At 61.7% G+C, this 57671-nt stretch carries 49 protein-coding genes and 2 pseudogenes (1 of these 51 cut by a window edge); 14 read left to right on the top strand and 37 right to left on the bottom strand.

Annotation, left to right across the window (positions count from 1 at the left end):
- From IFT76_RS20630 to IFT76_RS20605, 6 genes are all read left to right on the top strand, one after another.
- Positions 1-550 carry the 3' end of a hypothetical protein gene (locus IFT76_RS20630; protein WP_192060103.1) on the top strand. Its footprint begins 2693 nt before the window's first position, so only the last 550 of its 3243 coding nucleotides appear in the window; its start codon lies off the left edge, out of view; its stop codon occupies positions 548-550.
- Between the two features lie 626 nt (positions 551-1176).
- A complete protein-coding gene (locus IFT76_RS20625; RefSeq protein WP_192060102.1) occupies positions 1177-2934 on the top strand; it encodes a carbamoyltransferase family protein in 1758 nt (585 codons plus the stop codon).
- Positions 2918-4048 carry a glycosyltransferase gene (locus tag IFT76_RS20620; RefSeq protein ID WP_192060100.1) on the top strand — a complete coding sequence of 377 codons (1131 nt, stop codon included), beginning with the start codon at positions 2918-2920 and terminating at the stop codon, positions 4046-4048. The genes IFT76_RS20625 and IFT76_RS20620 overlap by 17 nt, the downstream gene beginning before the upstream one ends.
- Positions 4048-4944, top strand: coding sequence for an antimicrobial resistance protein Mig-14 (locus IFT76_RS20615; RefSeq protein WP_192060107.1), 897 nt, complete (start codon positions 4048-4050; stop codon positions 4942-4944). The genes IFT76_RS20620 and IFT76_RS20615 overlap by 1 nt, the downstream gene beginning before the upstream one ends.
- Positions 4941-6344 (top strand): PIG-L family deacetylase, encoded by a 1404-nt coding sequence (locus IFT76_RS20610; RefSeq protein WP_192060098.1) that lies wholly within the window; start codon positions 4941-4943, stop codon positions 6342-6344. Before IFT76_RS20615 ends, IFT76_RS20610 begins: the two co-directional genes overlap by 4 nt.
- Positions 6345-6362: 18 nt before the next feature.
- On the top strand, positions 6363-7316 hold the full coding sequence (locus IFT76_RS20605; RefSeq protein ID WP_192060105.1) for a glycosyltransferase: 954 nt from the start codon (positions 6363-6365) through the stop codon (positions 7314-7316).
- A 378-nt stretch (positions 7317-7694) separates the two neighbouring features.
- On the opposite strand, the gene IFT76_RS20600 is transcribed toward IFT76_RS20605, so the two are convergent.
- Positions 7695-8297 carry a lipopolysaccharide kinase InaA family protein gene (locus IFT76_RS20600; RefSeq protein ID WP_185795362.1) on the bottom strand — a complete coding sequence of 201 codons (603 nt, stop codon included), beginning with the start codon at positions 8295-8297 and terminating at the stop codon, positions 7695-7697.
- Positions 8298-8521: 224 nt separating this feature from the next.
- On the opposite strand from IFT76_RS20600, the gene msbA reads away from it, so the two are divergent.
- Positions 8522-10330 carry a lipid A export permease/ATP-binding protein MsbA gene (gene msbA, locus IFT76_RS20595; RefSeq protein WP_122477070.1) on the top strand — a complete coding sequence of 603 codons (1809 nt, stop codon included), beginning with the start codon at positions 8522-8524 and terminating at the stop codon, positions 10328-10330.
- Positions 10331-10882: 552 nt separating this feature from the next.
- Positions 10883-12304, top strand: a complete 1422-nt coding sequence (gene hldE / locus IFT76_RS20590; protein WP_122477071.1) for a bifunctional D-glycero-beta-D-manno-heptose-7-phosphate kinase/D-glycero-beta-D-manno-heptose 1-phosphate adenylyltransferase HldE — start codon at positions 10883-10885, stop codon at positions 12302-12304.
- Between the two features lie 182 nt (positions 12305-12486).
- Here hldE and IFT76_RS20585 read toward each other — a convergent pair whose 3' ends face one another.
- The 4 genes from IFT76_RS20585 to IFT76_RS20570 are packed head-to-tail and all read right to left on the bottom strand — an operon-like array spanning position 12487 to position 15853.
- Complete coding sequence (locus tag IFT76_RS20585) at positions 12487-13452, bottom strand: metal ABC transporter ATPase (RefSeq protein ID WP_185795359.1); 966 nt, start codon at positions 13450-13452, stop codon at positions 12487-12489.
- 41 nt (positions 13453-13493) lie between these two features.
- The gene (locus tag IFT76_RS20580; protein ID WP_192060096.1) at positions 13494-14306 is read right to left on the bottom strand and encodes an aldo/keto reductase; all 813 of its coding nucleotides are present in this window, start codon (positions 14304-14306) and stop codon (positions 13494-13496) included.
- On the bottom strand, positions 14303-15478 hold the full coding sequence (locus IFT76_RS20575) for an NAD(P)/FAD-dependent oxidoreductase (RefSeq protein WP_192060094.1): 1176 nt from the start codon (positions 15476-15478) through the stop codon (positions 14303-14305). Before IFT76_RS20575 ends, IFT76_RS20580 begins: the two co-directional genes overlap by 4 nt.
- A gap of 42 nt (positions 15479-15520) precedes the next feature.
- Entirely contained in the window at positions 15521-15853 is a 333-nt protein-coding gene (locus IFT76_RS20570; protein ID WP_192060092.1) for a DMT family transporter, read from the bottom strand.
- A 145-nt stretch (positions 15854-15998) separates the two neighbouring features.
- Here IFT76_RS20570 and waaA point away from each other — a divergent pair, with 145 nt between their 5' ends.
- Positions 15999-17270, top strand: a complete 1272-nt coding sequence (waaA, locus tag IFT76_RS20565; protein ID WP_192060090.1) for a lipid IV(A) 3-deoxy-D-manno-octulosonic acid transferase — start codon at positions 15999-16001, stop codon at positions 17268-17270.
- A 79-nt stretch (positions 17271-17349) separates the two neighbouring features.
- Positions 17350-17511, top strand: coding sequence for a YqaE/Pmp3 family membrane protein (locus tag IFT76_RS20560; protein ID WP_122477081.1), 162 nt, complete (start codon positions 17350-17352; stop codon positions 17509-17511).
- Between the two features lie 48 nt (positions 17512-17559).
- Here IFT76_RS20560 and IFT76_RS20555 read toward each other — a convergent pair whose 3' ends face one another.
- The 27 genes from IFT76_RS20555 to IFT76_RS20425 form a co-directional block, all read right to left on the bottom strand.
- Entirely contained in the window at positions 17560-19389 is a 1830-nt protein-coding gene (locus IFT76_RS20555; protein ID WP_192060088.1) for a S9 family peptidase, read from the bottom strand.
- Entirely contained in the window at positions 19355-20515 is a 1161-nt protein-coding gene (pqqE, locus tag IFT76_RS20550) for a pyrroloquinoline quinone biosynthesis protein PqqE (protein WP_122477084.1), read from the bottom strand. Before pqqE ends, IFT76_RS20555 begins: the two co-directional genes overlap by 35 nt.
- A complete protein-coding gene (gene pqqD, locus IFT76_RS20545; protein WP_122477086.1) occupies positions 20469-20762 on the bottom strand; it encodes a pyrroloquinoline quinone biosynthesis peptide chaperone PqqD in 294 nt (97 codons plus the stop codon). Before pqqD ends, pqqE begins: the two co-directional genes overlap by 47 nt.
- The gene (gene pqqC / locus IFT76_RS20540; protein ID WP_192060086.1) at positions 20759-21511 is read right to left on the bottom strand and encodes a pyrroloquinoline-quinone synthase PqqC; all 753 of its coding nucleotides are present in this window, start codon (positions 21509-21511) and stop codon (positions 20759-20761) included. Before pqqC ends, pqqD begins: the two co-directional genes overlap by 4 nt.
- A gap of 128 nt (positions 21512-21639) precedes the next feature.
- On the bottom strand, positions 21640-22551 hold the full coding sequence (gene pqqB, locus IFT76_RS20535; protein ID WP_192060085.1) for a pyrroloquinoline quinone biosynthesis protein PqqB: 912 nt from the start codon (positions 22549-22551) through the stop codon (positions 21640-21642).
- Between the two features lie 79 nt (positions 22552-22630).
- Positions 22631-22702 carry a pyrroloquinoline quinone precursor peptide PqqA gene (gene pqqA / locus IFT76_RS20530; RefSeq protein ID WP_008365141.1) on the bottom strand — a complete coding sequence of 24 codons (72 nt, stop codon included), beginning with the start codon at positions 22700-22702 and terminating at the stop codon, positions 22631-22633.
- 130 nt (positions 22703-22832) lie between these two features.
- Positions 22833-25286 (bottom strand): pyrroloquinoline quinone biosynthesis protein PqqF, encoded by a 2454-nt coding sequence (pqqF, locus tag IFT76_RS20525; protein WP_192060083.1) that lies wholly within the window; start codon positions 25284-25286, stop codon positions 22833-22835.
- A 206-nt stretch (positions 25287-25492) separates the two neighbouring features.
- The gene (locus IFT76_RS20520; RefSeq protein ID WP_122477093.1) at positions 25493-25657 is read right to left on the bottom strand and encodes a hypothetical protein; all 165 of its coding nucleotides are present in this window, start codon (positions 25655-25657) and stop codon (positions 25493-25495) included.
- Between the two features lie 124 nt (positions 25658-25781).
- On the bottom strand, positions 25782-26864 hold the full coding sequence (locus tag IFT76_RS20515) for a polysaccharide biosynthesis/export family protein (RefSeq protein ID WP_192060081.1): 1083 nt from the start codon (positions 26862-26864) through the stop codon (positions 25782-25784).
- An 89-nt stretch (positions 26865-26953) separates the two neighbouring features.
- The gene (locus IFT76_RS20510) at positions 26954-28153 is read right to left on the bottom strand and encodes a glycosyltransferase family 4 protein (RefSeq protein WP_122714906.1); all 1200 of its coding nucleotides are present in this window, start codon (positions 28151-28153) and stop codon (positions 26954-26956) included.
- A complete protein-coding gene (locus IFT76_RS20505; protein ID WP_122477098.1) occupies positions 28131-29204 on the bottom strand; it encodes an acyltransferase family protein in 1074 nt (357 codons plus the stop codon). The genes IFT76_RS20510 and IFT76_RS20505 overlap by 23 nt, the downstream gene beginning before the upstream one ends.
- Entirely contained in the window at positions 29201-30313 is a 1113-nt protein-coding gene (locus tag IFT76_RS20500) for a glycosyltransferase family 4 protein (RefSeq protein WP_185795352.1), read from the bottom strand. The genes IFT76_RS20505 and IFT76_RS20500 overlap by 4 nt, the downstream gene beginning before the upstream one ends.
- Before the next feature lie 115 nt (positions 30314-30428).
- Complete coding sequence (locus tag IFT76_RS20495; RefSeq protein WP_192060079.1) at positions 30429-31730, bottom strand: hypothetical protein; 1302 nt, start codon at positions 31728-31730, stop codon at positions 30429-30431.
- 8 nt (positions 31731-31738) lie between these two features.
- Positions 31739-33064, bottom strand: a complete 1326-nt coding sequence (locus tag IFT76_RS20490) for a hypothetical protein (RefSeq protein ID WP_192060078.1) — start codon at positions 33062-33064, stop codon at positions 31739-31741.
- On the bottom strand, positions 33033-34271 hold the full coding sequence (locus IFT76_RS20485; protein WP_192056478.1) for a glycosyltransferase family 4 protein: 1239 nt from the start codon (positions 34269-34271) through the stop codon (positions 33033-33035). Before IFT76_RS20485 ends, IFT76_RS20490 begins: the two co-directional genes overlap by 32 nt.
- Positions 34268-35272, bottom strand: a complete 1005-nt coding sequence (locus IFT76_RS20480; protein ID WP_122477106.1) for a glycosyltransferase — start codon at positions 35270-35272, stop codon at positions 34268-34270. The genes IFT76_RS20485 and IFT76_RS20480 overlap by 4 nt, the downstream gene beginning before the upstream one ends.
- A 39-nt stretch (positions 35273-35311) precedes the next feature.
- Positions 35312-35824, bottom strand: coding sequence for a transcription/translation regulatory transformer protein RfaH (rfaH, locus tag IFT76_RS20475; protein WP_192060076.1), 513 nt, complete (start codon positions 35822-35824; stop codon positions 35312-35314).
- Entirely contained in the window at positions 35821-36606 is a 786-nt protein-coding gene (locus IFT76_RS20470) for a WbqC family protein (protein ID WP_185795347.1), read from the bottom strand. The genes rfaH and IFT76_RS20470 overlap by 4 nt, the downstream gene beginning before the upstream one ends.
- 26 nt (positions 36607-36632) lie before the next feature.
- Entirely contained in the window at positions 36633-38849 is a 2217-nt protein-coding gene (locus IFT76_RS20465) for a polysaccharide biosynthesis tyrosine autokinase (RefSeq protein ID WP_122477111.1), read from the bottom strand.
- Positions 38846-39295 (bottom strand): low molecular weight protein-tyrosine-phosphatase, encoded by a 450-nt coding sequence (locus IFT76_RS20460; RefSeq protein ID WP_185795345.1) that lies wholly within the window; start codon positions 39293-39295, stop codon positions 38846-38848. The genes IFT76_RS20465 and IFT76_RS20460 overlap by 4 nt, the downstream gene beginning before the upstream one ends.
- A gap of 7 nt (positions 39296-39302) precedes the next feature.
- Complete coding sequence (locus IFT76_RS20455; RefSeq protein WP_192050926.1) at positions 39303-40229, bottom strand: glycosyltransferase family 2 protein; 927 nt, start codon at positions 40227-40229, stop codon at positions 39303-39305.
- On the bottom strand, positions 40226-41758 hold the full coding sequence (locus IFT76_RS20450) for a lipopolysaccharide biosynthesis protein (protein WP_192060074.1): 1533 nt from the start codon (positions 41756-41758) through the stop codon (positions 40226-40228). Before IFT76_RS20450 ends, IFT76_RS20455 begins: the two co-directional genes overlap by 4 nt.
- A gap of 46 nt (positions 41759-41804) precedes the next feature.
- Complete coding sequence (locus tag IFT76_RS20445) at positions 41805-42920, bottom strand: DegT/DnrJ/EryC1/StrS family aminotransferase (protein ID WP_185795342.1); 1116 nt, start codon at positions 42918-42920, stop codon at positions 41805-41807.
- 56 nt (positions 42921-42976) lie between these two features.
- The gene (locus tag IFT76_RS20440) at positions 42977-43747 is read right to left on the bottom strand and encodes a hypothetical protein (RefSeq protein WP_122477118.1); all 771 of its coding nucleotides are present in this window, start codon (positions 43745-43747) and stop codon (positions 42977-42979) included.
- 759 nt (positions 43748-44506) lie between these two features.
- Positions 44507-45289: a carbon-nitrogen hydrolase family protein gene (locus IFT76_RS20435; RefSeq protein ID WP_192060072.1), complete on the bottom strand. Its 783-nt coding sequence runs from the start codon at positions 45287-45289 to the stop codon at positions 44507-44509.
- Between the two features lie 55 nt (positions 45290-45344).
- The gene (locus tag IFT76_RS20430) at positions 45345-47027 is read right to left on the bottom strand and encodes a flavin monoamine oxidase family protein (protein WP_122800782.1); all 1683 of its coding nucleotides are present in this window, start codon (positions 47025-47027) and stop codon (positions 45345-45347) included.
- A gap of 144 nt (positions 47028-47171) precedes the next feature.
- Complete coding sequence (locus IFT76_RS20425; RefSeq protein ID WP_185795339.1) at positions 47172-47639, bottom strand: Lrp/AsnC family transcriptional regulator; 468 nt, start codon at positions 47637-47639, stop codon at positions 47172-47174.
- A gap of 345 nt (positions 47640-47984) precedes the next feature.
- Between IFT76_RS20425 and IFT76_RS20420 the strand changes: the two genes are divergently transcribed.
- From IFT76_RS20420 to IFT76_RS20410, 3 genes are all read left to right on the top strand, one after another.
- Complete coding sequence (locus IFT76_RS20420; RefSeq protein WP_192060070.1) at positions 47985-49418, top strand: DUF2723 domain-containing protein; 1434 nt, start codon at positions 47985-47987, stop codon at positions 49416-49418.
- Positions 49419-49527: 109 nt separating this feature from the next.
- Positions 49528-49779, top strand: a complete 252-nt coding sequence (locus tag IFT76_RS20415; protein ID WP_122477203.1) for a helix-turn-helix transcriptional regulator — start codon at positions 49528-49530, stop codon at positions 49777-49779.
- Positions 49779-50975 (top strand): type II toxin-antitoxin system HipA family toxin, encoded by a 1197-nt coding sequence (locus IFT76_RS20410; RefSeq protein ID WP_192060068.1) that lies wholly within the window; start codon positions 49779-49781, stop codon positions 50973-50975. Before IFT76_RS20415 ends, IFT76_RS20410 begins: the two co-directional genes overlap by 1 nt.
- Before the next feature lie 37 nt (positions 50976-51012).
- On the opposite strand, the pseudogene IFT76_RS20405 reads toward IFT76_RS20410, so the two are convergent.
- The 5 genes and pseudogenes from IFT76_RS20405 to IFT76_RS20385 all read right to left on the bottom strand — a co-directional run bounded on the left by IFT76_RS20405 (position 51013) and on the right by IFT76_RS20385 (position 55614).
- Positions 51013-51565, bottom strand: a pseudogene (locus IFT76_RS20405) (NERD domain-containing protein).
- A gap of 41 nt (positions 51566-51606) precedes the next feature.
- Positions 51607-52422, bottom strand: a complete 816-nt coding sequence (locus tag IFT76_RS20400; RefSeq protein ID WP_192060066.1) for a formate/nitrite transporter family protein — start codon at positions 52420-52422, stop codon at positions 51607-51609.
- Between the two features lie 1312 nt (positions 52423-53734).
- On the bottom strand, positions 53735-54292 hold the full coding sequence (locus IFT76_RS20395) for a type II toxin-antitoxin system VapC family toxin (protein ID WP_192060064.1): 558 nt from the start codon (positions 54290-54292) through the stop codon (positions 53735-53737).
- A gap of 1 nt (position 54293) precedes the next feature.
- Positions 54294-54635 (bottom strand): STAS-like domain-containing protein, encoded by a 342-nt coding sequence (locus IFT76_RS20390; RefSeq protein WP_192060062.1) that lies wholly within the window; start codon positions 54633-54635, stop codon positions 54294-54296.
- Between the two features lie 10 nt (positions 54636-54645).
- On the bottom strand, positions 54646-55614 hold the full coding sequence (locus IFT76_RS20385; RefSeq protein ID WP_192060060.1) for a hypothetical protein: 969 nt from the start codon (positions 55612-55614) through the stop codon (positions 54646-54648).
- A 629-nt stretch (positions 55615-56243) separates the two neighbouring features.
- Here IFT76_RS20385 and IFT76_RS20380 point away from each other — a divergent pair.
- Positions 56244-57406, top strand: a pseudogene (locus IFT76_RS20380) (IS3 family transposase).
- The last annotated feature ends 265 nt before the right edge of the window (positions 57407-57671 follow it).

Below are 57671 nucleotides of genomic sequence, written 5' to 3'. Positions count from 1 at the left end.
GGAGTTGAGCCAGGACAAGGCAGTGTCAGTGGCGTACACGGTGGCACGCGTTGAGAATGGGCTGGTGAAAACGTCCGAGGCGGTGCCGTTTGAGTTGTCGAAAATCAAGGCAGTTACCCCGCCGGGTGCTGAAGGGTTTGATAATGTTCCGGTAGGCCCTGTCAATCTACCATTGAAGTTAGATAAGCTCTGGATTTCCGATCAATATAAGACTCGGGTAGACATTGTTCAGTATCCACCTCTAGAGCTTGAGCCTTTTATCTCAGGTAACGCTGTTAGATATTCCGCTACTGGCAATTCGGTTGAGTATATAGTTTTAGAGTTCAAGCCTTCCTGTGTTGCAGTTCAGTTTGGTACAAGTGTAGAGGGTACTATGTGGGTACTCTATGAAAACGGGCGGTCTGATGGGCGGACGATACAGTCAGGGTGGGTGAGGGTAGATGTGAAGGCCAATCCTACATGGCGTATTTCGGGAGTATATTTTATGTCGATGCCTAATACGTACGGCTACCTAGATAATTTTTCTATGGAGTACGATCCAGGGTTTTAAAATCTTTGGTGCCTGTCCGTACCGCTAATCATAAGCAAGGTGAGTCGCTTAGATCATAAGGCAGTGTTATTAAATTGCCCGTTCGATGTGTATTGGCAAGGCTATAGACAGAGCCTGTAGTCAGCTAGGGACATCTATGTCGCCGCGGCTTGTGTTTCGGAAGAATTAGGATTTGGCCTAAATGTCCAGGTTGTGGGCTGGTGATACTTGTTTGTTGAAAGGCAAGCTATTCTAGCTGCAAGTGCTGTTATCATGACGAATTGCTTAGTCTTACCCGGTCGCTGAATGTTCAGCGACCGATTTTTTCATCCAACACGGACATCTCAGTCCCCATAGCGCTTTGACTAGAATTTCCGGACCTTCATTATTGCCCGGGGAGATCCAACGCTCGCTGCGCCTCAATCACTTCTAGCGCTTGCCGTTTCAATCATACGTGTTTGACCCTGCCCAAGGAAAACCAGAGATCTTCGATTTTTGTCTGTGACTGGACGGATCGCTCGCCACAGCACCACCGCCACAGGGGTGTTGGTTGAGCCATCGCTTATTACGCTATAATCCCCGCCTTTCGCCGCCCGCCGTGCCCGATCACCGCGCGCGCACCCATTCCGCTCAAAGAGGCTAGACCCTTGGCATTGACGATTCTTGGCCTGTCCGGCGCCCTTAGCCATGACCCTTCCGCGGCGCTGTACATCGACGGCAAGCTGGTTGCCGCCGCCGAAGAAGAGCGCTTCGTGCGCGACAAACATGCAAAGAACCGCATGCCCTATGAATCGGCCAAGTTCTGCCTGGAACAAGCCGGCATCAAGCCGTCGGACGTCGATGTGGTGGCGATTCCGTTCGCGCCCATCAGTCTGTTCGGCAGGGCCCGTTGGCACTACGCCAAGCGCTACTGGTATGCCCCGGACCGCGCCCTCGATGCGCTGTTGATGGGCAACCGTCGCTACAAGCGCTACCGCAACAAGATCGTCTTCTGCCTGGAACAGTTGGGCTTCGACGCGAAGAAGATCAAGATCGAACCGGTCGAGCATCACCTGGCGCACGCCTCAAGTGCATACCACTGCTCGGGCTTCCAGGAAAAAACCGCGATCCTCGGTATCGACGGCAAGGGTGAGTACGCCACCACCTTTTTCGGCTACGGCGAGAACGGCAAGATCCACAAGATCAAGGAGTTCTTCGACCCGGATTCGCTGGGCGGCCTGTATGGCGCGATCACCGAATTCCTCGGCTTCGAGATGCTCGACGGCGAGTTCAAGGTCATGGGCATGGCGCCCTATGGCGATGCCAGCAAGTACGATTTCTCGCGCCTGGCCTCGTTCGAGAACGGCGAGCTGGTGATCAACACCGACTACGCCAACGTCATCGGCCTGCGCCGCTATAAAGAGAAGGGCAAGGGTTTCTACTTCTCGCCCAAGCTGATCGAATGGTTGGGCCCCAAGCGCGAAGGCGACATCGCCGACGAGCCGTACATCCACTACGCGGCCAGCATGCAGGCGTTGTTCGAAAAACTCGCCCTGCAGATGATCGACCACTACCTGGGCGACGTGCTCAAGCAGACCGGCAAGCTGGCCTTCGCCGGTGGCTGCGCGCTGAACGTCAAGCTGAACCAGAAGATCATCGCCCGCCCGGACGTAAAGGAGCTGTTCGTGCAGCCGGCTTCCGGCGACGCCGGTACGGCGGTCGGGGCGGCGGCCTACGTGTCCCATGCCCGCGGCGTGCCGGTGGAGAAGATGGAGCACGTGTACCTGGGCCCGTCCTACACCAACGAAGACGTGATCGCTGCCTGCGCGCGTCATCCGAACAAGCCCAAGGGGCGCATGCTGGGCAACATGCCCAAGCAGATCGCGCAGATCATGGTCGACGGCAACCCGGTGGCCTGGTTCCAGGGACGCATGGAGTTCGGCCCGCGGGCGCTGGGTGGTCGGTCGATCATCGGTTGCCCGAGCGTGCCGGGCGTGGCCGACCGCATCAACCACCAGATCAAGTTCCGCGAGCGCTGGAGGCCTTTCTGCCCATCGATGCTCGACACCGTCGCGCCGCAGATGATCAAGATCGACCACCCGGCGCCGTTCATGACGTTCACCTTCGAGGTGGCCGAGGAATGGAAGACCCGCGTGCCGGAAGTGGTCCACGAAGACGGCACCTCGCGCGCCCAGGTGCTCAAGCGCGAGTACAACCCGCGCTACTACGACATGATGAAGGCCCTCGAAGAGCTGACCGGCAATGGCGTGTCGCTGAACACCTCGCTCAACCGCCGTGGCGAGCCGATGATCTGCTCGCCCACCGATGCGTTGAACATGTTCTACGGCTCGGACCTCGAGTACCTGGTCATGGAAGACATTCTGGTGGTCAAAGAGGGTGCTCAAGCCTATGACGCGCTCGACTGAGCGTCATGTGCTGCAGTTCTGCCACGGCTATGACGGGCCGTTCCTCGACTGTGCCCGTCAGTACGCCAGCCTGTTCGTGGGCCGTGGCTACCGGGTGACCACCGTGTTCCTGACCGGCGCGGCCGATGCTCAGGTGGCCGCTGGCTGCGAGAGCGACGAAGTGCTGTTCATGGAGTTCAGTTCCAAGGACATCCGTGGCTTGAAGCTGGGTGCCATTCGCGAGCTGCGCAAGATCACCGCTGCGCGCACATTCGCCTTCTGCATCGCGCACCGGTTCAAGCCTATCTATGTTGCCCTGCTCGGCACTTCGCTGCCGGTGATCGGCGTGCACCATGCATTCGGCGACTATCAGCGTCGTTCGCGCCGGGTGTTTGCGCAGTTGTTCCGCAAACGCTTGAGCTTGCTGGGTGTGTCCGATGCGGTGCGCGACGACATGCGCCGCTGCCTGCCCGGTTGGGCGCCCGAGCGCATCGCCACGCTGTACAACCGTTTGAACACCTTTACCTTGCAGAAAAACTTGCTGCCTGCGGCCGAAGCCCGCCAGGCGTTGGGGTTGGCGCCCGATGCCTGGATCGTCGGCAACGTCGGTCGCCTGCACCCGGATAAAGACCAGGCGACCTTGCTGCGCGGCTTTGCTTTGGCCTGGGCAAAACTGCCTCAGGAAGCGCTGCTGGTGATCATCGGTTCTGGGCGCCTGGAACAGAATCTCAAGGACCTGGCCGTGGAGCTGGGCATTGCCGAGCGCGTGCGGTTTCTTGGCCAGGTGGCCCAGGCACGGCTGTATTTCAAGGCGTTCGACGTGTTCGCCCTGAGCTCCGACCACGAGCCGTTCGGCATGGTCCTGCTTGAAGCGATGGCGGCCAATGTGCCGCTGCTGGCCACGGCCTGCGGTGGCGCACCGGAGATCGTCGAGGGCGTCGGTATCCTGTTTCCGCTGGGCGACGCCGAGCGCCTGGCGCAGGGGCTGGAACACATGGCCAGGATGGATCGCTACCAGCGCGCGCAGTGCGAAGCGCACATGGCCGAACGCCTCGAGACGCGCTTCTGCGACCGCGCGGTGCGCAAGGCTTTCTGGCAACTGCCGATGGTCACCGCACTGACGGCGGCCACATGATGCTCAACCGATTGCAGAGCGTGCGCGAACGGGGCTGGCAAACTGTGGACGCGGCCACCTATGCCCAGGCCTGGACGCAGTTCGGCGGCAGTGTGGCGACGCACCCGCTGGTGGTCGAGCGGCTGGCTGCGCTGGCCGGCATTCCGGTGCGCTACCTGGGGTGGGAGCAGGCGGGCGAACTGGTCGCAGCGATACCCACCTGGGGGCGCTACCTGGCGCTGTCCAAGGACGTGCTCAAGCAGGCCGGCAAGAAGGGCCTGTACGATCTGGGCAACGCCGAGTTGATTTTGCCGGCGGCCGCCGATGCCCAGGCACCGCTGCGCCACCATGGGCGTTATCTGTCGGAGCTGAACCAGGGGCGTTTCAGCGGCTTGAAGGTTCAGGCCGAGAGCCTGGCCATGGCCCGCACGCCCGAAGACCTGTCGAAGAAATTTCGCTACAACCAGCGCCGCGAACTGCGTCTGCTGGAAGAAGCCGGCGGCGTGGCCAAGCCCGTCAGTGAATTCACCAGCGCCGAGCTGGCAGCGATCTACTGTGACCTGTTCCAGCGCCGCTGGGGCTTTCCCGCGACCGGCGCCGAGCGGATGGCCGAGGTCATCGACCTGCTGCGCGAGCTGATGATCGGCTCGGTGCTGCTGCTGGGCGATGCGCCTGTTGCCATTCAACTGGTGTACCGCGTCGAGGCGCCAGACTGGGTCAGCGTGGAATACATCAACGGCGGGGTGGATCCGGAGAACCGCGCGTTCAGCCCCGGCAGCGTGCTCAGTTTCCTCAATACCCAGAGCGCCTGGGAGCAGGCCCGCGCGGTGAACAAGCCACTGCGTTTCTCGTTCGGCCGGGCCGACCGCGAGTACAAGGACCGCTGGTGCAACCCCGTTCCGGTGTTTCAGGCATGAGCCGCAAACAGGCGTTGCTCGCCCGGCACCGGCGCAACAAGCGTCGGGTGCTGCTGGCCGGGCTGGTGGCGATGCTGCTGGCGGGTGTGCTGGTTGCCTGGTGGTTGCCGCTGCCCCTGTTGTTGCTGGCCTGGGTGGCCCATGAGGCGTGGTTTGCCGACCATTTGTTCTATTCGCCGGGCGACGATTACGCCTACAGCTTCGACAGCGAAGCGGAGCTGGCCAAGGTCAGCCTGAATGGCGAGGTGCTGCAGGTTGCAGAGCGCGTCGAGTCGGCTGACACTTTGATCCTGGCGCTGGATGTGAAGGCGTCCTGGCTGGGGCGTCTGTTCGATCCGTATGTGCAGTTGCTCGGGGGCGAGCTGAACGACCGGCAGACGTTCGAGCGCGGTGTCGATGGCCTGCGCTACCTGAATCTGAGCGGCTTTGCCGATGAGCTCAATCAAGGGCGCCTTCGCTTGCGCGGGCGGTTCTGCCGCATCGTTGGCGAGCCGCGCTTGTGGCGCTTTCAGCATCCGGATTTCACCCGGCACACGGTCATGGTCATTGCGCCCCATGCCGACGATGCCGAGCTGGCGGCCTATGGTTTGTACAGCCGCGCGGCGAGCAGTTGGATCGTGACCTTGACGGCAGGCGAGATCGAAGCCGAGCACTATCAGGCGATGGGCCTGGCGCCGGCCGACGCCGCTCGCTTGAAGGGGCGCCTGCGCGCCTGGGACAGCCTGGCCGTGCCGCGCTGGGCCGGGGTGCCGGCCGAGCAGTGCGTGCAGTTGGGGTATTTCTGCCTGCAACTGCCAGCGATGCAGGCGGCACCCGAGCAGCCGTGTGGCTCGCGCGAGGCGGACATGACTGACATCCGTCCGTTCCGCCAGCTCAATCCGTTCGCCCTGCCGGCCGATGCCGATGGCGCGCCGACCTGGAACAATCTGCTCGCCGACCTGCGCGAGCTGCTGCAACGGGCGCAGCCGGATGTGCTGGTGATGCCCCACGCGAGCATCGACCCGCACCCGGACCACATCTGCGCGCAGGCAGCGGTGCTGCAGGCGTTGCAAGGGGTGGCGCACCAGCCACGCTACCTGCTGGGCTATGCCAACCATTTGCATGACAACGACCGTTGGCCTATGGGCCGTGCTGGCGAAGGCGTGGCCCTGCCACCGTTTTTCGATGCCCGTGAACGGCTGCTGCCGTACAGCCTGCCGGTGGGTGCGGCGGTGCAGATGGACAAGGCCATGGCGCTGGGCATGATGCACGACCTGCAACCGCCGGCGCCGTTCAAGCGTCGCGTGCGGCGTTGGCTGCAATGGTTGCTGGCCGGTCGACGTTGGCCGGCGACGGGTGAAAACGAATTTTTCCGCAAGGCGGTGCGCCGCCACGAACTGTTCTGGCGCAAAGACTTATAAGGTGCCGTTAGCACAATGATGAAAGTACTGTTCCTGGTGCAGAAAGAGCAGCGCGCCATTCTCGATCGTCTATATGAAGGCATCGCCGCGCATTGCGAGTGCGATCTGCGCTGGTTGGACGGCGCGCAGCAGCGCGATCTGAAAGGGTATTTCAAGCGCGAAGTGGACGTTGCCCGGTACGACCGCATTCTGTTTTTCCTGCGCTTCAAGCAGGAGATTCGCCAGGTGGCGTTCATTCGTTCGGTGCCCAATCTGGTCATCCTGGAGCATGACGCCTACCAGAACTACATCGCGTGCAAGTACACCGGCAAGTTCAGCGCGCACTACCAGCAGCTGCCGTGGGTGCGGGTGATCAGTTCGGGGTTCATGGTCAGCGAACGCTTGCGCGCCGAGGGCTTCGATGCGCATTTCGTGCCCAAGGGCTATGACCAGGCCCTGCTGACGCCGCAGACCCGCGAGCGCGATATCGAGCTGGCTTTCGTGGGCAGCACCAAGAGCGTGGCCTACAGTGGCCGCAAGCAGATGCTCGATGCGATCGGCCAGGTGGAGCCGTTGCTGGTGACGCGGACCAACAGCGGCCAGGAGTATGGCGATACGCTGAACCGCATCCGTTTTTTCGTCAGTGCCGATGTGGGCATGGGCGAGTACATGATCAAGAATTTCGAAGCCATGGCGTGCGGGTGTGTGCTGTTCACCTTCGACCAGGGCGAGGCGGAAAACCGCGCGCTGGGGTTCCAGGACATGCGCACGGTGGTGTTGTACGACAGCGTGGCGAGCTTGCAGGCCAAGCTGGCGCAGTTGCGCCGCGAGCCGGCGCTGGCCGAGCGCATCGCTGCGGCGGGACAGGCGCTGGTGCTGGGGGAATACGGTTTCGACCGGATCGGTGAGCGTATCGTGCAAGCGATGCAGCCGGCACTTCGCCCGCATCCGCCATTGACGGTGTGGCAACGCCTGCGGTTGGCCTTGTCCTAGCAACGGCGTGCGGCTTTCGCGGCCACTGGCCGCTCCTACGGGGGATTGCGCTGTACTTGTGGGAGCGGGCTCTGCCCGCGAAACAGGCGCTGCGGTGTGTCAGGCCGAACCGCGGTGCGGTTTTCGCGGCCACTGGCCGCTCCTACAGGGGATTGCGCTGTACTTGTGGGAGCGGGCTCTGCCCGCGAAACAGGCGCTGCGGTGTGTCAGGCCGAACCGCGGTGCGCCCTTCGCGGCCACTGGCCGCTCCTACAGGGGATTGCGCTGTACTTGTGGGAGCGGGCTCTGCCCGCGAAATAGACGCTACGGTGTGTCAGGCCGAACCGCGGTGCGGCTTTCGCGGCCACTGGCCGCTCCTACGGGGGACGGGCCATGGTGCTACTTGAGCAGGGCTTTGTTGAGCTCGGCCAAGGGGAAGCAGGCGGTCAACTGTTCACGCTCCAGATACCTGGAGAAATGCTCGAGGTTGCGCTTGATCAAGCGCTTCGACAAAGGCCCGCGGGTGAAGCTCATGTCGGCCATGTCGATCAGGCCCAGCTCTCCTTCGGGCGTGACGATCACATTGCCCAAGTGCAACGAGCGGAAATACACCCCAGAGCGATGCAACCGGCGAATCATGGCGATCAGCGGCTCCAGGCTGTGTTGCCAGGTGAAGTCGGCGGTGTCCATCAACTGACGCAGGTTCCTGCCTGGCAGGGGCTCGTAGAGCACGGCGGTCATGCCGGGCTTGTCCAGACGATAGTGCTGCAGCACCTTCAAGGTCGGCACGCCCAGTTGCTGCAGACGCTGGGCGTTGGCGATGAAACGCGCCGAATACGGGCGCAGCAGGGCTGAGGAAAACAGCCGTTTGCGGCGGAAAAGTTTCAGGATCTTGCCGTCTGCGAGCAGGTACACTTTCGCGCCATGGCTGTCGGCTTCCAACACCTTGGCGCCGGTGATCAGCGTGTCAAAAGCGGCCAGAGGAAGGCGGGTGCATTGCATCGTGATAAGGCCTTGATTGAAGAGGGCGGGTGGCATGATGCCCAAAAGCGCCAGCATGTTCTACCGCCAGGCGGAACTGCGGCGCGGCTTTCGCGGCCGCGGACCGCTCCTACGGGGGATTGCTTTGCCCGCGAAGGGTGCGACTCGGTCTGGCTGCAGCACCGCGATCCCCGATCGGCCCCCTGTGATAAAATTCCCGTTCTACGCCAACAGTGAGTTAGACGATGAGTGATTCACCGCGCCCAGCGGAACAGGATTCAAGCCTGAAAATCTATTTGCGGCTGCTCAGCTACGTTCGCCCCTACGTGGGCATGTTCCTGATCAGTATCATAGGTTTCGTGATCTTCGCCTCGACCCAGCCCATGCTGGCCGGCATCCTCAAGTATTTCGTCGACGGCCTGAGCAATCCCGAAGCGGTACTGTTCCCCAATGTGCCCTACCTGCGCGACCTGCAACTGCTGCAGGCGGTACCCATACTGATCGTGCTGATCGCCGCCTGGCAGGGCCTGGGCTCCTACCTGGGCAACTACTTCCTGGCCAAGGTATCGCTGGGCCTGGTCCACGACCTGCGCGTGGAGCTGTTCAACAAGCTGCTGGTACTGCCCAACCGCTACTTCGACACGCACAACTCCGGCCACCTGATCTCGCGCATCACCTTCAACGTGACCATGGTGACCGGCGCTGCGACCGATGCCATCAAGGTGGTGATCCGCGAAGGCCTGACGGTGGTGTTCCTGTTCATCTACCTGATCTGGATGAACTGGCAACTGACCCTGGTCATGCTGGCCATTCTGCCGCTGATCGCCGTCATGGTCGGCAGCACCAGCAAGAAATTCCGCAAGCAGAGCAAGAAGATTCAGGTCGCCATGGGCGATGTGACCCACGTGGCATCCGAGACCATCCAGGGCTATCGGGTGGTGCGCAGCTTCGGCGGTGAAGGCTACGAGCAGAACCGCTTTGCCAAAGCCAGCCAGGGCAACACCGACAAGCAACTGCGCATGACCAAGACCGGCGCGATCTACACGCCGATGTTGCAGCTGGTGATCTACACCGCCATGGCCGTGCTGATGTTCCTGGTGCTGTACATGCGTGGCGATGCCACGGCCGGTGATCTGGTGGCCTACATCACCGCAGCCGGCTTGCTGCCCAAGCCGATCCGCCAGCTGTCGGAAGTCAGCTCCACGGTGCAGAAGGGCGTGGCCGGTGCCGAAAGCATCTTCGAGCAGCTGGACGTTCCCCCCGAGCTGGACACCGGCACAGTGGAGCGCGAGCGCGTTGGCGGTTCGCTGGAAGTGCGCAACCTGAACTTCACTTACCCCGGCACCGATCGCCAAGTGCTCAGTGACATCAACTTCACCGCCAAGCCGGGGCAGATGATTGCGCTGGTGGGGCGTTCGGGCAGTGGCAAGTCGACCCTGGCCGGGTTGATCCCGCGCTTCTATCACCACAATCAAGGCGAAGTGTTGCTCGATGGCGTGGAGATTGCCGACTACCAGTTGCGCAACCTGCGCCGCCATATCGCGCTGGTGACCCAGAGCGTGACACTGTTCAACGACAGCGTGGCCAACAACATTGCCTACGGTGACCTGGCCGGTGCGCCGCGCGAAGATGTGGTGGCGGCGGCGGCCGATGCCTATGCCAAGGAATTCATCGATCGTCTGCCCGAGGGTTTCGACACGCAGGTGGGCGAGAACGGCGTGCTGTTGTCCGGTGGCCAGCGCCAACGCCTGGCGATTGCCCGGGCGTTGCTCAAGAATGCCCCCGTGCTCATTCTGGATGAAGCGACCTCGGCGCTGGATACCGAATCGGAGCGACATATCCAGGCTGCGCTGGACCATGTGATGAAAGGGCGGACCACCTTGGTGATCGCTCACAGACTGTCGACCATCGAAAAGGCCGACCAGATTCTGGTGATGGACCAGGGCCGCATCGTCGAGCGCGGCACGCACGCGCAGTTGCTGGCGCAGAACGGCTATTACGCCAGGTTACACGCCATGGGCCTGGACGAACCTGCGAAAACCGACATCACCTGAGCCCTGCAGGACTGCGATCTTCCTATGGCATTGCGCTATTGCGTGGGATTGCACCCCCTTGCAGGAGAGGTCATCGGCCGCGAATCGGACGGCTCGGTGTGTCAGGTGATACGCGGCGTTCCCTTCGCGGCCACTGGCCGCTCCTACGGGGATCACTGCTCGCATGTAGGAGCGGTCATCGGCCGCGAATCAGACGGCGCGGTGTGTCAGGTGATACGCGGCGTTCCCTTCGCGGCCATTGGCCGCTCCTACGGGGATCACTGCTCGCATGTAGGAGCGGTCATCGGCCGCGAATCAGACGGCGCGGTGTGTCAGGTGATACGCGGCGTCCCATTCGCGGCCACTGGCCGCTCCTACGGGGATCACTGCTCGCATGTAGGAGCGGTCATCGGCCGCGAATGGGCGGCGCGGTGTGTCAGGCTTACCGCGGCGTCCCCTTCGCGGCCACTGGCCGCTCCTACGGGGATCACCGCTCCCGAGGTGGGGTGGGAGGCCTATCGGGTGCTTGCGTGTTAATATCGCCGCCCTGTTCATTTTGTATGTGGGTTGCCCATGAAGTTATCCATGCCGCGATTCGAGTCGGCCCCTGTATTGGTGGTCGGCGATGTCATGCTCGACCGTTACTGGCATGGCGGTACTTCGCGCATCTCCCCGGAAGCACCGGTGCCGGTGGTCAAGGTCGAACAGATCGAGGATCGGCCTGGTGGTGCCGCCAACGTTGCGTTGAACATCGCCGCACTGGGTGCGCCGGCTTCTCTGGTGGGTGTGACCGGTACCGACGAGGCCGCCGACAGCCTGGGCAACAGCTTGAAGGCTGCCGGCGTCACAGCGGTGTTCCAGCGCATTGCCCACCAGCCGACCATCGTCAAGTTGCGGGTCATGAGCCGCCATCAACAACTGTTGCGCATCGACTTCGAAGAAGCGTTTGCCACTGACCCGGTAGCGCTGGGCAACGAAGTCGAAGCGTTGCTCGAAGGCGTCAAGGTGCTGGTGCTGTCGGACTATGGCAAGGGCGCGCTGAAAAACCATCAGGCGCTGATTCAGGCGGCGCGCGCGCGCAACATTCCCGTGCTGGCCGACCCCAAGGGCAAGGATTTCTCGATCTATCGAGGCGCCAGCCTGATCACGCCCAACCTCAGCGAATTCGAAACCATCGTCGGCGGTTGCGCCGATGAGGCAGAACTGGTGGCCAAAGGCGCCGCGCTGATGAGCGAGCTGGATCTGGGCGCACTGCTGGTGACCCGTGGCGAGCACGGCATGACCCTGTTGCGCCCTGATCATCCGGCCCTGCACTTACCCGCGCGGGCCCGTGAAGTGTTCGACGTGACTGGTGCCGGCGATACCGTAATCTCCACCCTGGCAGCGGCCATCGCCGCAGGCGAAGAGTTGCCCCATGCGGTGGCCCTGGCCAATCTGGCGGCGGGCATCGTGGTCGGCAAGCTGGGTACGGCGGCGATCAGCGCACCTGAACTGCGCCGTGCCATCCAGCGCGAGGAAGGTTCGGAACGCGGCGTGTTGAGCCTCGAGCAGTTGCTGCTGGCGATCGACGATGCGCGGGCGCACAACGAGCGCATCGTGTTCACCAATGGCTGCTTCGATATCCTCCATGCGGGCCACGTGACGTATCTGGAACAGGCCCGCGCTCAGGGTGACCGGCTGATCGTGGCGGTCAACGATGACGCTTCGGTAAGCCGTCTGAAAGGGCCGGGTCGGCCGATCAACAGCGTCGACCGGCGCATGGCGGTGTTGGCCGGGCTCGGGGCGGTGGACTGGGTGATCAGTTTTGCCGAAGGTACACCGGAAAACCTGCTGACCCATGTACGCCCGGATGTGCTGGTGAAGGGAGGGGATTATTCGATGGAGCAAGTGGTAGGTGCCGATATCGTGGCTGCCTATGGCGGCACGGTAAAGGTACTGGGGCTGGTGGAAAACAGCTCGACCACCGCCATCGTCGAGAAAATCCGCAGCCGTTGAGGCGTCAGGTTTTACCACGTTCCCGCAAATGCACCGCGTCTACCGCCGACGCGGCTCGCGCCGCTGCTACAGGGACCGCGTCCACCGCCGACGCGGCTCGCGCCGCTGCTGCAGAGGCNCGTCCGGCCGCACCGCGGTTTTCCAGGCACACCGCATGACGGTATTCGGTAGGGGCAATGGGATTACTTGTGCAGACCGCTGCGCACCTTGCGAACCAGCACCCGCGCCTTGACCTTGAATTTCTGCAGACTGGTACGCGGCTTCTTCGGGATGGCCAGGCCTTTTTCCGCCACCCAGTCGCGCCAGCGCACACGTTCGTCGCGGACCAACCAACCTTCTTGCGCAGCGAAACTCTCGGCCAGGTAAACGCCCCGTGTGCCTGCGGCGTGCAGCTTGTCCTTCTTCAGGGTGTACAGCTCGGCGACCGGTTGACCGTCCTTCAGCGGGATCAGGTACAGGTCGGGCCTGCTCCGGCTCAGGCGGGTGATCAGCTCTCCTTTTTCCAGGCGCTCCTCCACATGGAACAGGCTGAGCCCCTTGGCCTGGGGCGGCACCTCCAGACGCAGGTCGTAGACCAACTGCAACGAAGCCGTCGGCACGTGCACGTAGGCCCGGGGCCGCTCGATCAGGTTCAGGCTGCCACAGCGCACCGGGCGCGCCGCGCCGGAACGGGTGCTCAAGCGAAAGGGCAGGGGCTCGTGATAGCGCAGCACCTGGTCATACGGCGTCGGCAGCCAGGTGTCGTTGAAACGCCCGCCCAGCCAGCCTTCCGAAGTCTCCAGCAGACACTCCTCGGCGATTTCCTGAATGGCCGTGTGCAGCGGCAGATTCACCTCATGGGCCGGCACATAGCCGGAGATCAGCTTGAGCACCACATCGCCGCGGTCTTCGCGGCGTTGACGCACCAGCACCCAGTAGTCCCGGCCACGCCAGTTCAAGGTCAGCCGGACCGACACGCCGAGGTTGGCCAGCTCCACGCGAAAGCGTTCGCTGTCACTCACCTCGACCGGTTTGCGCCGTTCCAGGGTCTGAGCGAAATTCAGGGGCATGCCCACGGCTTCGTAACTCAGGGCTTCGGGCGTGGCTTCGACGGCAAGGGGCAGGGTCTTGAAATTGCCAGGGTTCTTTCGTGTCAGGGTACGCGGCATTACGGCTCCTTCTTGCGTCGGGGTCGGCCGCGTCGGCGGCGTCAATTCCTGAGTAGCACGGCAGCGGCTGTCGCTACGTTGTGGGACAGGTGCAGCGGATTTATCGTTCCGACAATAGCACTGGCGACCCCAGGGTGGGCGAACAGCAGCTCGAAGCTGGCGCGCACCGGATCGACCCCCGGTGCCAGGCAGGCATGACCGCTGGCCAAGGCCTTTTTCACCAGGATGGCCTTGCCGTGGGCAGCTGCGTAGTCGAGCACCGGGCGCTCGGACTGCTCGCTCAGGTTGTAGGTGACCATGGCGCAGTCCCCGGTTTCCAAGGCTTTCAGCCCGCCCTGAACGGTCTTGCCGGAAAAGCCGAAGCCACGAATCTTGCCTTCGGCTTTCAGCGCCGCCAACGTCTGGTACACCTCACTGCCCTCGAGAATCTCCAGATCGTTGCCGTCCGAATGCACCAGCAACAGATCAATGAAGTCTGTTTCCAGGCGTTTCAGGCTGCGCTCCACCGAGAACCGCGTGTGCTCGGCGCTGAAATCGAAGCGTGACTGGCCGGCCTCGAACTCTTCACCGACCTTGCTGACGATAACCCACTCCTGACGCTGGCCACGCAGCAATGGGCCTAGGCGCTCTTCGCTGATGCCATAGGCCGGTGCGGTGTCGATCAGGTTGATGCCCAGCTGGCGCGCCTGGTCGAGCAACATGCGCGCCACACTGTCGTCGGGAATGGTGAAGCCGCTGGGGTATTTCACCCCTTGGTCGCGGCCCAGCTTCACCGTGCCCAGGCCCAGGGGGGAGACCCGCAGGCCGGTGTCACCCAGCGGGCGGTGCAGATCGTGCAGGGTCGGCAGGCTCATGGCAGCAGTTCATCCCAGACAGGTGTGGCCAGGGCCGGCTTGGGCAGTTCGGGCAGGGGCGCATGCGTGTGCGGTGAAATGCCGTCGCGCTGCAAGGCGCCGATGACCCGGTCGGCGAAGTCGGGCGCCAGCGCCAGCTTGGTCGGCCAGCCCACCAGCAAACCGGGTTGATCGGCCAGGAAAGCGTTGTCCGGGCGAACCAGTCCTGACTGCGCAGGCTCGGCGCGATTGACCCGCAACGTGGCCCAGCGCATCTGGCTTTGATCGACCCACGGCAACAGGTGCGCGATTTCCTTCTGCGCGGCGGCGATCTGCTGCGCCGGTTCGCGGGCCACACCTTCGGCCTCGGCGATCTCGCCACCCAGGTACCAGACCCATTGGCCGTCGGCCCCCGGATGGGTGGTGACGGTGATGCGCGGCTTCGGTCCACCGCCCAGGCAATGGGCATACAACGGTTTCAGGTTGGCGCCCTTGGCCAGGACCATGTGCAGTGGCCGACGCTGCATTGCCGGTTGTTCTATACCCAGCGCGGTCAACAGCGCCTGGGTGCCTTCGCCGGCACTGAGCACCACGCGCTGGGCACGAATCGCCCGGCCATCGACGATCAGCCCAGCCAGGCGGCCCTGGTCATTCAAAGGCTCGATGCGCTCGCCGGCCAGCAGCCCATCACCGGCCAGCTCGGCCAGCCGCGCGACCAGGCTGGGCACGTCGACCACCAGCTCGGCCAGACGGTAGACCTTGCCCTTGAAGGCGCGGTCCTGCAACGCCGGTGGCAACTGCTCGCCCTTGACCTGATCGACCCGACCGCGCACGGCCTTGCTGGCGAAAAAGCTGGTGAGGTTGCCCGCCAGGGTGCCCGGCGACCACAGGTAGTGCGCCTCGGACAGCAGCCGCACACCGGAAAGATCGAGTTCGCCATCACCGGCCAGCGCTTCACGCCAGCGCCGCGGCATGTCGGCAATCGCTTCGGACGCCCCGGTAAGCGCGCCGTGCAGGGCGTATTTGGCGCCGCCGTGAATGATCCCTTGGGCCTTGAACGTCTGCCCGCCACCCAGGCGCGCGTTCTCCACCAGCACCGTCGAATAGCCCAGGGCGCGCAGCCGCGCGTTGAGCCAGAGCCCGGCGACACCGGCGCCGACGATGACGATATCAGTGGACAGTTCAGACGGCATTGCAGACCTCGCAGGCTTGGACAGGCGGGGGAGTATACAGCCTCAGTGCCCGGTGGTTTTCGAGAACAGCTGGATCACCACCACGCCCAGCACGATCAGCGCCATGCCGAGCATGGCCGGCAGGTCGAGCTTCTGCCCGTAGATGAACAGCGCGGCGACGCTGACCAGCACGATGCCCATGCCGGCCCAGATGGCATAGGCGATGCCCACCGGCACGGTGCGCACTACCAGGGTCAGCATCCAGAAGGCGATGCCATAGCCGACCACCACCAGGACCAGCGGCAGTGGTGTGCTCAGGCCCTTGACTGCCTTCATGGACACGGTGGCGATCACTTCGGCGCAGATGGCGATGGCAAGAAAAACATAGGCGTTCATGGTGGAGCTCCTTTTCGATGCAGGCATTCTAGGCGATGCACGGCCACTGGGGGCTGGTCCCTTTCGAACCGTCAGCGGGCAATCGGTTCGTGCGGTGTCTGCCGGTGCTTGGTCAAGCACGGCGACCTGAGTAAACTTCGCCGCCATGAACAGAACTCTCTACACCTTGCTGTTTCACCTGGGGCTGCCGTTGCTGGCCGTGCGTCTATGGCTGCGCGCGCGCAAGGCATCGGCCTACGGGCAGCGCCTCGGCGAGCGTTTCGCCTACCGGCTGCCGGCGATGCAGCCGGGCGGCATCTGGGTGCACGCGGTGTCGGTGGGCGAGAGCATTGCCGCAGCGCCGATGATTCGCCAGTTGCTGCTGCGCCACCCCGAGCTGCCGATCACGGTGACCTGCATGACCCCGACCGGGTCGGAGCGCATCCAGGCACTGTTCGCCGGCGAGCCACGCATCCAGCACTGCTACCTGCCGTACGATCTGCCCTGGGCGTCCGGCCGCTTTCTCGACCACGTGCGGCCGCGCCTGGCAGTGATCATGGAAACCGAACTGTGGCCCAATCATATTCACCAGTGCGCCCGCCGCGGCATCCCGGTGGCGTTGGCCAATGGGCGGCTTTCCGCGCGTTCGGCCAAGGGCTATGCCCGCTTCAAAGGCCTGACCGCGCCGATGCTGGCCGAGATGAGCTTGCTGGCGGTGCAGACTGCAACCGAGGCGAAACGCTTCCTGGACTTGGGCGCACGTCCGGAATGCGTGCAGGTGACGGGCTCGATCAAGTTCGACCTCAGCGTCGACCCGGCCGTGCCCGTGCGCGCAGCCCGGTTGCGCGAGCAGTGGCAGGCACAGGAACGTCCGGTGTGGATCGCTGCCAGCACCCACGAAGGTGAGGATGCGGTGATATTGGCCGCCCACCGGCAACTGCTGGCCAGCCATGCCGATGCCTTGCTGATTCTGGTTCCGCGGCACCAGGAGCGTTTCGCTTCGGTCCACGGGCTGTGCCAGGCGCAAGGGTTCAGTACGGTGCAGCGTTCGCTCGAGCAAGCAGTTACGGCGACCACTCAGGTGTTGCTGGGCGATACCATGGGCGAGCTGCTGTTCCTCTATGCACTGGCAGACGTTGCCTTCGTTGGCGGCAGCCTGGTGGAGAACGGTGGGCACAACCCGCTGGAACCGGCAGCACTGGCCAAGCCGGTGTTGAGCGGGCCGCACATGTTCAACTTTCTCGAAATAGGCGCGATGCTGCGCGAGGCCGGGGCGCTGGTCGAAGTCGACGACGCGCAAGGCTTGGCAACGGCGCTGCGGCGGTGGCTGGAGCTGCCCCGCGAAGCGGTGCGCAGCGGGCAGGCTGGGCTGGACGTGATGCGAGCCAACCAGGGTGCATTGAAGCGGCTGCTCGATGGTCTCGACGCCCAGCTCTAGGGCTTGGGTGATACAGCCGCGTGCGGAACGCCGGGGATTGCCCGAGGTCTGTTATGCATCGACCTCAAGGAGCTGCATCATGGACATCATTCGTATCATTTTCGCCATTCTTCTGCCGCCAGTCGGTGTGTTCATGCAAGTCGGATTCGCCGGCGCGTTCTGGCTGAACATCCTGCTGACCCTGCTGGGCTACATTCCCGGCATCATCCACGCGGTGTACATCATCGCCAGCAGAAGGTAATGCCGCTGCCGGTGCGCTCGTCTGCCTGACGACCGCACCGGGGCGCGTTCAAAGCAGATCGGATAGCCCGCGGTCGTCCTCCTGCATGACCTTCAGGTAGAAGCGCCATTCATGCTCCAAAGCATGGGCCAGGTTGGCTGCATTGCGAAAGCCGTGCCGTTCCTCGTCATAGTAGTGCGCTTGCACCGGCACACCTCCCGCCTGCAACGCGGCGACCATGTCACGAGTCTGCTGCGGCACCACCACTACATCCAACTCTCCCTGAAAGAAAATCACCGGGGCTGTGATTCGATCGGCGTGCAGCAGCGGAGTGCGCTCTTCGTAGCGTTGTCGGTCGCTGTCCGGGTCGCCGATCAGCCAGTCCAGGTAGTCGTTTTCGAACTTGTGGGTGACGCGCCCCAACGCGGCCGGATCGCTCACGCCGTACAGGCTGGCGCCGGCCCGGAACACCTTGGCGAACGCCAGTGCGCACAGCACCGTATAGCCGCCCGCGCTGCCACCGCGCACGAACGCCCGTTGCGCATCGATGCGGCCTTGCGTGGCCAGGTAGTCGACCACGGCGCAGGCGTCCTGCACGTCGGTTACGCCCCAGCGCAGATGCAGGGCATCGCGATAGGTGCGACCGTAGTTGCTGCTGCCGCGATAGTTGAGGTCGGCCACGGCGAAACCGCGCTGGGTCCAGTATTGGATGCGCGGGTCGAAGACCGGGTAGCACGCCGACGTCGGCCCGCCGTGGATGAATACCACCAGTGGCGGATGGCGCTCGTCGCCCTGCGCGGCATAGAAGAAGCCGTGAGCCTGCTCACCGCCGCTGGGGTAGCTCAGCGGCTGCGGCAGGCTGACCTGCTCGGCCGGCAGCGGCGAATACCCGCCCGCCAGGATGCGCAGGCTGTGATCATGCCGGTCGACGGCAATCACTGCCGAAGGCTGCAGAGGTGAACCGGCGATGGCGTAGAGGTGGTCGGCATCCATGGCCAACGCGCGAAACCGCGTGAACTCGCCGCTGTAATCCAGGCAATCGCCCTGCCCATCGCACAGCCCCAGGCGGCCGAAACCGTCGTCGAACCAACTCGCCAGATAGCCCTGATCGGCAGCCGGGAGCCAGGTGCAAGCACCTAGTTGCCAAGGCGCTGCGGCATGGTCGGCCGACGCCGCGGGCAGAGGCGCCCATTTGCCGTCGACTTCTGCCCACGGTTGCCAGAAGCCGTTCGCATCGGACAGGCAATACAACCGCCCTTGTTCATCGAAGCGCGGCTGCTGCAGGCTGAAACCGCTGGCCACGCATTCCGCCACGGCCGCCAGTTCGCTGCACATCAGCCGCGTCTGGGTCCATGGCTGGTGCGGGCGGTCCCACTCGATCCAGGCCAGACGGGTGCCGTCCGGGCTCAACACCGGCGAGGCGTAGAAGTCGGCACCTTCGGCCAGCACGCGGTGACGCTCGCTGGCCAGGTCGATGGCCACCAGGCGATGAATGTCGCCGTCTTCCTCCACCGCCAGCACTTGGCCTGCGGCATATTCCAGCCCCCCGTAGCGCTTCTGGCCGAAGCTCAACGGTTGCGGCAGGCCGCCGGTCACCGGCTGACGGTAGAGCTGCTGGTCGGCCTCGTTGACGAACACCAGTTCGTCGTTCGCCAGGCAGAACGACCCACCGCCGTATTCGTAGACCCGGCTGCGCGCGCTGTAACCGTCGGGCGTCAGGCAAACCGCCACACCGTCCTGCTCGGTCCACAGGCGGCAGACGCCATCCTGGGGACGGAACTCGTTCCAGAACACGCCAGCAGGGCCGACCCGAAGTTCGGCGAAATCGGTCCCGGCAGCTACGGCCTGGGAGGCGCTGAAGCGGTCATGCTTTGGCGATGAGGCGTGAGTTTCGGTCATTGCGAAAGGCCAATTGTTCGATCGTCTGGGTAGCGTGTTCCGCTTCTTCACGAGCCCGCAGGATCACGCCATGGTGGGGCGACTTGCTGCACACCGGGTCGGCGTTGGCGGCATCGCCGGTCAGCATGAAAGCCTGGCAGCGACAGCCACCGAAGTCCTTCTCTTTCTCGTCGCACGAGCGGCATGGCTCGGGCATCCAGGCATAGCCGCGAAAGCGGTTGAAGCCGAACGAGTCATACCAGATGTGCTGCAGGCTGTGATCGCGCACGTTGGGAAACTCCACCGGCAGCTGACGCGCGCCGTGGCACGGCAGCGCGGTGCCATCGGGCGTGACGGTGAGGAAAATACTGCCCCAGCCGTTCATGCAGCCCTTGGGGCGCTCTTCGTAGTAGTCGGGCGTGACGAAAATCAGCTTGCAGGCGCTGCCGGCCGCTTCCAGCTTGGCGCGGTATTCATTGGTAACGCGTTCGGCACGCACCAGTTGTTCACGGGTGGGCAACAGGCCGGCACGGTTGAGCTCGGCCCAGCCGTAGAACTGGCACGTGGCGAGTTCGACGAAGTCGGCCTCCAGGGCCACGCACAGCTCGATGATGCGGTCGATCTTGTCGATGTTGTGCCGATGGGTGACGAAGTTCAGCACCATCGGATAGCCGTGGGCCTTCACCGCTCGGGCCATTTCCAGCTTCTGCGCGAAGGCTTTTTTCGAGCCGGCCAGCAGATTGTTGACCTGCTCGTCGCTGGCCTGAAAGCTGATCTGGATATGATCCAGGCCGGCGATCTTGAAGTCGGCGATCTTCTGTTCGGTCAGGCCGATGCCTGAGGTGATCAGGTTGGTGTAGAAACCCAGGCGCCGGGCTTCGCCGATCAGCTGCGCGAGATCCTGGCGCACCAGTGGCTCGCCACCGGAGAAACCGATCTGCGCGGCGCCCATTTCGCGGGCTTCGGCCATCACCTTGAACCACTGCTCGGTGCTCAGTTCCTTGCCCTGGGCGGCGAAGTCCAGGGGGTTGGAGCAGTACGGGCATTGCAGCGGGCAGCGGTAGGTCAGTTCCGCAAGCAGCCACAGCGGCAGTCCGACTTCAGGCGTGGGTGGCAGGCTGGGCAAGTTCGATCCAGTGCTGTGCACGGGCGACCTCCATGAATTGCTCGATATCGATGGCCAACTCGGGCACACCGGGGAACTGCGCGTCGAGCTCGGCGATGATCGCGGCCACGCTGCGCTGGCCGTCGATCAGGCCGCCAATGGCACTGGCACTTTCGTTGAGCTTGATCATGCCCTCGGGGTACAGCAGCACGTGGCCTTTCTGCGCCGGCTCGTACTGGAACCGGTAGCCCTGGCGCCAGCGCGGGGTTTGTAGACGATCAAAGCTCATAGGGCGATCCCCTTGTGCCAGACACGCTGGTCGGTAACGCTGTGATAGGGCGGACGATTCAGCTCGTAGGCCATGCTCATGGCGTCGAGCATGCTCCACAGGATGTCGAGCTTGAACTGCAGGATTTCCAGCATACGCTGCTGGCCCGCAACCGTGGTGTAGTGCTGCAGGGTGATGTGCAGACCGTGTTCCACGTCGCGCCGGGCCTGGCCCAGGCGCGTGCGGAAGTATTCGTAGCCGGCCGGGTCGATCCACGGGTAGTGGGCTGGCCAGCTGTCGAGGCGCGACTGATGGATCTGCGGCGCGAACAGCTCGGTCAGCGAACTGCTCGCCGCTTCCTGCCAGTTGGCCCGGCGGGCGAAATTGACGTAGGCGTCTACCGCAAAACGTACGCCGGGCAACACCAGCTCTTGAGAGCGCAACTGGTCGGGATCCAGGCCCACGGCCTGGCCCAGGCGCAGCCAGGCTTCGATGCCGCCGTCTTCGCCGGGGGCACCGTCGTGGTCGAGCAGGCGCTGGATCCACTCGCGACGGATCTCGCGGTCCGGGCAGTTGGCCAGGATGGCTGCGTCCTTGAGCGGGATGTTGACCTGGTAGTAGAAACGGTTGGCCACCCAGCCCTGGATCTGCTCGCGGCTGGCGCGGCCTTCGTACATGGCCACATGATAGGGGTGGTGGATGTGGTAATACTCACCCTTGGCACGCAAGGCCTGCTCGAATTCGGCGGGGGTCATGGGGGTGTCGGACATTGTGGTTCTCCCAGGAAATGTGTTGGCAGTGATGGCCCTTCGCGGGCAGAGACCCGCTCCCACAGAGTTTGATTCAGCCCTTGTGGGAGCGGGTCTCTGCCCGCGAAGAGGCCCTCCCTGACACGCCACTACAACTCGATGCTCATCCCATCGAACGCCACTTCGACACCGCGCTTGGCCAGTTCGGCGCGCTGTGGCGAGTCTTCGTCCAGGATCGGGTTGGTGTTGTTGATGTGGATCAGCACCTTGCGCTGGCGCGGCAGGCCTTCCAGCACTTCCAGCATGCCGCCGGGGCCGCTCTGCGCCAGGTGACCCATCTCACGTCCGGTCCGGGTACCAACGCCACGTCGCTGCATTTCATCGTCGTCCCACAGGGTGCCGTCTACCAACAGACAATCCGCGCCGGCCATGCGTTCGAGCAACGCGTCCTCGACCTGGCCCAGGCCCGGCGCATAGAACAGCGTGCCACCGGTACGCGTGTCTTCCACGATCAAGCCCAGGTTGTCGCCCGGATGCGGGTCGAAGCGGTGGGGCGAGTAGGGCGGGGCGGCACTGCGCAGCGGCAGCGGGGTGAAACGCAGGTGCGGGCACGCCGGAATCACGAAGCTGCCTTCAAGCTCGATGCGCTGCCAGTCCAGCCCGCCATTCCAGTGGCTGAGCATGTTGAACAACGGAAAGCCGGTGCTCAGGTCCTGATGCACCATGTCGGTACACCAGACTTGATGCGGGCAGCCTTCGCGCAGGCTGAGCAGCCCGGTGGTGTGGTCGATCTGGCTGTCGAGCAGCACGATGGCCTGGATCCCGGTATCGCGCAGGGCTCGGCCTGGCTGCATCGGCGCAAAACCTTGCAGTTGTGCGCGAATGTCCGGCGAGGCATTGCACAGCACCCAGTTGACCCCATCGTCGGACAGGGCAATGGACGACTGCGTGCGCGCATGGGCGCGCAGGCTGCCGTCGCGAAAGCCACTGCAATTGGCGCAATTGCAGTTCCACTGGGGAAAGCCACCGCCGGCGGCGGAGCCAAGAATCTGGATATACATGGAGAACTCGCAGCATCAAGCCTGGAAATGAAAACGCCCCGGTCAGTGACTGGCCGAGGCGTTGCGTTGCAACTGAAGCTTAGCGGCTTGCGAAGTACATGGTGACTTCGAAGCCGATGCGCAGATCAGTGTAAGCAGGTTTGGTCCACATAAGAGATCTCCTTCTAGGTTGATGGGCTTGTAGCATTAGTCCGCCCCGACCGTAGGACGTTCAATGCTCCTTGGGCGACTATGTTACTAAATAAGATAGGCGCCTACGGTTAATTATTCGATAAAGTCCGTTACCTGCCTGGTAACGATCGCTGCGCCGGCAGCCACGCAGGCTCCACCGCAGGGCCTGTGGCCAGGCACAGCCAGCCACCGGTGCCGCTGGCCAGTTGCTGCGCCGCCTGTTGCAGGTCGCTTGTGCGCAGCTCGCGCACCGCCCGCTGCAGGGCAGCCAGATAGTCGGCGCCATGGCCGGCCTGGCAAGCCTGCCAGAGCAGATCGGCCAGGGGCAGCAGGTCCATTTGCGAGCGCTCGTGACGATTGGCCAGTTCTTCGCGCTGGGTGTCCAGCGCCGCAGGCTTGCAGGCCTCGACCAGCGTTGGCAGGGTTTCGATGAAGGTCTGCACATGGCCGAGAATATCGGCCAGCGGTGCATGAGGCGACTGAACGCCGAACACCAGACCCGTGCGCCCCGCCACCTGGCGCAGGCCGCTGAACACGGCGTAGCCCAGTTGCAGCTCGCCCCTCAGGCGCTGGTAGAAGGGCGTCTGGCACAGCTGCGCGAGCAGGCGCCAGGCCGCTTCGTCGGCAATGCTCTGGCTGGGTACCGGGCAGAACAGCAGCAATGCATGTTCGCTCGATTGGCACGGCACGTGGCTCCAGCTGCGCCCCGAATGGGCCGGATGCGGTTGCGCAAGATGCGGGCTGGCAGTGCCGGGCATCTTGCGCAACGCATTGTTCAGCGCACTGCGTTCGCCGTCGTCCATGCCGACCGCCAGGCCATCCCAGCGCGCCGCGCCCCACAGCTTCTGCAGCGCCAGGGGACGCAGGTCTTCATCGGAGGTACGGCTGTGGAAATAACCCAGGCTGTGGTCGGGCAGGCGCTTGAGCAGTTCCTTGATGGGGGTCAGGGTTGCGCTCGGCGGTTCCTGCCCGGCCTGATGCCAGACCTCCGGAGCGGGGATGGCGAGCAGCTCCAGGGCCTGTTCGAGCAGCGCCGGAATCGGCGCCTGCACACCACTGAGCTTGAGCTGCCAGTCGTCGCCCAGGCTGCTGAAGACCATTTGCACACCGGCCTGGCGGGCTTCTTCGGTGAGTTTGCGCAAGCTGTCCTGCAGGGTGCGGAACAACCCCTGGTGGCGCGAGGCATTGACCCGCCAGCGCAGGTGCAGCGCCGCTTCGTGGCTGTGCGCCGAAGCGCCGTGCCAGTACGCCAGGCCTTGTGGGTCGGCCACGGGGTGATCCGGGCGTCGGCTCGGACGCAGAAAGCGGTTGCGTGGCGGCAGCCGCCAGCGACCGGCGAGGTCGCGCTCCGGGCCGGCCTCCATTGGATGCAGGAGGTGTTCCGGACGCAGTTGTTCGAGCACCTCGCGCAGCGCCTGCACGGCTTGTCGGCTCAACTCGCACGGGGTTTCGTCACTGTGATGGCGGGCCAGCTCCAGGGCGCTGGCCACCTGCAGACGGCGCTCGTTGAGCAGGCGGAATTCTTCGCGAAGGCCCTGCCAGTCGTCGTGGGCCTGGAAGAACTCCAGCCAGTCGAAGCACAGCTGGCTGATCAGCGCCGTGGCCGTTTCGCCCGCCGGGGTGAGCTTGAATTCGATATTGATCAATGCCTGGTCGGCGAAGCTGTAGAAGGTGCTCAGCTCCAGGCTTTGCACCAGTTGCCGACGGCGCAGCTCGGCCAGCAACCCGCCGTGCTGACTGGCGCCCAGCCAGGTGCCGAGGAACTCCAGCGCCTGGGTGGCACCACGGGGCAGGTTTTCGCAGGCGAACAGCAGGTTGAAACGGCTGCTGTCCGCACGTTCGACTGCCTCTCCCGGCGTCCCTACCAGCGGCGGCGGGGCGATCTGTTCGGCGGTATCGCCGGGGCGCAGCGCACCGGCCACTTTTTCGGCCATGGCGCGCAGCTGTTCCAGCGGTTGCGGGCCCACCAGGCACAAGGTCATCTGCCCGGTCTGGTAGAAGCGCCGGTAGAAGCTGCGCAGGTCCTGCTGGAACGAGTCGCGCGGCACCGGCAGGCTGTAGCGGTTGCCGGCGTGGAACGCGCGCAACGGATGCTCGGCGTCCAGCGCACTGGTCAGCCATTGCTGGTGGCGTGCCTCGGGGTCGCGCGACCAGGCGACGAACTCGGCATGCAGCACTTCGCGCTCGCGCAATTGCTCGGCCTGGGTCATGCGCGGATGGCCGAGCATGTCGCACAGGCGCTCCAGCGCGCCGGCGAAGGCGCTCACCGGCACCTCGAAGAAATAGTCGGTGCAGCGCTCGCGCGTGCTGGCGTTGATCTGCCCGCCGTGGTTCTGCACGAAGGCCATCAGGCCATGGTCGCCACTGTGGCGTTCGGTGCCGAGAAAGAACAGGTGTTCGAGGAAATGTGCCAGGCCCGGCCAGGCGGCAGGTACGTCATGGCTGCCCGCAGCGACGCGCATGAAGGCGGCGGCACGCTTGAGACGCGGCTCATGATGCAGGCGCACGTGCAGGCCGTTGTCGAGCACCACGTGTTCTGCGGCCGGCAGTGAAGGATGAGGCATGTCAATTCCCTTTGAGCGGTAAGGCTGTAGGGAATCATCGTAGCGGATTTGCGGGTAGGCGGGGAGCCGTTCGCATGGGGATTGCCCAGGCAGAACAGGCTTTTGCGCGGATTGCGGAGAAATTCGCATCTTGGCAAGCGATCTGGCGGTCACCGACGTGGGTCAGCGCCGCCAGAGGCCGTCTTCAGCTCAGGTCGGCGCCTGGTTCAGGCCTTGTCGTCCTGCTCGTCCTGCTGCTCGTCATCGTGCTTGAGCGCCGGCTTCATGCCTGGCTGTGGCGCGTGTTCGGCGTTGGGTGCGATCTCTTCGCCGTTGTTCTTCTTTTCCTGCTGGACTTTCTTGTCGTGGGCAACGTTGCGTGGGTCAGTCATGGGAATTCCTGAAGTGGGCAGATGATGCGAAAGCCCATCGGCGCGAAACGCTTACGCTGAGCGCCTGGGCAAGACTTGGAGTCAAGCGCTTGCCAAAGCGTTCAGTGGCGCTTCTGTGGTCCGATCACTGACCCAGTGCATTACCGGTAGCAACCACGGTGGCCGACGGCAGCAACTGGCTGATGAAGCGGTTCCAGCGGGTGATGTCCGAAGGACCGACGAAGACCACGTCCGAGGCCTGCAGGTCGAACTGGCGGGCGAGCAGGAAGGCGGTCGGCTTCTTGGCGTTGAGGTAGAACACCGTGGCCGGTTGCTTGGAGCGGTCCTGGGCACCGCGGATCACGTAGATGGCCTCGGCGTTGGCGGTTTCCTGGGACAGGCCACCGGCATTGCCCAGCGCTTCGAGCAGGGTGAAGGTGCTGGTGCCGTAGGTCATCACCTGGGGCGAATTGACTTCGCCGAGCACGTAGACCTTGTTTGCCCGGTTGTTGCCCAGGTGCAGCTGGTCGCCGTTCTTCAGGTAGATGCCGTTGAGCTTGGAGTCCTTGCGGTTCAGGGTGTCGATATCCAGCAGGTACTCGTGCCCGTCGCGCTTGAGGATCAGCCCGGCCAGGTTGCCGCTGCCATCGTCGCCACCGGCGCGGCTGACCGCTTCGATCAGCGACAGCGGCACGTTGTTCAGAACCTGCGGGCCGGCGTTCTTGAACGAACCGGAAAACACCACGCGCTGGCTGGCGTAGTTCTGCACGTTGACGTCCACCTGGGTGTCGGTCAGGAAGCGCGACAGGGCGCGTTGCAGGTCATTGCGCAGTTCGCTGACCGTCTTGCCCTCGGCCTGGATGGAGTTGATGAACGGGTAGTACACGGTACCGTCGTTGCGCACGATCTGCGTGCCCTGGGCGCGTGGCTCCTGGTTGGTCGGCGAATTCAGCTCGACGTGGTCCCAGACTGTGATCTGCAGACCGTCGCCGGCGCCGATGCGGTAGTCGCCCGGCGTGTAGCCATACAGCGCTGCCGGTACCGGTTCGGGCCGGTACAGGCTCTGATGCTGCGCGACCGTCTGCGCGTTGATCGGCAGGACCGTTACCGGTCCGGTTGTGCCGATGTCGTCGGCGGCATCCTCGGGCGTCATGTGTTGCCCTGGGGAAAACACACATCCTTGCAGCAGCACGGCGAACAACGCGACTACGAATACAGCTCGTTTCATTGCAATCTTCCTTGGAGAATCAGACTTCTCGCACGGTATTTGGGAGGTTCAGAACAGCGGTGTTGCGTTACAACATGTTCCTGCGCGGCCTAGAGCTTCTGGGCCGCGGCGAGCAGCAGGCCGGTGTCGGCCAGGCCCAATACCGGGTTGCAGTCGAAGGCGTCACCCAGGCGTGCTTCGTTCCAGCGCTGCTCGACGAACTGGCGCATTTCCCGTTCGAAACGCTTTTCCGCGAACTGCAGGGCATTCTCGCGGCAGGTGCGGGCATCAAAGCGCGACGCCTGGCTTTCGAACGTTTCGATGGCGGCCGTCAAGGCAGCCACTGTCTGCTGGTAATAGAACACACCGGTGGGGTTGTCGTCGTTGAGCCCGCGTACGGTTTCAAGGGTGCCGCCACGGCCGAAGGCAATCACCGGCGTACCGCAGGCCTGGGCCTCGACCGGGCTGATGCCGAAATCCTCTTCGGCGGCAAAGACGAAGCCTCGGGCGTTCTGCATGTGCTCGCGCAATACCTCGAACGACTGATAGCCCATCAGCGTGACGTTGGGGCCGCACACGGCGCGGCACTTTTCCATTTCCGGGCCGTCGCCGATGACGATCAGGCGCTTGTCGGGCATGGCGCTGAACGCCTCCACCATCATCGGCACTTTCTTGTACGGCACCATGCGCTGGGCGGTCAGATAGAAATCCTGCTTCTCGGTCTGCAGGTTGAAACCGGTGGTGTCCACCGGTGGGTAGATCACCGTCGATGGACGGCGATAGGCCTTGTCGATGCGTCGACCAATGAACTGCGAGTTGCTGATGAACTCGTCGACACCGGCGGCGGTGCGTTGGTCCCACATGCGCATGTAGTGCAGGATCATCCGCGCCACCTTGCTCTTCAGGCCGGCCAGCAGATTGGCCTCGCGCAGGTACTGGTGCTGCAGGTCCCAGGCGTAGCGAATGGGCGAATGCACGTAGCTGATGTGCAACTGGTTGGGCCCGGTGAGCACACCCTTGGCCACCGCGTGGCTGCTCGACAGGATCAGGTCGTAGCCGGACAGGTCCAGTTGCTCGATCGCCATGGGCATCAGCGGCAGGTATTTCTGGTAGCGCGTGCGGGCCTTGGGCAGGCGCTGGATGAAGGTCGTGGTGGCGCGCTTGCCCCCCAGGTGCTTGCGGTCTTCGTCACTGAGAAAGTCGATGACCGAGAACAGGTCCGCGTCGGGCCAGATCTTGAGCATCGAAGCCAGCACCTTTTCGGCACCGGCGTAGGTGACGAGCCAATCATGGACGATTGCTATTTTCATAGGGCACCTGCAGTTCGGGAATGAGGGGCGCGCTCGGACGAGCACGGGCGTTGAGTCGTTTGCTCAACTTGATGAAAGGCAGTTCGACGAAGCGATAGCTCACGTGCGCAGCCAACAGCGACAGCGCGGTGGCAAGCAAGGTCACCGACAACGAACGACCGGGAACGCCCAGCAGGTAACGGCACAACAGCTCCATGCTCGGATGCAGCAGGTACAGCGAGTAACTGATGGTGCCCAGCCACAGCAACAACGGTTGATGCAGGCGGATGCGCTGGGTCAGCAACATGAAGCTGCTGATGGCCAACAGATAGGTGAAGCAGTAGCGGAACCAGTACTCGCCATTGCCGGCATCGAAGCCGTAGGCGGCGAAGAAAGTCGGCGGCAGGGCCACGGCGTAGGCCAGCAGCAGGCCCTTCACGCAGCGGCGCACCTGGGCATCGGCCTGGCCCAGCAGGCAGTCGCGCCAGATCGAACCGAACAGCATCAGCGACAGCCCCAACGGCAACGCCACCGGCAGCTTGCGTTCGAGCAGCATGCGCATCAGGCCCATGCCCACTGCGGCGGCCAGCAGGGCCAGCGAGCAGGCGGCGCGAAAGCCGGTGCTGCGCAGTCGGCCGATCAGCATCAGGCCCAGGCACAGGGCGTAGAACAGCCACTCGATGAACAGCGTCCAGTACAGCCCCATCACGTCTTCGACGCCCATGGCGGCCTGCAGCATGGTCAGGTTGGCGACCACCTGCTGCCAGCTCGGCAGGGTTTCGCCGGTCAGCGCCAGCATGCTGATGTACAGCGCCAGCGACAGCCAGTAGGCCGGGTACAGGCGCAGCACCCGCGAGACGATGAAGCGCCGTGCGCCGCCGGGCCCCGGTTGCAGGCTGAACGGAATCACCACGCCGCTGAGCAGGAAGAACCAGATGACGCCCAGCTTGCCGATGTCCAGCCAGAAGTACGGCAGCGCGCCGGGGCCCAGCAATGGCTGCCACAGGTGACAGACCACCACCAGCAAGGCGGCGATACCGCGCAGGGCATCCAGATATCCCAGGCGAGTCATGAGTGCTCCTTGCCGCTGGACGGCTGGTTCAGGGTGGCACCGCGTGGACGCCGTACCTGGACACTGTCGATGCGATCGCTGATCAGCCGTGCCGAAGCATCCCAGCTGAACCGCGCCACGTTCTGCAGACCCAGGGTGCGTAAATGCTGGCGAATGGTCAGGCTGTTCAACGCCAGGGCCATGGCCCGGCTGATGTGCTCGACATCCAGCGGGTCGAAGTACAAGGCACTGGACTGCAGCACCTCGGGGATCGAGGCGGCATTGGCCGCCAGCACCGGGCAGCCACAGGCCTGCGCTTCGAGTGGCGGAATGCCGAAGCCTTCATACAGCGAAGGAAACACGAAGGCCGCTGCGCCCTGGTACTGCTCGATCAACTCGGCGTCGCTCAAGCGCCCGAGAAAGCGCACCCGAGCATCGCGCTTGGCCAAGGCTTCCAGATCGGGGTCGGAGAACACTGCACCGCCGCCGCCGACGATGCGCAACTCCACCTGGTCGAAACCCTTGAGCTGCAGGAACGCCTGGATCATGCGGCTGAAATTCTTGTGCGCGCTGGGCGAAGACACCGCCAACAGATAACGCGGGCCGCCGGCTTGCAGCGGTTCGCCGGGCTGAAACTCTTCACCCACGGCATTCGGCACCACGAGAATCTTCTGCGCCGCAAAGTTGTAGAACTCGCCGATCTCGCGCTTGGAAAACTGGCTGACCGTGATCAAGGTCTTCAAGCGCTTGAGCAGCAGGGGCGTCATCAGGCGATAGGCCGTGCGGAATTGCCAGGTGTAGCTTTGTGGGTGACGCACGTAGGTGATGTCGTGGTGCGTGGCGATCTGGTTGCCATAGAACAGCGGCGCCGTGGCGCACAGCGACAGCAGCAATGGATTGCCCTGGCTGCGCAGGTAGCGCGGCAGGTCGAGTTGTTCCCACAGGTGACCGGTACGAGTGCCCACGACCTGAGCATCCAGCAGCCGAGCGGTTTCGTGCATGCGCACGCCCGGCGGGGTGACGAACACCAGGTCGTCACGTTGACGCTTGAGCGCCAGGCAGGTCTGCTCGGCGAACCGTTGCACCCCGCGTAGCTCCTGGGTCAGAAAACGTGCATTGATGACAATCATCGGAACATCCTTGGCTCACGCGCTTGCTAGAGGTAGTGCCGCGTCCAACAGGCGCGGTCGATGGCGGCGCACGATGCGCTGCGGTTGAGGCCCACTGCCGCGGGCATCGCGTTTTCTACTGCGTGAACAACCAATTGGCCTTGCCCAGGCTGATGATCTTGGGAAACTCGGAGGCGGTTACCACGGTGGTGCAGTAGTGCTCACCGCAATCCCACGGGTTCTCGCTTTCGCGCATGCCCACGCCGGCCTGGCGGGTGTCGACCAGGCGCGCACCGCCCTTGAGCAATGCACTCGACTCGATCCTGACCTGCCGCGACTGGCCCACGGCCCAGATCACCAGCACCTGCTCGTCGCCCTTGGCAAAGCGCAACTGGTACAGGGAGTCGCTGATCACGCTGTGCCTGGGGTCGTAGCTGTATTGCGACAGGTACGGTGCAATGGCCTTGAGCGTGGTGTACGCCGGCTTGGGGTTGAGATCGTTGTCCAGCAGGCCGAAGTTGTGCTCGCGCTCCTTGGGGTCGCGCCCGTCGTTGTACAGGTCGTACCACCACATGCCCTGGATGGCCGGATGGATGCGGGCCAGAAAGAACCCGCGTGCCAGGTACGCCGCCTGGGTGGTTTCACTGACCCCGCACGGTTCGTCGGCGCTGGGCCAGCTCATTTCCGTGAGGTACAGCGGCACCGGGCGCCGGGCCAGGGTGTCGAGCCGAGTGGAGATGTCGCTGAGCCATTTGATCCAGCTTTCCGGAGTGTTGCCGCCATGGTCCTTGCGGCAGTGCACGTACGGATGCAGCGACAAACCATCCAGATCATCCATGACCCCGGCCTCCACCAGGCGGTCGGCGAATCCTTCCTGCAAGCCCTGGGTAGTGACTGCACCGGCTATCAGGCGCACGTTCGGATCGTTGCTGCGCAACAGTTCGCTGGTCTCCTTGATCAGCGCGGCATAGTCGCGGCTGAAGGCATCGCTGGTCGGGTCTTCCAGGTCCCATTCGTTCCAGATCTCGTAGAAGTCCACCTGGCCGCGCAAACGTCGGCTGACGAAGTTCACGTAGTTGGCGAAGGCATCGCGCACGAACGGGCTGCGTGGCTTGGCATCGCGTTCATACCACTGGTTGCCGTAGCCCAGGATCAGCATGTTGCCGATCTGGCGGTCACGCAGGGCCTGCAGATAACGCTGCCAGCCCAGTGGGAAATTCAAGCGCTTGGGCTCCAGCTCTACCGTGGACCAGAACAGGTCATCGCGTGCCGATACGATGCCGGCTTCCTTCATGAGCAAGGTCGGCCGGGCCACCGGCCCGGTCGAGTGGAGCAGGTGGGTACCCACACCCACGATGAAATTGTCGGCGGCCTTGGCATGCCCGTGGGTGAACAGCCCCAGCAGTATCCAAACCAAACGTTGCAGCAATCTGGGCATAGAGAGGTTCATGTCAGTTGGAGGCCATCGGGGTAATCATCACGGTTGCTGCGACGTCGTTCGGTAATCAGCCAATGGCTGGGCATGGCTTTGCGGCGCATGGCATGGGCCACGGCCATGCCCAGGAAAAGTCCGCAGACCGGCACTTCGAGCACATCGGTCGTCCAGCCCACCACCACCACGCACAAGGAAATGCTCAGCAGCCCGCGGCCCATCCAGCTGTTCTTGCTGCGCAGCGTCATCAGCAGCGGCAGCAGCAGCGCATACAGCACCGGGCCCATGAGGCCGAAACAGGCCCACAGGTACATGAACAGGCTGTCGGCGACGGCCGGGTACTTGACGTTGTCCACCGGGAACATGTTCACCGCACTGCCGACCATGCCGAAGCCGCCGCCGGTCCAGTTCCAGTCGCGGCGCAACACTTCATCGGCCAGGCGCGGCCAGGTGTTGATCATCCGGTCGTACAGCGACACCAGGCTACCTTCGGCGCCGCTGGCGGCCAGGCTCGGGTCCAGCGGTGTCCACAGACCGATCAGCGGCAGCGCGGCGCCGACACCGACCAGCACCGCGAACAACACGCGGCAGAGCAGGCGCTGGTTGTACAGCGGCATCACCAGCAGGGTCACCAGGAACGCCGCAGCGGTCGACTTGTTGGTGGTCACCAGAATGGTCGCGAAGGCCAGCGCCAGCAGGCCTAGCATCAACATCTTGGAACGCATGAAAGCGCTCAGGTACAGGGTGAAGATCGCGGTCAGCGTTGCCGCAGTGGTCGACATCCGGGCGAAGCCGGCAGGCCGGTCGACGCCGTCCGCCGCCCAGGTCATGTTGCCGGTCAGCTCCTGGTCGCCCAGGTTGTAGCTGTAGCCCTTCCACGGCACCGAGAACATGCTGTCCACGTACACACCGGTGATGGTCGCTGCCAGGCACAGGCCGACCGCCCAGCCCAGCAACACGCGGCGCTGCTCCAGATGCTCGCCGCAGACCAGGCCGAACAGCAGCGGGATGTACACGAAGATGCTGAACAGCGGGTTGGCCAACGCTGCGCCGTGCAGCAGGCCAAGGCCGGCCGACAGCACCAGCCCCAGCAGCATTATCCAAAACAGGCGGTGCGCCTTGAAGCTGGTCAGTTCCAGCGCGAACAGCACCACACACAGCACTTTGGGCAAGTACAGCAGGGCCGAGATGCCGGCCTGGTCGAAGTAATAGCGCAAGGCGCCGGAAAACGTTTCGGCCAGCAGCAGGCCGATCGCGGTCCAGACCACCAGCGTCGACTTGTTCACCGCAAGTCGCGCTGCCGGCGCCTCAAAGTGACTGAGTGACAGGGCTGATTTCATGATGGACATTTCTTCTTTGCAGAACATCGAGGAACAGCTGTTGGTAACTGTCGAGCATCCGTTCCTGGTCGAGCAGATGCTCGACGCTGTCACGCGCCTGGGCGGCCAGGCGTTCACGCAGTTCGGGGTCGCGGTACAGCTGTAGCATCGCCAGGCCTAGGGTCTGCGGCTCGTCGGGGTTGCACAGCAGGCCGTTGACGCCGTCCTGGATGATCTCCGGCAAACCGCCGCGGGCACTGGCGATCACCGGCACCGAGTGGGCGCAGGCTTCTACCGCCACCAGACCGAACGGCTCGTTCCAGATCGACGGCACGATGGCCACGTCGATCTGCCGATAGAAGGTTTCCGGCGACTGGTAACCGACGAAGTGGATGTTCTCGCCGCCGGCTTCCTGCTTGAGCAATTGCTCGTAGTCCAGTTGCCCGCGCCCGGCGATCTGCAAGGTGGCGTTGAACGGCAACCGCTTGAACTGGTCGATCAGCCAGCGCAGGCCCTTGGGTTCGGACAGCGTGCCCAGGTAGCCGAAACGCAGCGGCTCGGCCTGATCCAGGCGGGCGAAACGCGACGGCGCGTGGTCGATTTTCGGGCTGGCGTTGTAGATCACCTGTTGCGAAGCATTGCGGAAGAAGCGTGCGTCGGTGAGCTTGCCCAGCAGGTGCTGGCTGACCCCAACCACCGCGTCGACCTGGGCCGAACGTTCGGCATGGCCCTGACGGAAATGCTTGCACAGGGTGCAGGGCGTCTTGCAGGCGGCGTTCTTCTTGAACATGTTGCTGCTCGGGCACATCAGGTACATGTCGTGCAGCACCTGCACCAGCGGCACGCCGGATGCGGAGATCTCATCCCACGCCGACACCGACCAGCCACTGAGGTTGTGGCACACCACCAGGTCGACTTTTTCGGCCGCCAGCACGTCGCGCAGGTAGGTGCGCATGCCCATGTTGTACTTGTCGCGTAGATGCCAGCCCAGCCGGGCCAGCGCGCCGGGGCGCTGTTCGCTGAAGTGCCAGTAGGTGTTGAGCAGCCCGGCGCGATAGACCTTCACGCCTTTCACGTATTCATGCTTGAGGCCCGCATCGGGACCGGTGCTCAGCACGCACACTTCGTGGCCACGCTGGTGCATGCCCTCGACCGTGCGCTGCAGGACGATTTCAGCACCGCCGCCGATGTGCGGCGAGTACAGGCTGCTCAGGAACAGTATCTTCATAGTGGGTAGGATTCGTGAATGCCCAGACGACCCGATTCCCCGTCACGCATGGCTTGCTGGAGCAAGCCCAGGCGTCGGTCCGAACCGCTCCTTTTTGCGAAATAGCGCAGCAACAGCAGAAACACCGAGCGATTGAGCCGGTACAGCAGGGTCGAGCCGGCCCACACGTGCTTGTCGAACCAGGCCTGGTTGCGCGCGGTGTAGTAGGCGCGCAGGTCCGAATTGCCGAGCAGGAAACTCTCGAAGATATTGTTGGTACGCGCCTTGGCGTTCCACGATTCTTCCAGGTCGTCGAGCAGCGCTTCGGTCACCAGAAAGATCTGCCCACCACTGGCAGTGATGCGCCAGGTGTACTCGGTGTCGTCGGCATACAGCAGCAGGTCTTCGAGCGGCAGGCCGATCTTCTGGAACACGCTGCGGTGTGCCAGCAGGCCGCCGTAGGTGGTGAATGGCAATTGCACCAGCGGCTTGCTGGTTGCCTTGCGCCCGGCGGGCTTGCCCCAGGGCGTACGGCGCCAGAGCTTGTAGGGCAGTTGCGCGACATGGAAACCGAAGCAGCTGGAGCGCAACTGGATCGCGTAGCGATGCGGCACGCCGGAGGCGATGTCGGCCTGGTGGTTGGGGCGGAAGCCGATCACGGCCGCCTTGTCCACGCCCACGAGGCGCTCGCACTCGTGCAGCCGCTGGTGCAGGGTCTCGACCGCGCCCAGGGTGGGGGCATTGTCGTCGTCCATCAGCCAGAGGTATTCGGCGCCCAGTTGCAGCGCCGCTTCGATACCGACCTTGTAGCCATTGGCCGAACCGGTGTTGCTGGGCAACTCGATCACGGTGATCTGGGTTGGCCACTGCGTGCGCAGCGAGTTCAGGTCGGCGCGCGACGCGTTGCTCACCACCACCACCCGTTCGATGTGTGCAGAGGCCAGCGAACGCTCGATCAGCGCTTCCAGGTAACACAAGCGATCGCCGTACGTCAGTGTCACCAGCGTGGTCTTGGCATTCATCGAACAGCTCTCCTAAAGCATCGTATGTCTGTGCGCCGCTCAGCAGGCGTGCGCGGCAAGCCGCTGCAGGCTGCTGCGGGGCAGGCTGATGCGCTGTTCGCGCTGCAGCATGTTGAGCAGGATCACGGCGCGTTCATCGCCGTCCTCGCAGAGGAAAATGGCCTGTACGTCACTGTCGCCGTTGCGCACACGCACCGCTTCGCCTTCGGTGAAACGCACCGCGTTCGCCGAACTGGCCTGCGCGCGCTGGCGGATGCTGGCGATCAGGCTGTCCGGCACCGGGCACGGCATGCCGCCGAAGGCAACGATGCGGCACACCCCACGGGTCGAGCGGATCGGGTACCAGTTGTCGTTGCAGTCCAGGCGAATGAACAGGTAGCCGGGGAACAAGTCCTCGTCGGCCACACGGCGGCTGCGGGTCAGCACCGGGGCGGCGCGCAACGGGCGAAAGCAGTCGTATTGCTGACGCAGCAGATGTTCTTCGGCACGGGCTTCCTGCCGCGGCTTGGTCTGGATCAGGTACCAGTTGGCGTTGCTGTCGAAGTCGTTCATGAGCGCATCTCGATGGCGTGGGCGGAAGGGCTGGTGACCACTTTGACGGTGTCCTGCGCAGCGCTCGGCTTGAGCGTGCTGTAGCAGGGCAGCCACTGGCGGATCCGTGATACCGGGTTGAACATCAGCACGTCGATGATCGACAGGTTGGCCACGAACGGGTCCTTGAACTGCGTGTAGCAAAGCTCGTCCATGCGGTGGAAACGCAGTTCCAGATCGTGACGAGCGAAGTATTCCTCGTCGTACAGGGCCGTGCCGCCGATGGGGTTGAGGTAGCGCTGCGCATCGAAGTGCCGCGCCAGCTTGACCACACGATCCTGCTTGTCCTGCACCTGGCGCTGGTCCACCGGCAGGGTCGACATGACGTGGATCGGCGTGTCGATCTGCAGGTATTCGCAGACCTTGCGCAGCGAGTACTCCAGGTACAGCGCCAGGTTGCGTTCCGGGTAGGTCAGCAGTGGCTTGAGCAACGCCAGGACCTCGTCGCGGTAAGGCGCGCGGGAGTAACTCATGGCGATGCTCTTGAGCAGCTTGTCCAGCACCTGCGGAGCGTTGTCACTGAGCTCGCGCTGATTGATCGCCAGGTCCGAATGGTCCTTCTTCAACGGCAAGGTGAACAGCGTTGCAGCGCCCGAGCTGAGCAGCCGGTTGCGGTTGACCCAACCGGGGTGTACGTACTGCAGGCTGTCGCCGAGCACAAAGGCATCGGCGCCGGCGATCAGCTGGAAATAGCCGAAATAGGGAAACCAGTAAGGCTGCATCATTGCTACGGTTCTGGACATCGGGAGACTCCTGCCTTGCTAGGCGATTACTTCTTGCTCGGCGAATAGTCGTAGCCGTAGGCGGCGCAGTCGTACTCGGCGGTGGACGCCTTGCGGATCACGCCGTTGAATATCGCGCCCTTGACCAGCACGCCGTTCTGCGCGAGGCGCCGTTTGCTGACCTCGATTTCCTTGACCGAACTCTGGCCAAAGCGGGCCACCAGCAAGGTGGTCCCGGCCTGGCGGCCGATCAGGCTGGCATCGGTCACGGCGATCACCGGCGGGGTGTCGATGATCACCAGGTCGTAGTGCGGCGACAGCTCGCGCAGCAGCTTGCTGAAGTTGTCATGCATCAACAGTTCGGAAGGGTTCGGCGCGGCGAAACCGCAGGCGATCAGGTGCAGGTTGTCCACTTCGGTGGCGTTGATCACCTCGGTGTTGCCCAGGCGTGCAGCCAGGGCATCGGACAGGCCGTGCTTGGGTTGCAGGCCGAACACGCGGTGCAGGTAGCCCTTGCGCATGTCGCCGTCGATCAGCAATACGCGCTTGCCGGCCTGGGCAATGATCACCGCCAGGTTGGCGCTGACGAACGACTTGCCCACGCCCGGCATGGGGCTGGTGATCATCAGCACGTTGTTGCGCGCTTCCATCATCGCGAAGTGCAGGCTGGTGCGCAGGCTGCGCAGCGACTCGATGGCCAGCTCGCTGGGTGCGGCCACGCTGAGCAGGCGCGATTCGCGATTGGTCACGCCCTTGTCGCGTTTTTTCTGCAGGCGTTCCTGCTGGCGCGACAGCGGCAGCGAGGCGTACACCGGCATGCCCAGGTTCTCGATCACTTCCGGGTTTTCCACGCCGCGGTAGAACGCCTGGCGGATGAAGATGATCGCCACGGCGACCAGGGCACCGAGCAGCATCGCCACCAGCACGATGACGGCGCGCATGGGCTTGACCGGCTCTTCGATGTTGCTGTCGGCCTTGTCGATGATCCGTACGTTACCGATGTTGCCGGCGCGGATGATGTCCTGCTCCTGGCTCTTGTTCAGTACCAGGGTGTAGGTCTGGGTAGTGACCTGCATGTCACGGGTCAGGCGCAGCAGCTCCTGCTGGGTCTCGGGCAAGCCCTTGATCTGTGCCTGCAGCGAAGTCTTCTGCGACTCGATCTGGCTGATCTGCTGGCTCAGTGCGGCCGAGGCAGGGTGCTGACGGGTGTACAGACGATCAAGGTCGGTGCGCTTGAGGCGCAGCTCGGACAGTTGCGCGTCGTAGGCAACCATCTGGTCGAGCAGTGCCTTGGTCTCCAGGGTGATGTCCACCGACTTGGTGCGCATCTGGAAGGCGTGCAGGGCTTCTTCGGATTTTTCCAGTTCCTTGCGCACCACCGGCAATTGCGAGCGCAGGAAGTCCAGGCGCTGGGCCGCTTCGGCCGAACTGCGTTCCACGTTCTGGCGTACGTACAGGCGGCTCACTTCATCCAGCACGCGGTTGGCCTGTACCGGGTCGGTGTCGTTGATGCTCAGGTAGACGATGCCCGAGTCCTTGCCCGATTCGGCCACGCGCAGACGCTGCTGGTAGTCCAGCGAGGTGTTGAGCAGGCGATTCTTCACCAGGCGGAATTCAGTGCCGGGGCGGGCGGTCAGTTCAGCCAATTGCAGGGTGATGCCGTTGCCCTGGCTGATCTCGCCGACACGACCGCTGAGCAGCGGCGCACCAGCGGCGTCTACCAGTCGATAAGTCGCATTGGGCCCGGCGACCAATGTCATGCGCTCGCCCAGCAGGTTGGCCGGCACGTCCAGGTTGAACACGTCGATCTTCTCGCCGCCCCAGGCGAACGCATCCAGACCGAACAGCGGGGCGGCCAGTTTCTGGCTGCCGGTGGGAGTGAATTCGCGGGCCATGTAGCGGCCGATCGCCGGGAAGTAGCGCGGCGTGGCCACCACGTCCAGCTTGAGGTCGCTGACCACCTGGCCGAGCACCGTGCGCGACTTGATCAGTTCGATCTCGGTCACCGCTTCCGATACCGAGGCCGGCTTGGTATTGAGCTGCGGGGTGGCATCCAGACCGACCTTCTTCGGCTCGATCTGGATCATGGCGTTGGCCTGGTACACCGGCGTGGCAATCACGGCGTAGAAACCACCGAGCAGGGTGAACAGGGCCACCACCACGACAATCAGTTTCTTGTGATCGAACAAGGTCCGTAGAATCGTCGCGAGATCGATCTGGGTGTCCTTGTAATACTCCAGGTTTGTACGGTTCATCGCGGTCATCTTTGTCGATCCTCAGATCTCAGGTAGGGCAACCAGCCTTCGATACACCGAGTCAATTCGGTGTAGGTCCGTTGAAAGGCGGCAATGGGGCGGCGATAGGGATCGTCGATTTCGAAGTCGTCGCGCCACTTGCCGATCAGGAACGTCTTGCCTCGCGTGTGCGGGGCCTTGCTGGTGATGCTGCGCAACTGGCGCTGGTCCATGACCAGAATCAGATCGGCCCAGCGCACCAGCTCGTCGGTGAGCTGGGTGGCAGCGTGCGCCGGCTGTGGCACCTGGTTATCGGCCAATACCTGCGCGGTGAGACTGTCCATGTCGTTGCCCACGCATGCGGCCAATCCGGCCGACTCGACCTGCAGGTGCGGCGCGTGCTTGCGCAACAACGCCACTGCCATGGGGCTGCGGCAGATGTTGCCGATGCAGATCACCAGAACCTTGTTGATCATGTCGTCTTCAGCCCCTCGCCGCAGCGGGCGTCAGGCGTCGCAGCAGGTTGCGGCTGACGTTGCCCGACACGTGCAGTACGGCCTTGAGCTTCTGCACCGGTCTGATAGCGGCGATGCACATGCCCGACACCTGGACCAGAAAGTGCTCGTAGAGCACCCGGTCGCCCTGACGGAAGTAGTAGTTGGCCAGGCACGCATAGGTGTGCAGGGTCATCTGCAATTTGCTCTGGTTCGGGCGCTGGGAAAAGATCCCACCAGGGTGCAGGCGGTAGCGCGCCGGTGCGATGTCGGCCAGGTACTTGCCCTTGCCGTGGGCACCGAGCATCGACCACCAGCACAGGTCCAGCACGGGTGCCTGTTCCAGCTCCCGGGGCAGCTCGTGCAGCACGTTGCGAAAGCAGGTGGTGAGCGTCGAGATCGGCCGGGTCTTGAGCAGGTCCATGGCGGTGGCATCGGCCTGGTACTTGCCGGTCAGCTGGATACCCTTGTCGCCCTCGCTGTCGAAGGCCATGGCATCGTGGTAGGTCAGCACGTAGTCGCGGTTGGCTTCGAGGAAATTCACCTGCTTCTGCAGCTTGAGCGGGTCGATCCAGTAGTCGTCGCCCTCGCAGTAGGCGATGTACTTGCCCTGCGCCCGGTTGAACAGGGCCGGGAAGCACCAGCGGCCCAGTTGGTACTGGTTGTGCTCGTGGAACACCGGCTTGATGATGTTCGGGTACTGCTCGGCGTAGCGGCTGATCACCTGCGTGGTGCCATCGGTGGAAGCGTCGTCGTTGATCAGAATCTCGAAGGCGAACGTGGTGCGTTGCGCCAGGAAACTGTTCAAGGTCTGCTCGATGTACTCGACCTGGTTGTAGGCCGGGCACGTGATCGACAGCAGCGGTTCCTGGCCCTCGGGCCAGGTGTGCATGATCTGTTGTTCGGTCCGGTTCATCGTTCGACGCTCGCTCTGCTCAACTTCAGGAAAACCCGCTGGGCCAGTGGTTTGTAGGTCGCTGCCACCAGGGTCAGCGTCAACACGCCGCACAAAGCCAGGGCAGCGAAGATCACCAAGCGGTTGTTGGACCCGCCGGCAATTGCCGTGAACAGCGGATGGGTCAGCAGCACGCCGAGCACGGTGCTCAGGCTGATGCGCAGGATGTCGTGCAGCCAGGGCCGGTGCAGGCCAGGGGCCAGGCGCCGATGCACCACTTGCGGCCACAGTGCGAACGACACCAGGCGCAGCAGGAACCAGGTCACGGCCGCGCCCAGGGCGCCCCAGCCGTACACCGCGATGATCATCGCCGGCACACTGATCGCGGCCGAAATCACGCTGTACCAGATGTGCAGGCGCATTTCGCCGTAGGCGTATTGCAGGTGGTACTGGAACGCGCTGACCGCCAGGATGGCGCTGCCCAGTGCGTACCAGAACAGGATCGGTGCGCCCCACTGGGCAGCCTGTGTGTCACCGCTCCAGGCGAACAGCAAGGGTTCGGCATAGAACGCGATGATCGCCGCCAGGGGAAACAGAAAGGTGCTGACGAAGCGGCTGGCACCCAGGTACAGGGCATGCATGTCGCTTTCACGGCCTTCGGCGACCTGCACCGTCATGCGTGGCAGCAGGGTCTGCACCAGCGGGTTGATCATCATCATGATGCCGGTGGTCAGCAACGCGACCAGCGAGAAATACCCGTATTCGGCCAGCGGCAGTACCTTGGACAACAGCACCTTGTCCAGCTGGGTCAGAACGATCCACACCACCGCGGTCAGCGACACACTGGCAGCGAACGGCAGGATCGGTTTCACCAGCGCCCAGTTGAAGCCGCTCAAAGGGGTCGGCGCGGGCAGATGGCGGTAGGCCTTGGCGGCGAAGATCAACGTCTCCACCAGCGCCACGAACAGTTGGAATTCGAAGAACACCTGCGCGTCCTGCGATACCCAGGTCACCAGCACCAGGCCGCCGAAGTAGCGCAGGGTGGCGATCACCACGTTGGCGTTGTTCAACCAGGCGTGCATCTCCAGGCCTTGCAGGCCGCTCTTGTACAGGGTGGCGAACAGGCGCAGGCCCACCATCACACCCATCAGGATCACGCAGTTGACGATGGTGCGCGGGTCCAGGGCCTGGGCCTGCAGCCAGTGCGTGGCCATCCAGTCGCTGGCCAGGTAGACGGCCAGCGCACACACCACGGCCATGGGCAGGAACACCAGCTCGAAGGAGCGCATCAACCAGCCGCCGATGCGCTTGGCCGCAGCGCTGTCGCTGCTGCCCTGGTGATGCGCGATCTGGCGCACCAGCGACGGCGAGACGCCGGCGTCGAGCAGCAGCAGCCAGGCCTGCATCACCGCGTAGAAACCAATCAGGCCGTACGCCTCGGCGCCCAGATGGCTGAGGTAGAACGGCATGATCAAGATGCCGATCACCAGCGCATAGGCCTGGCCCAGGTAGCTGAGGGCGGTGTTGTGGATGACCGAAAGCTTCTTCATCGACGATTGCCCTGGTTGCACGCTTTCAGGCTTTGGTTACGGCGGTTCATACGGCGGCGGCCCATGCAACGGGTTGTGGATAATGCAGCTCGTGGCCGCGCAGCAGGGTATCGATGACCTGATCCTGAGTGGCGCGTGCCAGCCCAGGGTAGATGGGCAGGCACAGCACACGGTCGCTCAAGCTGCGCGACTGGTACTGGACCGCTTGCGGTTGCAGATAGTCCAGGGTATCGAGCGAGGGGTAAAAATAACGTCGTGGGTTGATGCCGTCGGCCTGCAGCGCGGTGCGCATGGCCAGCACCTGGGCTTCGTTCTGCAACGCCACCGGAAAGTAGCTGTAGTTGATCTGGCTGTCGTCGGCCTGACGTTGCAGGTCCAGGTAGCCACCCAGGCGCTGGGTGTAGTAATGACCCATCTCGGCGCGGCGCTCGAGGATGTTGTCGATGTCGTCGAGCACGCTCAGGCCCATGGCGGCGCAGAACTCATTGAGCTTGGCGTTGGTGCCCAGGCCTTCGATCTTGTCGACGTCGGTGATGCCGAAGTTGCACAGCTTGCGCACACGGGCAGCCACATCGTCGTCGTTAGTGACGATTGCGCCACCCTCGATGGTATGGAACAGCTTGGTTGCATGAAAGCTCAGGGTGCTGGCATCGCCCCAGTTGAAGACCGACTGGCCGGCCTGTTTCACGGCGAAAGCGTGCGCGCCGTCGTACACCACCTTGAGGCGGTACTGGCGGGCAATCGCTTCGATGCGCTCCACCGCGCAAGGGTTGCCGAACACATGGGTGGCAACGATGGCACTGGTGTCGGGCTGCAGGCTGGCTGGAATCTGCTCGGGGTCGATGTTCCAGGTGTGCGGGTCGATGTCGGCGAATACCGGGCGAATGCCTTCCCAGTGCAGCGAGCTGCTGGTAGCCACGAAGCTGAACGGGGTGGTCACGGCGCTGCCGGACAGGCCCAGGGCGCGGTAGGCGACTTGCAGTGCCAGGGTGCCGTTGTTGGTCAGGATCAGGTGGCGCACGCCCAGGTAATCCTTCAGGCGCTCCTCCAGCTCGCAGCACAGCGGACCGTGGTTGGTCAGCCAGTGGGACTCGTAGATACGGTCCACATAGGCCTTGAACTTGTCGATGTCGCCCAGATAGGACTTGGTTACGTTGATCATTTGCTGCTCCCTGGCTGCTCGCCATTCCCCGAAGTGTCCAACACGGTGTTGTCCGCTCAGGACGCCTGACTTTTGCTGCGAGCGACTGCGCGGCGAGCGCGGTGCTGGTTGAGCCGCAGAATCATCCGCGTGGTCAGACTGCCGGCATGCGGATCGCCATAGTGGAACAGCGCGGTGGCACGACGGTGCGCCGGATCGCATGGCTGGTTGGCATGCAGCGAGCGATAGCCCCAGAAGAAATACACATTGCCAGGCTTCATGCGCAGCAATAGCGGCTTGAGCCAGCCACGCTCGATGCACCAGCCCATCAGGCGGCGGCACAGCGGGTTCTGATACACGACCTTCTCGACTGCGTTGAACAGCACGCTGCCACGCACGCGGCGCAGGTTGGGAAACAGCACCAGATCGCCGCGGTCCTTGCCTTGGTCTGGAATGAAGATCGGCACCAACATGGTCAGCAGAGTGGCATCGAAGTGAAACGCGTTGGATTCTTTCAAGCCACTGTGGCCCTGCACGCAACGCAGCACCGGGAACACCTGGTCGCTGGGGGCGGCATGGCCCTGGCCCTGCTCGTGCAGGCGCGCCAGGTGCTGGCGGAATTCGCTCGACACCGCCGTGGCAGCCAATCGGCTGCCCACGAGTGGCGCATTGCCATGATACGCGAAATATTGGTTGTTATGGCGCGCAGCCTGGTCATCCACATAGGCACGAAGTTCTTCCAGCACGTAGGGCGCCAAAGCGTTTTCCAGTACGGCATAGCCCTGTTCGTTCATATCGGCCGCCAGGCGGCGCGACGTGCTTTCATCCAGGTTGAACAAATGTGGCATGAGGAAGAACCCTCCTTGGACACGCGATTGATTGAACGCCATAACTAACGTTCTATATGTTTGGGCAAAGCTACCGCCCGGTTCGTACTCGACGATCCCTTGAACTTGCGACTTCCAACTTCGTTTGCACGCAACGACCGCGTACTGCAATGAGCCTGGCTGACTGCACACGCCAGAACACACAGCGCGGACCGGTATTCAAAGTCAGCGACTGCAAGGCAATACGGGGTAGTGGGTCGAATGTGCGTGGCGCTCTTTGGCACCACTGCAACTGCTGTGTTGGCGGCAGATGGGTGATATATCGGCTTTGGCAGGGGGACTGTCAATCGCTTTCGTCAAAAATAGTGCACTGGCTAGGATGGCCGCGTTGAAATACCCTAAGTATATGATTTATATCAGAATTTATTTCTGGCGCTGGCATATTGCTGCTTAATTGTGGGTTTCTGACGTTTTCCTCCCGCCAATCCGCTGCACGGCTCGCAAACCCGCACAGCGTCTGGGCTCAGCCGTTCCGCAAGCGTGGCCGAACCTCGAAATCCCTACAGAAGCCGACTATTTAACGTCGTCAAAAAAAAACCACCATGGAGATAGGAACACCCCTATGATGGTTTATTGACATCACTGGCCAAGCGCCATTTCTCCCACACAGACCACCAGATCTCCGTAGGAGCGGCCAGTGGCCGCGAAAAAAACGCCGCGCTGTATCGGATGTACCCCGGCATGTCTTTCGCGACCAATGACCATTCCCACAGGCGGGCTTTAATAAAGCTCCGGCCGCCTGTCGTTCAAATAGCTGAAGGCAGTGCGCGCCGATACCAGCGTGGCTTTGTCCAAGGTACCCACGATCAACGCTTCGTCACGGCTGGCTTTGGCAATCTGCTGCCCATCCGCCCCGGCAATGCTGCTCAAACCGCAGTACTCGAACTCCACTTCCTTGCCGCAGTAGTTGGCATACGCCACGTAGCACTGATTCTCGAAAGCCCGACTGCGCACAGTCACCTCGGCAATGAACCCGTAGGGCACCATGTTGGCTGTGGGCACCACAATCAGTTCGGCCCCGGCAGCAGCCAGCCGGCGCGCGTTCTCCGGAAATTCCAGGTCGTAGCAGATCAACAGCCCCAACTTCCAGCCATTGAACTCGAGCAGCTCGCTCGCCTGTTCGCCTGCGCTGAACATGGCGCGATCAGCGTCGCCGAACAGGTGCGTCTTGCGGTAGTTGCCCAGGCGCGCACCGGTGCGGTCAATCAACTGCACCGCGTTGTACACGTTGCCCTGTTCATCTCGTTCCGGGTAGCCGTACACAATGGCCAGGCCGAATTGCCGGGCGATCTGCGCGACCCGCTCGGCGTTGGCGCCGTCACTGGCCTGCGCCAGGGTGCGCGCCGCCTCGGCGCCGATGTTGTAGCCACTCAGGAACATTTCCGGCAGTACCAGCAGTTCGACTTCCCACTGAGCGGCCTCACGGGCACGCGCCTGCAAACGGGCAAGGTTGCCCTCGACGTCGAGCGGTTGGGACTGGCATTGGTACAAGGCTATGCGCATGCGGGCTCCTGTTGTGATCAAGTCTGTTGATCAAGTGTGGCGATCAGGGACACGGTCAATCCGACAGGGCAATGGGCCCCAGTTCGTCGAAAACATCCCCCGGCCCAGGGTTCTCCGGGTGAGTGTAGCCATCGAAGTGGGTCATGATGCCCCACACCGCATTCAGTGACGTCTGAACCGCGCCTTCGACCCAGGCAGGCGTCCACGACACGTCGTCACCGGCGATGAAGATACCGCGTTGTGCGTCTGGCAGCGCGCTTTGCATAAAGTGCGCATACATGCGCTGGTTGTAACGGTAGTGACCCGGCAGGGCGCCCTTGAACGCACCGAGGAAGTAAGGATCCGCTTCCCACGACACGGTGATCGGATCGCCGATGATGCGCGCGGCGATATCCACTTTCGGATAGATCTTCTTCAAGGCATCCAGGGCCAGCTTGACGCGCTTCTCCACGGGGTGGGGCAGCATCTTCAAGGCATCGCTCATCCACGCATACGACAGGCAGATTACCCCTGGCTTGTCGTCGCCATGGTCGAACAGGTAGGTGCCGCGGGTCAGCCGGTCGGTGAGGGTCATGCTCATCAGGTCGCGGCCGGTCTCCGGGTCCTTATCCTTCCAGAAGGGCCGGTCGACCATGACGAAGGTCTTCGAAGACTGCATGTAGCGGGTACGGTCCAGCGCCATCCACATCTTCTGCGAAAACAGCGTTTCCTCGCACTCGATCTGGGTGGTCAGCAGCCAGCTCTGGCAGGTGGTCAGCACGGCGGCGTAGTGGCGGGTGTCGTCCCAGTGATCGGTCACCGCAAAGCGACCATCGGCGGCGCGGGCGATCTTCTTCACCCCGCCGCGCGGCGCGCCCCGGTGCAGTGAAGCCAAGCTGGTGCCGGCCGGCCAGTGAGCACAGCGTTCGGGCGCATGTTTCCACAAGCCCAGCGGCACCTGCTCCACGCCGCCGATCACCAGATGCTGGTGATCGTCACAGTTGGTCATCACCACACGGAAGATTTCCAGCATCGAATTGGGGAAGTCCGAATCCCAGCCGCCGGTGCCGAAACCAACCTGGCCAAACACCTCGCGGTGGTGGAATGACAACTGCGCAAAGGCCTTGGACGTGGCCACGAAGTCATAGAAGGTGCGGTCGTCCCACAGCGGCACCAGGGTGTTCCACAGTTCCTTGAGGCGCGGCACGTCACGATCGCGTATCGCCTGCTGGATATCACCGAAGCGTGCGCCTTCCTCCAGTGCATCGGCCCAGGCGTCAGCGACTTCCTGAAACAGCGCCGGCAGGTCGGCCAGGGTCTGGGCGTAGTAGGTCTCGCCTTCCAGATCGATCACCGTGCTGCCCGAAGCCGGCGTCAGCGGGTTGGGAAAGGGTTTGGTTTTCAACCCGAGCTTGTCGACGTAGTGGTAGAACGCCGTGGACGAAACCGGAAAGCGCATCCCGCCCAGCTCGGCAACGATCTCCTCGGTGCCCTCGAACTTCTGCGAGCGCAGGCGCCCGCCCATTTTCGAGGCTTCATAGACCACCGGCCGCAGGCCCAGCTTCATCAGCTCGTAGGCCGCCACCAGCCCGGCGATACCGGCGCCGACAATGGCCACCTCGGCCCCATGGTGATGCTCGGGAATCACGCCCAGCCCGGCCGGATGCTCGATCCAGTCGTCGAAAGCAAAGGGAAAGTCCGGGCCGAAAACGGTGACGGGCTTCTTGCCGTCGGCGGGGTGACGCGAAGTTGGGCTCATGGGGGACCTTGGCTGAGGCTGAACGAAGAAAAGGCACGTTCATTCTAGGCAAGGGCGCTGCGGTAAATAAGACGCAAAGTGTCGTCGATGTGACGTTTTATCGGTCGATTGGATGCGTCGTTGCTGCAGTGTGCCTGCTCGCACTCAACCCCGGCGGTCCACCTTGTTGCTGAGGATAATCGAGGTCGTGGTTTTCTCCACCCCGTCGACGCTGCCGATCTGGTCCAGCAACTCATCCAGTTGTTCCGGCGAATCGGTGCGCAGCCAGGCCACGTAATCGAACTCGCCACTGACGGCGCACAGTTGCTGCACCTGCGCCATGCCACTCAGGCGCCGTACCACGTCCTTGCCGGAACGCGGCTGCACGGTGATGCCGACGTAAGCCTGCAAGCCGCCATCCAGTGCGTGCTGGCCCAGCCTTACCCCGTAGCCGCTGATGACCCCGGAGCTTTCCAGCCGCGCCAGCCGTGCGGTGACCGTGGTACGTGCGATGCCCAGGCCGCGAGCGAGCATCGCCACGCTTTCGCGGGCATTGATCTGCAGGGCGGCGATCAGTTGGCGGTCTAGGGCATCCAGGGCAAACGAGTGGCGGTCGGACAAAACAGGCTCCATCAGCGAGTGGGCGAGCGTCGATTAGGCCATTGATCGGCGCCGTGCTCAAAGCAATGTTGCCAGTCACGCTTTTTCAAATCACGCAGAGCCTTTTGTTCAGCACCCTGCAGTTGAACGGAAAGTTTGACGCGACTTGTCGAAAGTGCAGTCGAACTTGCTGTTTCTGGCGTCAGGCGAGCGGCAGTCTGAGTGCAATGGATTGATTAAATTGAAGTGGCAAAACTATCAATCCCTCTATAGTTCGCCACGCGATAGTTCACCCACCGCTGCTGTTTGCATTCAGACCTTTACTGAACAACCCGCTGCTCGCGGCCCCTCAGAGCAAGGAACAGGAGAACAAGGAACATGAGTTCAACCCGTGGCACGCACCTGCCGACCGTCGTGGCCGGCTTGATGCTGGCGTGCGCCGTGATCGCCAGCTTCCTGGCCGCCAGCGGTCCGGTGCAATGGATGGACAATGGCCTGATGCTGGCCGACGCCGCCCAGGGCCCGTTCTTCAGCTCCTCCCTGGGGCCGGTCAGCCATCCGTTCTACGCGCTCGTCGCTCGTGTCATCCACGCGCTGCTGGGCATGCACCTGCTCAGCCTGCTCAACGCCATCCTCTTGCTGCCACTGGCCGTGGTCGTCCACGGCCTGGCGGTCAGTGTCGGCACCCCACGCCACCTGGCGTTGCTGGCCGCGACCGCCACCGTGCTGGCCCACGCCGTGTTCTGGGCCTCCACCAAGGCCGAACCCTACGTGCTGCATGCCCTGCTGATCATCGGCGCCTACTGGCTGTGCTTCGCACCGGCGCGACTCGGTGCCACCGGGCGCCTGCTGGCCATCGGTGCGCTCAGCGGCCTTGCCCTGGCGATTCACCCCCTGACACTGGTGGTGCTGCTGCCGTTGTATGTGCAGTTGGCCGTGCAACACAAGCTGCGCCTGCTGCTGGTGCTGCCCGGCATCGCCTTGGGTTTTGCGCCAGCCTGGCCTGCCGTGATCAACGACCTGGGCACTGGCATGAGCCTGTTCGACATCACCCGCCGTTACCTGGCAGGCCCCGACCAACTGGCGATCATCGCCGGCGGCCGCAACGACACGCTCTGGCGATTCGACGACCTGTGGCACGAGAAAAACGCCGTGGTGCTGCTGGCGTTGTCGCTGATCGGCCCGCAGATTCTTGGCCTTATCCTGTGGCCGAAAACCCGCGCGCTGCAGGTGCTCTGGGCAGCGCTGCTACTCAACTTCCTGTTCGCCGTGTCCTACGGCGTATTCGACCGCTTCACCCTGTTCCTGCCGGGCATCGCCCTGGCCAGCATCCTCGGCGTGGTCCATCTGGCCAGATACCTGCCTGGCGGCCGAATCGGCACTGCCGTCGTCTACCTGTCGGTATTGGCGGGGCCGGTGGCCATGCTGTCGATGTGGGGGCTGTACGCCAACGGCTGGGTCAAGCTGCCGACCCACACCGAAGCCCTGCCGTTTCGCAACGACATCCGCTACTACCTGGTGCCCTACCTGCAAGACCGCTCCGCGCACCAGTTCGCCCGCACCTACGAAACCCTGGTGCCGCCCGGCGCCCTGGTCGTCGCCGACACCACCCCACTGGGCGCCCTGCGCTCCGCCCAAGCCAACGGCGCACTGCGCGGCCGGATCCTGCAAGGCTGCGAACAGAGCAATAACATCCCGCCCTACCTGAACGGCGCCGGCGCCTTTCTGCCGCGCACCAGCTTTTGCGGGAACATTGGGGAGCAGTACCGGTTGCAGGAAAATTTGCTGGGGTTTCGTTTGCAGGCGAAGTGAGGGTTTCCAGAGAGGAGCCTAAAGGCTGCACTTTGTGTCAGCCGACGCTTTATTTTCGTTAGGGTTGGGTATACGTTACATTGACTTCACTTTGTCACGTATACAGAACATGGATTACGAGCTTATTGCCACCCGTCTGGGCGCGCAAATCCGGCAACGCCGCCTCAATCGTGGCATGACTCAAGCCCGGCTTGCCGCATTAGCTTTTGTCACACGGCAGAAGGTCATCGCGATCGAGAAGGGCGATCTCTCGGTCGGCATGACCGCCTATGCACGCGTGCTCGCTGCGCTGAATTGCGAACTCACGGTCATACCTGCCGTGCTGCCCACGCTGGATGAAATTCACGGGATATTCGACTGATGCCGACCCTACTGCAGGTTTCAACCCCGGAAGGAGAGAGCGGAAGAGTGATGCGCAGCGAAGATGACTACATCTTCCGCTATCGCGATGACGCTAGTGCCCACAGGGCGATCAGTTTGCTCATGCCCCCGCGAATGGATGAATATCGCCATCGCGAACTTCATCCCATCTTCCAGATGAATCTGCCTGAGGGTTACGTGCTGGAGCAGCTGCGTAATCGCCTGGCCAAGCTGACAAACGTCGATCCAATGCTACTCCTGGCTCTTTCAGGCAGCAGTTCGCCCATCGGGCGAGTCGCAGTCAACTCGCCGGAAGTCGATGCGCTGTTGCAACGCCAACAGTTCCCCGGAGAAAGGCTAGATGAGATCCTCGCCTGGGATGGTGCCGAGGACATCTTCGCCAGCCTGGTTGATCGGTACATCCTGCGTGCCGGCATCTCAGGGGTGCAACCCAAGGTGCTGGTACCTGAGCATCAAAACCACGCGCCGCAGCGATTCACCTCGAAAACGTCCGAACTGATCATCAAGAGCGGCCGAGATGAATTCCCTGGCCTGGCGATCAACGAGTTTCTCTGCATGTCCGTGGCCAAGGCTTCTGGAATCGTCGTGCCGGAATTCTACCTGTCCGATAACACCAAACTATTCGTCATGCGCCGCTTCGATCGGGACGAGCAGCTCAACCCCATTGGCTTCGAGGACATGACAGCCCTCATGGGCCTGGCTGCCGAACAGAAGTACAGCAAGAGCTACTCGTCCATTGCCAGAGCCATCCGTATGTTCTGCGCCCCGGACCGGATAGAGCATTCACTGTCTCAGCTATTCGCCATCGTGACTCTCAGCTGCATGGTCGGCAACGGCGATGCTCATCTGAAAAACTTCGGACTGCTCTACGCCAATCCCGCCCAGGGCGATGCACGGCTTGCACCCGCCTACGACATCGTCAACACCACGGCCTATATCCCTGACGATGTACTTGCCCTGGACCTGATCGGCAACAAATCAATGTTCGCCTCGCGACAGGGCTTGCTGGATTTCGCCCAGCTCTGTGCTGTAGATCAGCCACAAGAAGTGATCCGCAGGCAATTGCAGGCGTTGGAGCAGGTGCTGGCGAGCTCGGGTGAGGTGACGGAGCAAGCGCAGCACGTGGTCGCCGCAATACAGAAAAGTGCCGATCCGTTCAGGCAAACATTTGGGTAGTTTGCCTTCAATCAACAGCCTGATGGAGCGCAGCACCTTAGAGACTTTGCATGACTCTACACTTGGGAAAAGCCGAACATCCCCAAAACTGCTGCCCGGCATTGGCTCCCGTTTTCCGCGTGCGAATGACCAGCGCACTGCCGCACTTCGGGCAACAACGTTCAGCGCTTGGATCACTGCGACGCTTGAGGTGTTGCACGTGTTCGCGATGAGTCGCAATGCTCGGTGCCAGACGCCCGGCCTTCAGTGCTTGCAACATGTCATCGACTGGGAAACTTCTGCGTCCACTGCGCCTGTTGTTCAGTGCCGAAGATCCAGCCGCTCATGTTCTTCGTTTCCAGCACGAAAATGCCATGGACCGAGAGAAACACGTGATCGATCTGCGTCGTGCCGTCAGGCGTATTCAGGGTGACGTTGTGCAGGCGGCGATAGGTGTGTTGGTCCAGTTGCCAGCGTGCAAACAGGCGTATCAGCAGCTCACCGATATGACCCTTGGCCCACGGCGACTTGAACAGCGTGATGAGCAGCAGGAGCGGAAGCGCCCAGCTCAGCATGCCCCAAAGCTGGGCGATGACAGGTGTGAAGTCCATTTCTCAACCTTGATGACAGTACTGACGCCAGCATAGCTGGATTATTTCTGCGTTCGCGTACCACTGACCGTGGCTGACGCCTCGGAACCGGTTGCCGTCTTGAAGTACGCCACATGATAGGCCAGCCCAACGAAGACCGCGCCTCCCACGGCATTACCCAAGAATACCGGAACAAAATTATCGCCGAACTGCGCCCAGCTCAAGGCCCCGGCAAAGATTGCCGCCGGTATGACGAACATATTGGCGACCACGTGCTGGAAGCCGATCGCCACGAAGGCCATCACCGGAAACCACATGCCAACCACCTTGCCGACCACATCCTTGCTCGCGTAGCTGAGCCACACCGCCAGGCACACCAACCAATTGCAGCCAATACCGGAAATGAATGCTTGTTCGAAACTGGCCGACACCTTGGCATTCGCGATGGCCACGGTTTTGGCCATGAACGCACCTTCAGTCAAGCCCACCAGATGCCCAAAGAAATAGGCGACAAACAGCGCGCCGATCAGGTTGGCCACGGTCACCAACAGCCAGTTGCGCATCAGTTGACCCAGGCCAATACGCCCAGCGAACAGCGCCATGGGCAGGCTCATCATGTTGCCGGTCAGCAACTCGCCGCCGGCCAGCACCACCAGAATCAGCCCGATGGGAAACACCACAGCGCCCAACAGGTTACCCAGTGAAGCCCAATCCTTGGGTATCATCGCGCTGACATGAATATCGAGAAGAAATCCGAAAGCGATGAACGCGCCTGCCAGAAATCCCAGGATCATCAGCGATGAGGTGTTCAGGTGGGCCTTCTTGACACCGCTTTCGACGGCAATTTCGGCTATTTGCTGCGGGGTATTTAAAGACATTAGGGGCTCGTGCGTGATCGTTGACTGAGCATGCGGATAAGCTCAGGCGGTGCGCGCATCTGTCGCACCGGTCGGGTACGTTACGGAGAGGGGCGGGAAATGGCCAATCGGCTGTTTTGATGGGGTGATTGAGGGAGTTGATGGGTCCCGAAAATGCGTGCCTCTGGACGACTGGGCGGAGCCGTGATGAACCCTTTCAAAAACAAAAAAGCCGCGCAAAGCGCGGCTCTCAAATCTTGGTGGGCCCAGTAGGACTCGAACCTACGACCAAGGGATTATGAGTTGCCTAGAAACGCTGCAAGCTTAATAAAACTGTTCGCAGGTTAGCGTATGTACACAAAGCTGAAAGCACCGTAGATATTAAGGTTGGCGTAATTTTTAGTAAGTGGCGATAGCTCATGGGTGTACCGCTACTGTACCTGCTCGGGGAGCAGACGATGCATGGCCAGAGAGAGGCAACCGGTGAGCGGCTACGCTGTTCATTTGGTGGCAACCGATACCAGACCAGTTACTCAATTGGAGACCCGAATGGAAAATTGGAATCGTGATGATTTGGTCAGTTAGCCAACACGCTCTACACATAAACCCCAAGTCGCAAATTGCGGGCTCATAGCTGCCGCTGATTGCTTAAGTTGGTACTGTTTTTTTGCTCAGTGGTTAAGGTAATTTGAGAGTTCTAAAAACTGGAGGGGCTCTATGGATTTTAATCGTAATCGTATCGCTGAAGTGCTTACGTTCGCTGCCGGGCTCTCTTTGGTTGGTTATGCGCTTGCTAAGGGGGTTTCTGATCAGATAGGGGTAGATGTTTCTGCTGGAGGCAGATTGCTATTTAGTGTTGTGCTGTGCGTTGGGCTCATAGGCTACGCAATATGGAATGAACTTGCCGATGGTTTCCTAAGGTGTCGAGCGCTTTTACCTCTGGCGCTGTCAACGCTCTGGAGCGGCTTCTGGCCTGCGATGCAGTATTGGGGCGCCAAGCCTTTATACTTGCCAGGCATGCCATTGGAGCACTTGGACGTAGAGTGGTGGGCTAGCGCATATATGCAATGGGGCGGCTGCATGGTGTTGCTTGTCGGAGGGTACGGAATCGCTTACTGGACTTGGAGGCGTTGCTAAGAGCCTCTCCGAACTGTAGCGCGTAAAAATACCTGTGAGAAAAGTATCGCAGGTATTTTGCCGTGCATTGATGCAGCGCTCCGGAGTTTGACCCTGCGCATCAACCCCATGGAATGGCGCCAGAGGCCTGCTAAACCACAGTCGCTCCAGTAAGGGGATTTTAGAGCTGAAAAATCGATCACTCGATAAGCCAGCTCTACTCGTAACAGCTATACAAATTAATACCGGCGATGCCTTTAAAGTCTTTGTCGTCGGTGATGATGTTTGGTACTTTATTTTCACTCATGAAGTGGCAGTATAGTGCGTCATAGCCGTCCACCAAGTTGGTCTCCACTGTTTTCATTATCGAATCTGCAACCCCTAACTCCAAGTGCGCTGGAAGTTCTTTGGCCAAGCTTTGGACTTGCTCCCAAGCAGATTTAAGCTCTTGAATTACAGCCTTTCGCTCGCTGCCTATTCGTCTAAACGATTTTAAGGTCGCGTCGGGGGTTTTTTTGTAAGCTTTGAATATTTCAAACTCAGACCTTTCAATAAGTCTAGTTAGTTCTACTAGTGTAAGTGGAGAGTAGTATAGGGTGCCTTTGTTATCCAGTGCTTGCTCTATAAAATTAGGATAAAATTCTGTCTGATAGCCTTTTGGGCCGTTGCCAGTAAATGTTTTGGAGGAGGCGTAGGTTATCCAGTACCATACATTGGTATCAACGAAATAACTTTCTCCCTCTGATGGCGCCTGTTTTTTAATGTCAATGAACATATCACATATCCTTCTGTGCTTGATCCAAGCCTAAGTCCGTTTTGCCAGCGCCATCAGCGAAGAATTTTAATGCGTTTGCAATGACTAAATTTAGAAGCCTCCTTCCGTGATCGGATATTCCTTCAAAAATCAGTGTGCTCTGGAGTTCTCCTATGGTTTTGGATTTTAGAAGCGCGCCGATACTTGCGTTGAGAAATGGGGATGCAAAGACGTCAATGCCAGAGAAATCTAGCGTAATTTTCTCGCTTCCCCATTCTTCCAGAATGGCCGCTCTAAGTTTCGAGCCGGAGTTCATCGATATTGCATTAGTTCCGACAATGCTTTTTACATTTATAACTTTCATTTTATGCCTCTCAAAAATAAGTTGGCGCCATTTGGTCGCTTTCTGACTTGAGCTTGTAATGTTTGTCGTCGCAGTTAACGGTGATGCTAACTAGCGTGCCCAGTAGTCTTCCAGGTACACTCTGAGTGACGTAAATTCCAGATGGGTGTACTGTTGCCATGTAGGAGTCACTGCATACTCGGAGCACTCCGCCATTAATCATCACAAAATCTTTTAGAATTCCGAACCCTAGACCTCTTGGTAAGTCTGGTGCGCTATCGGTTCTCGTAGAGTTTCCAAATTCGAGAGCCCAGTTAAAAGCTGCTTCTGTGCCTAGGTCAGGTATATGTTTTTGTACGGAATTCACTATCCCACCCCCTAAGTCCAAAACAGATAAAGATAGCTTTTTATCTTTTGGTTCATAATAGCCGCAGGAGATGACACTTTGTTGATTGTGATTATCTTTCAGTCCGTGACCATATGCGTTAATAAAAATTTCATAAATGCTACTTACAATTTCGGATTTTAACGAATCTGATACTGAAAGCTTTTCATTGGTCAGCCAGCTATCTTTAAGGTGATCTACAATCTGAGAGTCATTTAAAACGGTGTCATGCTGTCTGTAGCCGATGTAGTCGCTGGAGCCAACGATTCCATAATCAGGTTGTACATAATCCCAAAATCCCAGCTCCTGCAAGCGCGCTAATAGCCTGGAGCTTATTTTTTCAATGCTGAACTGGATTTTATTGGGACGCAGAAGACTCTTAAGTCCAAAGCCTTGAAACATTCTGCGATTTTTTTCATGTTGTTTTAAGTAATTGCATAGGCCGCCAATTACGACTAGTCCGTTATGGCTAATTATTGAGCATTTAGAAAAATCGAAAATGTAAATGTTATTTGGTGAGGAGACAATGAAGTCAGCAAGCTTGCTTAAATATTTGTACCCGGACTCATCGTCTCTGATGGGCGGTAGCGGTATCCTGACTGTTTGTGTTTCCATTGCTTTCTTTCACCTGATCCTTGTAGATGAATTTACATTGACACGGATAGCTATCCATTTTGCCTTGCTGGCTTTTGGCTGCTGCAATTCGAAAGCTAGCCTGCCTCTGATCTCAGGCTACTTGAATAGTGCTTTATTTTCTAGGCGATGAGATTTATTTTGATGAGGCAACGCTTCTCCTCTGGCCTTCTTCGAGCGGCCGTTGGCATTTCCGCACCATTGGTTTGTAGGCTAAATCGCATTTTTGTGTCAGTTAAATTTTGCCATTCGGCGTGAGTCGACAGCTGCAGTGAGTGTCGTACGTGGGCAAGGTATCTCCCGGGTCGGTCTTGGAAGCCAGCATCTACGCGGTGAAGCTGCCTGATCGGGTGATTAAATTTCATCGTGAAGTCAGCACTTGAAGGCGTCGGAACCGTTCACGGCAAAAAAACGGGGATGTCCATCCATCCGGATGTCGCGTTATTTGTACGGATTAAGCTTTGTTGGCATCCTAAAGCTGGCCTCATCGGCCTAGCCGGAATCTCTCCTCCTTAGTGTTGATCTTGAGGCGCAGCCCACTGCAGAGTGTAGTGGTCTAATGAAACCGGACACCCAATTAGGCGAGAATGCTCGCAACAGAGAGGTGTCTGATGACCAAGCAACGTCGTACCTTTACCCCTGAGTTCAAGCGCGAGGCTGCGTGCCTGGTGCTCGACCAAGGCTACAGCCATACCTAAGCAGCCCGTTCGCTTGGGCTGGTTGAGTCGGCTTTGCGTCGTTGGGTGAACCAGCTCCAGCAGGAACGTGGCGGTGTTACTCCGACCAGCAAAGCCCTGACGCCTGAGCAGCAAAAAATCCAGGAACTCGAAGCCCGTATCAATCGGCTGGAACGGGAAAAATCGATCTTAGAAAAGGCCACCGCGCTCTTGATGGCCGAGGAACACGAGCGTTCGCGTTAATCGATCAACTGCGGGCTCAAGAGCCGATTGATCTGTTGTGCTCGGTATTTGAAGTAACCCGATCTTGCTACTACGCGTACTGCCGGAAACGTCGGTATCCGAATACCGAACGGGTGGTTTTGCGCAGCCGCGTGAACGAGCTGTTTACGCAAAGCCGAAGCGCTGCGGGCAGCCGGAGCATCATGCTGATGACGAAAGAGGACGGCATGCAGATCGGGCGATTCAAGGTACGTAGGTTGATGCGCGAGATGAACTTGATCAGCAAACAGCCGGGCTCCCATGCCTACAAAAAGGCTACCGTGGTGCGGCCTGATATCCCGAACGTGCTTGATCGAGAGTTCAACGTTACATCCCCGAACAAGGTCTGGTGCGGTGACATTACGTACGTCTGGGCTGAAGGCCGATGGCACTATGTGGCGGCTGTCATCGACCTTTGTGCCCGCCGCGTTGTAGGTTGGGCGTTCTCATCCAAGCCCGACGCCGACTTGGTAATCAAGGCGTTGGACATGGCGTACGAGCAGCGTGGCAGGCCGCAAAACGTATTGTTTCACAGCGACCAGGGCAGCCAATATGGCAGCCGGATTTTCCGTCAGAAACTGTGGCGATACCGCTTCACGTAGAGCATGAGTCGTCGCGGCAACTGCCATGATAATGCGCCGATGGAACGACTATTTCGCAGCCTAAAAAGTGAATGGATACCGACGGTGGGCTACATGAGCGCTGCGCTAGCGCAACAGGATATCGGCCGGTTCCTGATGGAGCGATACAACTGGCGGCGACCGCATCAGTTCAACGAAGGGCTAGCGCCCGCGATCGCTGAGGAAAAACTCAATTCAGTGTCCGGGATCATTTGACCACTACAATCAACCCTCCAACCGGAGAGGCGCAGGTTCCAGATCCAATTAAGGAGGCGATAAGGGATGCCACGATGAAAGGCCTATCCCTCCCCTTAATCTCGAAGGATATGGGGATGAGCAAAGGCACAGTTGACGGGCTGATACGTCTGATGGAAAGCTCTAACCATGCCCAAACCAAAGGATAACCAGTTTTGTCGCGGCGGGATTGCAGTCGGTGATGAAGCGCCTGAGGCTTTAAGGTATGAAAATGGTTTGGGGCGGG

The sequence above is a fragment of the Pseudomonas sp. CFBP 13727 genome, assembly GCF_014841915.1.
Taxonomy (GTDB): Bacteria; Pseudomonadota; Gammaproteobacteria; order Pseudomonadales; family Pseudomonadaceae; genus Aquipseudomonas; species Aquipseudomonas baltica.
Note: the sequence above shows the minus strand (reverse complement) of the source record. Positions and strands in the feature narration are given on the sequence as shown.

Coding starts and splice junctions, on each gene's coding strand:
- IFT76_RS20620 (WP_192060100.1), top strand. CDS start 2,918: ATGACGCGCTCGACTGAGCGTCATGTGCTGCAGTTCTGCCACGGCTAT.
- IFT76_RS20615 (WP_192060107.1), top strand. CDS start 4,048: ATGCTCAACCGATTGCAGAGCGTGCGCGAACGGGGCTGGCAAACTGTG.
- IFT76_RS20610 (WP_192060098.1), top strand. CDS start 4,941: ATGAGCCGCAAACAGGCGTTGCTCGCCCGGCACCGGCGCAACAAGCGT.
- IFT76_RS20605 (WP_192060105.1), top strand. CDS start 6,363: ATGAAAGTACTGTTCCTGGTGCAGAAAGAGCAGCGCGCCATTCTCGAT.
- IFT76_RS20600 (WP_185795362.1), bottom strand. CDS start 8,297: ATGCAATGCACCCGCCTTCCTCTGGCCGCTTTTGACACGCTGATCACC.
- msbA (WP_122477070.1), top strand. CDS start 8,522: ATGAGTGATTCACCGCGCCCAGCGGAACAGGATTCAAGCCTGAAAATC.
- hldE (WP_122477071.1), top strand. CDS start 10,883: ATGAAGTTATCCATGCCGCGATTCGAGTCGGCCCCTGTATTGGTGGTC.
- IFT76_RS20585 (WP_185795359.1), bottom strand. CDS start 13,452: ATGCCGCGTACCCTGACACGAAAGAACCCTGGCAATTTCAAGACCCTG.
- IFT76_RS20580 (WP_192060096.1), bottom strand. CDS start 14,306: ATGAGCCTGCCGACCCTGCACGATCTGCACCGCCCGCTGGGTGACACC.
- IFT76_RS20575 (WP_192060094.1), bottom strand. CDS start 15,478: ATGCCGTCTGAACTGTCCACTGATATCGTCATCGTCGGCGCCGGTGTC.
- IFT76_RS20570 (WP_192060092.1), bottom strand. CDS start 15,853: ATGAACGCCTATGTTTTTCTTGCCATCGCCATCTGCGCCGAAGTGATC.
- waaA (WP_192060090.1), top strand. CDS start 15,999: ATGAACAGAACTCTCTACACCTTGCTGTTTCACCTGGGGCTGCCGTTG.
- IFT76_RS20560 (WP_122477081.1), top strand. CDS start 17,350: ATGGACATCATTCGTATCATTTTCGCCATTCTTCTGCCGCCAGTCGGT.
- IFT76_RS20555 (WP_192060088.1), bottom strand. CDS start 19,389: ATGACCGAAACTCACGCCTCATCGCCAAAGCATGACCGCTTCAGCGCC.
- pqqD (WP_122477086.1), bottom strand. CDS start 20,762: ATGAGCTTTGATCGTCTACAAACCCCGCGCTGGCGCCAGGGCTACCGG.
- pqqC (WP_192060086.1), bottom strand. CDS start 21,511: ATGTCCGACACCCCCATGACCCCCGCCGAATTCGAGCAGGCCTTGCGT.
- pqqB (WP_192060085.1), bottom strand. CDS start 22,551: ATGTATATCCAGATTCTTGGCTCCGCCGCCGGCGGTGGCTTTCCCCAG.
- pqqF (WP_192060083.1), bottom strand. CDS start 25,286: ATGCCTCATCCTTCACTGCCGGCCGCAGAACACGTGGTGCTCGACAAC.
- IFT76_RS20520 (WP_122477093.1), bottom strand. CDS start 25,657: ATGACTGACCCACGCAACGTTGCCCACGACAAGAAAGTCCAGCAGGAA.
- IFT76_RS20515 (WP_192060081.1), bottom strand. CDS start 26,864: ATGAAACGAGCTGTATTCGTAGTCGCGTTGTTCGCCGTGCTGCTGCAA.
- IFT76_RS20510 (WP_122714906.1), bottom strand. CDS start 28,153: ATGAAAATAGCAATCGTCCATGATTGGCTCGTCACCTACGCCGGTGCC.
- IFT76_RS20505 (WP_122477098.1), bottom strand. CDS start 29,204: ATGACTCGCCTGGGATATCTGGATGCCCTGCGCGGTATCGCCGCCTTG.
- IFT76_RS20500 (WP_185795352.1), bottom strand. CDS start 30,313: ATGATTGTCATCAATGCACGTTTTCTGACCCAGGAGCTACGCGGGGTG.
- IFT76_RS20495 (WP_192060079.1), bottom strand. CDS start 31,730: ATGCCCAGATTGCTGCAACGTTTGGTTTGGATACTGCTGGGGCTGTTC.
- IFT76_RS20490 (WP_192060078.1), bottom strand. CDS start 33,064: ATGAAATCAGCCCTGTCACTCAGTCACTTTGAGGCGCCGGCAGCGCGA.
- IFT76_RS20485 (WP_192056478.1), bottom strand. CDS start 34,271: ATGAAGATACTGTTCCTGAGCAGCCTGTACTCGCCGCACATCGGCGGC.
- IFT76_RS20480 (WP_122477106.1), bottom strand. CDS start 35,272: ATGAATGCCAAGACCACGCTGGTGACACTGACGTACGGCGATCGCTTG.
- rfaH (WP_192060076.1), bottom strand. CDS start 35,824: ATGAACGACTTCGACAGCAACGCCAACTGGTACCTGATCCAGACCAAG.
- IFT76_RS20470 (WP_185795347.1), bottom strand. CDS start 36,606: ATGTCCAGAACCGTAGCAATGATGCAGCCTTACTGGTTTCCCTATTTC.
- IFT76_RS20465 (WP_122477111.1), bottom strand. CDS start 38,849: ATGACCGCGATGAACCGTACAAACCTGGAGTATTACAAGGACACCCAG.
- IFT76_RS20460 (WP_185795345.1), bottom strand. CDS start 39,295: ATGATCAACAAGGTTCTGGTGATCTGCATCGGCAACATCTGCCGCAGC.
- IFT76_RS20455 (WP_192050926.1), bottom strand. CDS start 40,229: ATGAACCGGACCGAACAACAGATCATGCACACCTGGCCCGAGGGCCAG.
- IFT76_RS20450 (WP_192060074.1), bottom strand. CDS start 41,758: ATGAAGAAGCTTTCGGTCATCCACAACACCGCCCTCAGCTACCTGGGC.
- IFT76_RS20445 (WP_185795342.1), bottom strand. CDS start 42,920: ATGATCAACGTAACCAAGTCCTATCTGGGCGACATCGACAAGTTCAAG.
- IFT76_RS20440 (WP_122477118.1), bottom strand. CDS start 43,747: ATGCCACATTTGTTCAACCTGGATGAAAGCACGTCGCGCCGCCTGGCG.
- IFT76_RS20435 (WP_192060072.1), bottom strand. CDS start 45,289: ATGCGCATAGCCTTGTACCAATGCCAGTCCCAACCGCTCGACGTCGAG.
- IFT76_RS20430 (WP_122800782.1), bottom strand. CDS start 47,027: ATGAGCCCAACTTCGCGTCACCCCGCCGACGGCAAGAAGCCCGTCACC.
- IFT76_RS20425 (WP_185795339.1), bottom strand. CDS start 47,639: ATGGAGCCTGTTTTGTCCGACCGCCACTCGTTTGCCCTGGATGCCCTA.
- IFT76_RS20420 (WP_192060070.1), top strand. CDS start 47,985: ATGAGTTCAACCCGTGGCACGCACCTGCCGACCGTCGTGGCCGGCTTG.
- IFT76_RS20415 (WP_122477203.1), top strand. CDS start 49,528: ATGGATTACGAGCTTATTGCCACCCGTCTGGGCGCGCAAATCCGGCAA.
- IFT76_RS20410 (WP_192060068.1), top strand. CDS start 49,779: ATGCCGACCCTACTGCAGGTTTCAACCCCGGAAGGAGAGAGCGGAAGA.
- IFT76_RS20400 (WP_192060066.1), bottom strand. CDS start 52,422: ATGTCTTTAAATACCCCGCAGCAAATAGCCGAAATTGCCGTCGAAAGC.
- IFT76_RS20395 (WP_192060064.1), bottom strand. CDS start 54,292: ATGTTCATTGACATTAAAAAACAGGCGCCATCAGAGGGAGAAAGTTAT.
- IFT76_RS20390 (WP_192060062.1), bottom strand. CDS start 54,635: ATGAAAGTTATAAATGTAAAAAGCATTGTCGGAACTAATGCAATATCG.
- IFT76_RS20385 (WP_192060060.1), bottom strand. CDS start 55,614: ATGGAAACACAAACAGTCAGGATACCGCTACCGCCCATCAGAGACGAT.